The organism is Rhodococcus ruber NBRC 15591 (assembly GCF_001894945.1).
GTDB classification, from domain to species: domain Bacteria; phylum Actinomycetota; class Actinomycetes; order Mycobacteriales; family Mycobacteriaceae; genus Rhodococcus; species Rhodococcus ruber.
This window is the reverse complement of the sequence record NZ_BCXE01000014.1, coordinates 1-57,671: the sequence shown is the minus strand read 5'-3', so window position 1 is coordinate 57,671 and position 57,671 is coordinate 1. Positions and strand designations below refer to the sequence as shown.

50 protein-coding genes, 1 tRNA gene, 1 pseudogene and 1 riboswitch (1 of these 53 running past the window's edge) are annotated in these 57,671 nt (G+C 70.9%); of the genes and pseudogenes, 19 read left to right on the top strand and 33 right to left on the bottom strand.

Annotated features, from left to right (window positions below; all coding sequences use genetic code 11):
* From RR3_RS09690 to RR3_RS09610, 17 genes are all read left to right on the top strand, one after another.
* A protein-coding gene (locus tag RR3_RS09690; RefSeq protein WP_010596506.1) for a FecCD family ABC transporter permease crosses the window boundary here: on the top strand, positions 1–125 show its final stretch. The gene continues 1,294 nt to the left of window position 1, outside the view; the window shows 125 of its 1,419 coding nt (coding positions 1,295–1,419); its start codon lies off the left edge, out of view; the stop codon is at positions 123–125.
* Positions 122–1,219, top strand: coding sequence for a FecCD family ABC transporter permease (locus tag RR3_RS09685; RefSeq protein WP_064066688.1), 1,098 nt, complete (start codon positions 122–124; stop codon positions 1,217–1,219). The genes RR3_RS09690 and RR3_RS09685 overlap by 4 nt, the downstream gene beginning before the upstream one ends.
* 59 nt (positions 1,220–1,278) lie before the next feature.
* Positions 1,279–2,160: an ABC transporter ATP-binding protein gene (locus RR3_RS09680; protein WP_052455222.1), complete on the top strand. Its 882-nt coding sequence runs from the start codon at positions 1,279–1,281 to the stop codon at positions 2,158–2,160.
* Positions 2,161–2,169: 9 nt separating this feature from the next.
* Positions 2,170–2,592 (top strand): BlaI/MecI/CopY family transcriptional regulator, encoded by a 423-nt coding sequence (locus RR3_RS09675; protein WP_010596509.1) that lies wholly within the window; start codon positions 2,170–2,172, stop codon positions 2,590–2,592.
* A 17-nt stretch (positions 2,593–2,609) separates the two neighbouring features.
* Positions 2,610–3,563, top strand: coding sequence for a M56 family metallopeptidase (locus tag RR3_RS09670; protein WP_010596510.1), 954 nt, complete (start codon positions 2,610–2,612; stop codon positions 3,561–3,563).
* A 70-nt stretch (positions 3,564–3,633) separates the two neighbouring features.
* The gene (gene gnd, locus RR3_RS09665) at positions 3,634–5,085 is read left to right on the top strand and encodes an NADP-dependent phosphogluconate dehydrogenase (RefSeq protein ID WP_010596511.1); all 1,452 of its coding nucleotides are present in this window, start codon (positions 3,634–3,636) and stop codon (positions 5,083–5,085) included.
* Between the two features lie 42 nt (positions 5,086–5,127).
* Positions 5,128–5,997, top strand: a complete 870-nt coding sequence (locus tag RR3_RS09660) for a DMT family transporter (RefSeq protein ID WP_010596512.1) — start codon at positions 5,128–5,130, stop codon at positions 5,995–5,997.
* Positions 5,998–6,007: 10 nt separating this feature from the next.
* Positions 6,008–7,447, top strand: coding sequence for a GuaB1 family IMP dehydrogenase-related protein (locus tag RR3_RS09655; protein WP_017681709.1), 1,440 nt, complete (start codon positions 6,008–6,010; stop codon positions 7,445–7,447).
* 278 nt (positions 7,448–7,725) lie between these two features.
* Positions 7,726–9,096: a hemolysin family protein gene (locus RR3_RS09650; protein ID WP_040269845.1), complete on the top strand. Its 1,371-nt coding sequence runs from the start codon at positions 7,726–7,728 to the stop codon at positions 9,094–9,096.
* On the top strand, positions 9,096–10,181 hold the full coding sequence (locus RR3_RS09645; protein ID WP_010596515.1) for a hemolysin family protein: 1,086 nt from the start codon (positions 9,096–9,098) through the stop codon (positions 10,179–10,181). The genes RR3_RS09650 and RR3_RS09645 overlap by 1 nt, the downstream gene beginning before the upstream one ends.
* 76 nt (positions 10,182–10,257) lie before the next feature.
* Positions 10,258–11,145: a hypothetical protein gene (locus RR3_RS09640; protein ID WP_040269820.1), complete on the top strand. Its 888-nt coding sequence runs from the start codon at positions 10,258–10,260 to the stop codon at positions 11,143–11,145.
* Positions 11,146–11,259: 114 nt separating this feature from the next.
* Positions 11,260–14,373 (top strand): ATP-binding protein, encoded by a 3,114-nt coding sequence (locus RR3_RS09635; RefSeq protein WP_064066112.1) that lies wholly within the window; start codon positions 11,260–11,262, stop codon positions 14,371–14,373.
* Between the two features lie 97 nt (positions 14,374–14,470).
* Positions 14,471–15,889, top strand: a complete 1,419-nt coding sequence (locus tag RR3_RS09630; protein ID WP_010596518.1) for an FAD-binding oxidoreductase — start codon at positions 14,471–14,473, stop codon at positions 15,887–15,889.
* A 34-nt stretch (positions 15,890–15,923) separates the two neighbouring features.
* Positions 15,924–17,324 (top strand): NAD(P)/FAD-dependent oxidoreductase, encoded by a 1,401-nt coding sequence (locus tag RR3_RS09625; RefSeq protein WP_010596519.1) that lies wholly within the window; start codon positions 15,924–15,926, stop codon positions 17,322–17,324.
* 318 nt (positions 17,325–17,642) lie between these two features.
* Positions 17,643–19,835, top strand: coding sequence for a malate synthase G (locus RR3_RS09620; protein ID WP_010596520.1), 2,193 nt, complete (start codon positions 17,643–17,645; stop codon positions 19,833–19,835).
* 147 nt (positions 19,836–19,982) lie between these two features.
* The gene (locus RR3_RS09615) at positions 19,983–21,722 is read left to right on the top strand and encodes a vWA domain-containing protein (RefSeq protein ID WP_017681702.1); all 1,740 of its coding nucleotides are present in this window, start codon (positions 19,983–19,985) and stop codon (positions 21,720–21,722) included.
* A gap of 4 nt (positions 21,723–21,726) precedes the next feature.
* Entirely contained in the window at positions 21,727–22,881 is a 1,155-nt protein-coding gene (locus RR3_RS09610; protein WP_010596522.1) for a metallophosphoesterase, read from the top strand.
* 141 nt (positions 22,882–23,022) lie between these two features.
* Here RR3_RS09610 and gcvP read toward each other — a convergent pair whose 3' ends face one another.
* The 11 genes from gcvP to RR3_RS09555 form a co-directional block, all read right to left on the bottom strand.
* Positions 23,023–25,875 (bottom strand): aminomethyl-transferring glycine dehydrogenase, encoded by a 2,853-nt coding sequence (gcvP, locus tag RR3_RS09605; RefSeq protein ID WP_064066749.1) that lies wholly within the window; start codon positions 25,873–25,875, stop codon positions 23,023–23,025.
* A 168-nt stretch (positions 25,876–26,043) separates the two neighbouring features.
* Positions 26,044–26,138: riboswitch (glycine riboswitch) on the bottom strand.
* Between the two features lie 72 nt (positions 26,139–26,210).
* A complete protein-coding gene (locus tag RR3_RS09600; RefSeq protein ID WP_003937271.1) occupies positions 26,211–26,837 on the bottom strand; it encodes a MerR family transcriptional regulator in 627 nt (208 codons plus the stop codon).
* Between the two features lie 258 nt (positions 26,838–27,095).
* Entirely contained in the window at positions 27,096–27,569 is a 474-nt protein-coding gene (locus RR3_RS09595) for a bifunctional nuclease family protein (RefSeq protein WP_010596524.1), read from the bottom strand.
* Between the two features lie 104 nt (positions 27,570–27,673).
* Positions 27,674–28,411, bottom strand: coding sequence for a transcriptional regulator FtsR (gene ftsR, locus RR3_RS09590; RefSeq protein ID WP_026137991.1), 738 nt, complete (start codon positions 28,409–28,411; stop codon positions 27,674–27,676).
* Complete coding sequence (gene garA / locus RR3_RS09585) at positions 28,411–28,878, bottom strand: glycogen accumulation regulator GarA (RefSeq protein ID WP_003937274.1); 468 nt, start codon at positions 28,876–28,878, stop codon at positions 28,411–28,413. The genes ftsR and garA overlap by 1 nt, the downstream gene beginning before the upstream one ends.
* Before the next feature lie 174 nt (positions 28,879–29,052).
* Positions 29,053–29,457: a glycine cleavage system protein GcvH gene (gcvH, locus tag RR3_RS09580; protein WP_010596526.1), complete on the bottom strand. Its 405-nt coding sequence runs from the start codon at positions 29,455–29,457 to the stop codon at positions 29,053–29,055.
* A gap of 43 nt (positions 29,458–29,500) precedes the next feature.
* The gene (locus RR3_RS09575) at positions 29,501–30,241 is read right to left on the bottom strand and encodes a DUF881 domain-containing protein (RefSeq protein WP_010596527.1); all 741 of its coding nucleotides are present in this window, start codon (positions 30,239–30,241) and stop codon (positions 29,501–29,503) included.
* Positions 30,242–30,245: 4 nt separating this feature from the next.
* A complete protein-coding gene (locus RR3_RS09570; protein ID WP_003937277.1) occupies positions 30,246–30,602 on the bottom strand; it encodes a small basic family protein in 357 nt (118 codons plus the stop codon).
* Positions 30,603–30,607: 5 nt separating this feature from the next.
* Positions 30,608–31,474: a DUF881 domain-containing protein gene (locus RR3_RS09565; protein WP_064066750.1), complete on the bottom strand. Its 867-nt coding sequence runs from the start codon at positions 31,472–31,474 to the stop codon at positions 30,608–30,610.
* Positions 31,471–32,088 (bottom strand): CDP-alcohol phosphatidyltransferase family protein, encoded by a 618-nt coding sequence (locus RR3_RS09560; protein WP_026137989.1) that lies wholly within the window; start codon positions 32,086–32,088, stop codon positions 31,471–31,473. The genes RR3_RS09565 and RR3_RS09560 overlap by 4 nt, the downstream gene beginning before the upstream one ends.
* Before the next feature lie 74 nt (positions 32,089–32,162).
* A complete protein-coding gene (locus RR3_RS09555) occupies positions 32,163–32,780 on the bottom strand; it encodes an NUDIX hydrolase (RefSeq protein WP_010596530.1) in 618 nt (205 codons plus the stop codon).
* Positions 32,781–32,910: 130 nt separating this feature from the next.
* Here RR3_RS09555 and RR3_RS09550 point away from each other — a divergent pair, with 130 nt between their 5' ends.
* Both RR3_RS09550 and RR3_RS09545 read left to right on the top strand, forming a co-directional pair.
* A complete protein-coding gene (locus tag RR3_RS09550; RefSeq protein WP_064066751.1) occupies positions 32,911–33,849 on the top strand; it encodes an AAA family ATPase in 939 nt (312 codons plus the stop codon).
* 24 nt (positions 33,850–33,873) lie between these two features.
* Complete coding sequence (locus tag RR3_RS09545) at positions 33,874–34,842, top strand: vWA domain-containing protein (RefSeq protein WP_010596532.1); 969 nt, start codon at positions 33,874–33,876, stop codon at positions 34,840–34,842.
* 577 nt (positions 34,843–35,419) lie between these two features.
* Here RR3_RS09545 and RR3_RS09540 read toward each other — a convergent pair.
* From RR3_RS09540 to RR3_RS09440, 22 genes and pseudogenes are all read right to left on the bottom strand, one after another.
* Positions 35,420–35,857: an SRPBCC family protein gene (locus RR3_RS09540; RefSeq protein ID WP_010596533.1), complete on the bottom strand. Its 438-nt coding sequence runs from the start codon at positions 35,855–35,857 to the stop codon at positions 35,420–35,422.
* Entirely contained in the window at positions 35,847–38,507 is a 2,661-nt protein-coding gene (gene adhE, locus RR3_RS09535; RefSeq protein ID WP_010596534.1) for a bifunctional acetaldehyde-CoA/alcohol dehydrogenase, read from the bottom strand. Before adhE ends, RR3_RS09540 begins: the two co-directional genes overlap by 11 nt.
* 636 nt (positions 38,508–39,143) lie before the next feature.
* Positions 39,144–39,305: pseudogene (locus tag RR3_RS25320) on the bottom strand (HepT-like ribonuclease domain-containing protein); the annotation flags it as partial.
* Positions 39,295–39,600, bottom strand: coding sequence for a nucleotidyltransferase family protein (locus tag RR3_RS09530; protein ID WP_225222424.1), 306 nt, complete (start codon positions 39,598–39,600; stop codon positions 39,295–39,297). The gene RR3_RS09530 and the pseudogene RR3_RS25320, both read right to left, overlap by 11 nt.
* A 369-nt stretch (positions 39,601–39,969) precedes the next feature.
* Positions 39,970–40,043 (bottom strand) — tRNA-Pro (locus RR3_RS09525).
* A gap of 83 nt (positions 40,044–40,126) precedes the next feature.
* The gene (der, locus tag RR3_RS09520) at positions 40,127–41,548 is read right to left on the bottom strand and encodes a ribosome biogenesis GTPase Der (protein ID WP_017682154.1); all 1,422 of its coding nucleotides are present in this window, start codon (positions 41,546–41,548) and stop codon (positions 40,127–40,129) included.
* Positions 41,545–42,207 carry a (d)CMP kinase gene (gene cmk, locus RR3_RS09515; RefSeq protein WP_043805938.1) on the bottom strand — a complete coding sequence of 221 codons (663 nt, stop codon included), beginning with the start codon at positions 42,205–42,207 and terminating at the stop codon, positions 41,545–41,547. The genes der and cmk overlap by 4 nt, the downstream gene beginning before the upstream one ends.
* 17 nt (positions 42,208–42,224) lie before the next feature.
* The gene (locus tag RR3_RS09510) at positions 42,225–43,256 is read right to left on the bottom strand and encodes a pseudouridine synthase (protein ID WP_174557564.1); all 1,032 of its coding nucleotides are present in this window, start codon (positions 43,254–43,256) and stop codon (positions 42,225–42,227) included.
* Between the two features lie 12 nt (positions 43,257–43,268).
* On the bottom strand, positions 43,269–43,955 hold the full coding sequence (gene scpB / locus RR3_RS09505) for an SMC-Scp complex subunit ScpB (RefSeq protein ID WP_017682152.1): 687 nt from the start codon (positions 43,953–43,955) through the stop codon (positions 43,269–43,271).
* Positions 43,952–44,791: a segregation and condensation protein A gene (locus tag RR3_RS09500; protein ID WP_010596541.1), complete on the bottom strand. Its 840-nt coding sequence runs from the start codon at positions 44,789–44,791 to the stop codon at positions 43,952–43,954. The genes scpB and RR3_RS09500 overlap by 4 nt, the downstream gene beginning before the upstream one ends.
* A gap of 3 nt (positions 44,792–44,794) precedes the next feature.
* The gene (locus RR3_RS09495) at positions 44,795–45,796 is read right to left on the bottom strand and encodes a ParA family protein (protein ID WP_010596542.1); all 1,002 of its coding nucleotides are present in this window, start codon (positions 45,794–45,796) and stop codon (positions 44,795–44,797) included.
* A 100-nt stretch (positions 45,797–45,896) separates the two neighbouring features.
* Positions 45,897–46,814 carry a site-specific tyrosine recombinase XerD gene (gene xerD, locus RR3_RS09490; protein WP_010596543.1) on the bottom strand — a complete coding sequence of 306 codons (918 nt, stop codon included), beginning with the start codon at positions 46,812–46,814 and terminating at the stop codon, positions 45,897–45,899.
* Positions 46,815–46,818: 4 nt separating this feature from the next.
* Complete coding sequence (locus tag RR3_RS09485; RefSeq protein WP_010596544.1) at positions 46,819–47,445, bottom strand: NUDIX domain-containing protein; 627 nt, start codon at positions 47,443–47,445, stop codon at positions 46,819–46,821.
* Between the two features lie 6 nt (positions 47,446–47,451).
* Positions 47,452–49,236, bottom strand: coding sequence for a CTP synthase (gene pyrG, locus RR3_RS09480; RefSeq protein WP_026138095.1), 1,785 nt, complete (start codon positions 49,234–49,236; stop codon positions 47,452–47,454).
* 160 nt (positions 49,237–49,396) lie between these two features.
* Complete coding sequence (locus RR3_RS09475; protein WP_010596546.1) at positions 49,397–50,347, bottom strand: copper transporter; 951 nt, start codon at positions 50,345–50,347, stop codon at positions 49,397–49,399.
* Positions 50,344–51,528 (bottom strand): putative cytokinetic ring protein SteA, encoded by a 1,185-nt coding sequence (steA, locus tag RR3_RS09470; RefSeq protein ID WP_010596547.1) that lies wholly within the window; start codon positions 51,526–51,528, stop codon positions 50,344–50,346. Before steA ends, RR3_RS09475 begins: the two co-directional genes overlap by 4 nt.
* A gap of 56 nt (positions 51,529–51,584) precedes the next feature.
* Positions 51,585–53,378, bottom strand: a complete 1,794-nt coding sequence (recN, locus tag RR3_RS09465) for a DNA repair protein RecN (RefSeq protein WP_064066768.1) — start codon at positions 53,376–53,378, stop codon at positions 51,585–51,587.
* Position 53,379: 1 nt separating this feature from the next.
* Positions 53,380–54,324 carry an NAD kinase gene (locus RR3_RS09460; protein WP_010596549.1) on the bottom strand — a complete coding sequence of 315 codons (945 nt, stop codon included), beginning with the start codon at positions 54,322–54,324 and terminating at the stop codon, positions 53,380–53,382.
* Positions 54,321–55,145: a TlyA family RNA methyltransferase gene (locus RR3_RS09455; protein WP_017682148.1), complete on the bottom strand. Its 825-nt coding sequence runs from the start codon at positions 55,143–55,145 to the stop codon at positions 54,321–54,323. Before RR3_RS09455 ends, RR3_RS09460 begins: the two co-directional genes overlap by 4 nt.
* Before the next feature lies 1 nt (position 55,146).
* Positions 55,147–55,314 (bottom strand): hypothetical protein, encoded by a 168-nt coding sequence (locus tag RR3_RS24895; RefSeq protein WP_010596551.1) that lies wholly within the window; start codon positions 55,312–55,314, stop codon positions 55,147–55,149.
* Positions 55,315–55,423: 109 nt separating this feature from the next.
* Positions 55,424–56,413 (bottom strand): HAD-IIA family hydrolase, encoded by a 990-nt coding sequence (locus tag RR3_RS09445; protein ID WP_017682147.1) that lies wholly within the window; start codon positions 56,411–56,413, stop codon positions 55,424–55,426.
* The gene (locus RR3_RS09440; protein ID WP_072786395.1) at positions 56,410–57,615 is read right to left on the bottom strand and encodes a tetratricopeptide repeat protein; all 1,206 of its coding nucleotides are present in this window, start codon (positions 57,613–57,615) and stop codon (positions 56,410–56,412) included. Before RR3_RS09440 ends, RR3_RS09445 begins: the two co-directional genes overlap by 4 nt.
* Positions 57,616–57,671 lie beyond the last annotated feature (56 nt).

The window sequence follows — 57,671 nt, the reverse complement described above, 5'->3', positions numbered from 1 at the left end:
TGGCGGACGTCGTCGGCCGGATCGTGGTCCGCCCCGGGGAGCTGCAGGTCGGCATCGTCCTCGCCCTGATGGGCGCACCGTTTTTCATCGCCCTCGTGCGCCGGCGCCGGCTGGTGGCCCTGTGACCGCCACCGCGCCGGCACGCACCGGCCCGACCCGGGCGACGGTCCCGTCCCGGCCGGCACTGCGGATCGGCACGCTCTCGCTCGTGTGGCGACCGCGCGCGGTGTTCCTGTGCCTGGCTCTGGTGGCGGCCACGTTCCTGCTGCTGTGCGTCGGGCTCGGCCGCGGCGACTATCCGCTGTCGGTGCCGCAGGTGGTCTCGGTGCTCGCCGGCGGTGGGGAGCAACTCGACCGGTTCATCGTCCTGGAGCTGCGCCTGCCGCGGGGCCTCGCGGCGGTGCTCGTCGGCGCGGCGCTCGCCGTCGCCGGCGCCCTGACCCAGACGGTGTCCCGCAATCCGCTGGCCAGCCCGGACATCCTCGGCGTCACCGCCGGTGCGAGTGCGGCCGCGGTCGCGCTCATCGTCGCCGCCGGTTCCGGGACGCTCGCCGGGGTGCTCGGCGCGCTCGGGTTGCCCCTCGCGGCGCTGTGCGGGGCCCTGTGCACCGCCGCGGCGGTGTACGTCCTGGCCTGGCGTGGCGGGGTGGAAGGCTTCCGACTGGTGCTGATCGGGATCGGCGCCAACGCGCTGTTCGTGGCGCTGACGAACTGGATGCTGGTCTCGGCCGACATCAACGACGTGTCCCAGGCGCAGGTGTGGCTCACCGGGTCGCTCAACGGCGCCGGATGGTCGCAGGTCGTGCCGACGGCGGTGGCGCTGTCCGTCCTGACCGGTTGGCTCGCCACCGCCGCCTTCACGATGGGTGCCCTGCGGCTCGGGGACGAGACGGCCCGGTCGCTCGGCGTGCGGTTGCAGACCCAGCGGGCGGTGTTGCTGCTGTCCGCCTGCGCCCTGGTCGGTGTCGCCACCGCGGCGGCCGGGCCGATCGGGTTCGTCGCGCTCGCGGCCCCGCAGATCGCGCTGCGCCTCGTGCGCTCCCCCGGTCCGCCGTTGATCGCCTCCGCCCTGACCGGAGCGGCCCTGGTCACCGGCGCCGACATCCTCGCCCGCACGGTGCTGCCCGTCGCGCTGCCCGTCGGCCTGGTCACCTCCGCCCTCGGCGGTCCGTTCCTGCTGTATCTGCTCGTGCGCTCGAACCGGAAGGTGTCGCTGTGACCAGAATCCCCCGCACCGACGACGTCGCCGCGCCCACCGCCGCGCCCCCATCCGAGGCCGTGGACAGCGCCGCCCCGCCGCCGCGGCTCGTCGCGCGGGACCTCGCGCTCGGCTACGGCGACCGGCTCATCGTCGACGGCCTGGACCTGACCGTGCCCCCCGGGGTGATCACCACCGTGATCGGGCCCAACGGGTGCGGCAAGTCCACCCTGCTGCGGGCGCTGGCCCGGTTGCTGCGCCCGCGTCGCGGCAGCGTGCTGCTCGACGGGCACGCGATCTCCTCGATGCGCACTCGCGACGTCGCGCGGGTGCTGGGGATGTTGCCGCAGGCGCCGGTGGCGCCGGAGGGCCTGACCGTCGCCGACCTCGTCGCCCGGGGGCGGCATCCGCACCAGTCGTGGCTGCGGCAGTGGTCCGCCGACGACGAGGGTGAGGTCGCCGTCGCACTGGACCGGACCGGCATCACCGAGCTCGCCGACCGCCCGGTCGACCAGCTCTCCGGCGGGCAGCGTCAGCGGGCATGGATCTCGATGGCGCTGGCGCAGGGCACCGACGTGCTGCTGCTCGACGAGCCGACCACCTATCTCGATCTGGCGCACTCGGTGGAGGTCCTCGACCTCGTCGACCGCCTGCACGCGGAACTCGGCCGCACCGTGGTGATGGTGCTGCACGATCTGAATCTCGCGATCCGCTACAGCGACCACCTGGTGGTGATGAAGGAGGGCCGGATCGTGCGCGCGGGCCCGCCGGCGCAGGTGATCACCGAGGAGCTGCTGCGGGAGGTGTTCGCGCTCGACGCGGCGGTGATCGACGACCCGGTCTCGGACCGGCCGCTGGTCGTGCCGATCGGCACCCGGCACGTGTTCGGCACGGCGGGCGGACCGCAGACGAGAACACGTACTACTTCGGGTAGTACGACACGCTCGTCGGAGACCCGGTAAACTCGTGTCATGGCAGCACTCGGAGAACTCGAACGCGCAGTGATGGACCACCTGTGGTCCTCCACCGAACCGCAGACCGTCCGGCAGGTCCACGAGGCCCTCGCCGCCCGGCGCTCCCTCGCGTACACCACCGTCATGACCGTTCTCCAGCGCCTCGCGAAGAAGAACCTCGTCATCCAGCAGCGCGACGACCGCGCCCACCGGTACGTCCCGGTGCACGGCCGCGAAGAACTCGTCGCCAGCCTCATGGTCGACGCCCTCGACCAGGCCGACGAGTCCGCCGGCCGGGTCGCCGCCCTCGTCCACTTCATCGGGCGTGTCAACCCCGACGAGGCCGCCGCGCTGCGCGAGGCCCTCGCCGCGCTCGAGGCCCAGCAGGACGGGCCCACCCGTCCCACCGTCGCCGACCCGGGTACCGGTCGGGCGAGCTGACTGGCACACTCGGTGCCATGAACGCGACCACCGCGCTGGTCTTCGGCATCCTCGCGCTGCTGCTGGCCGGGCCGGTCCCGGCCCTGCTCAGCCGCGCCACCTGGCCGTACCGCAACCCCCGCCCCGCCCTCGTGCTGTGGCAGGCGGTGGCGCTCGCGGCCGTGCTGTCCGCGTTCAGTTCCGGCCTGGCCATCGCATCGCTGCTGCTCGTCCCCGGTGAGGACGGCCGCCCCACCACCGCCCCACTCCAGGAGATCGACGCGCTCGGCCTGCCCCTGTGGCTGACCTACGTCGTGGTCTTCGCCCTCACCCTGCTCATCGGTGCACGGCTGATGTACTCGATTCTGCGCGTCGGTGTCCGCACCCGCCGCCGCCGGGCCCGGCACCGCATGCTCGTCGATCTGCTCGACCGGCGCGACAGCGGCGCCTCGGTGCGGCAGCTGTCCCACGTGCGCGTCCTCGACACCGCCGAACCCGTCGCCTACTGCCTGCCGGGCCTGCGGCACCGGGTCGTGCTCAGCGAAGGCACCCTCGACCACCTCGCCGACGACGAGATCCGCGCCATCCTCCGCCACGAGCACTCCCACCTGCGGGCCCGGCACGACCTCGTCCTCGAGGCGTTCACCGCCGTCTACGAGGCCTTCCCGCGGTGGGTACGGTCCCGGTCCGCGCTCGGCTCGGTGCAGCTGCTCGTCGAGATGCTCGCCGACGACTCCGCCGTGCGCGTCACCGGCCCCACCCCGCTGGCCCGGGCCCTGGTCGCCTGCGCCGGCGCCCGCACCCCCCAGGGCGCCCTCGCCGTCGGCGGCCCCTCCACCGTGCTGCGCGTCAAGCGCCTCGCCGAACCCGGCCCGGACCTGCGCACCGCCGTGACCGCCTACACCGCGGCCGCCGCCATCCTCGTCGTGCCCACCATCGCGGTCGCCGTGCCGTGGCTGACCGAACTGAGCCGCCTGCTGCGCGCCTGGTGACCCCCCGCCGTCCGCACCGGTAGCACGCCCCCGATTTCGATCCCGTCCGGGTTCGGGGGAAGCTGTACCCATGACCGTCGAACGCACCGAGAATCCCCGCGCCCAGATCGGCGTGACCGGCCTGGCCGTCATGGGGTCGAACATCGCCCGCAACTTCGCCCGCCACGGCCACACCGTCGCGCTGCACAACCGCAGCGTCGCCAAGACCGACGCCCTGCTCGAAGCCCACGGCGACGACGGGGACTTCGTACGCACCGAAACCATCGACGAGTTCGTCGCCGCCCTGCAGAAGCCGCGCCGGGTGCTCGTCATGGTCAAGGCCGGCGACGCCACCGACGCGGTCATCGACGAACTCGCCAACGCGATGGAACCCGGCGACATCATCATCGACGGCGGCAACGCCCTCTACACCGACACCATCCGCCGCGAAGCCGCACTGCGCGCCCGCGGCCTGCACTTCGTCGGCGCCGGCATCTCCGGCGGCGAAGAAGGCGCCCTCAACGGCCCGTCGATCATGCCCGGCGGCCCCGCCGAGTCCTACGAGGCCCTCGGCCCGCTCCTCGAGTCCATCTCCGCCCACGTCGACGGCACCCCGTGCTGCACCCACATCGGCCCCGACGGTTCCGGCCACTTCGTGAAGATGGTGCACAACGGCATCGAGTACGCCGACATGCAGCTCATCGGTGAGGCATACCACCTGCTGCGCGACGCGCTCGGCCACGACGCCCCGCAGATCGCCGACGTGTTCTCCGAATGGAACACCGGCACCCTCGAGTCCTACCTGATCGAGATCACCGCCGACGTCCTGCGCCAGACCGACGCGAGCACCGGCAAACCCCTCGTCGACGTCATCGTCGACGCCGCCGAGCAGAAGGGCACCGGCCGCTGGACCGTCAAGTCCGCCCTCGACCTCGGCGTCCCGGTCACCGGCATCGCCGAGGCCGTGTTCGCCCGCGCCCTGTCCGGCTCCCGCACCCAGCGCGCCGCCGCCCGCGGCCTGGCCTCCGGCACCCTCGGCGACAAGCCCACCGACGCCGCCCAGTTCACCGAGGACATCCGCCGCGCCCTCTACGCGTCGAAGATCGTCGCCTACGCGCAGGGCTTCGACCAGATCGCCGCCGGCAGCGCCGAACACGGCTGGAACGTCGACCGCGCCGCCCTGGCCACCATCTGGCGCGGCGGCTGCATCATCCGCGCCCAGTTCCTCAACCGCATCAAGGAGGCCTACGACGCCGACCCGCAGCTGCCCAGCCTGATCCTCGCCCCCTACTTCCGCGAGGCCATCGAGGCCGGCATCGACAGCTGGCGCCGCGTCGTCGCCACCGCCACCATGCTCGGCATCCCCGTCCCCGCGTTCGCCTCCTCGCTGTCGTACTACGACGGTCTGCGCGCCGACCGCCTGCCCGCCGCCCTCACCCAGGGCCAGCGCGACTTCTTCGGCGCCCACACCTACGAGCGCATCGACGCCGACGGCAAGTTCCACACCCTCTGGAGCGGGGACCGCACCGAGGTCCGCGCCTGACCACGCCCGCACCGGCACCCCGGTAGGGCATAGTTTGTGCCCATGAGCGGCACCGTCACGGCGTCCGTCGTGTGCGCGCTGGCCGCCGCGCTCCTGTTCGCGGCGGCCAGCGTCGCCCAGCAACGCTCCGCCGAAGCCGTCCCCGCCGGCGAGTCCCTCGTCGCCGCCCTGATCCGCAGTCCCCGCTGGTGGGCCGGGGTAGTCGGCGACGGCGGCGGCTACCTGCTGCAGGTCGCCGCCCTCGCCCTCGGGCCGGTCCTGGTGGTCCAGCCACTGCTGGTGTCGTCGCTGCTGTTCGCCCTGCCCCTGTCCGCCGCGTTCTCCGGCTCCCGCATCACCCGTCCCACCTGGCTGACCGCGGCGGCCCTGTGCGCGGCGCTCGTGGTGTTCCTCGTCGTCGGCGACCCCACCGCCGGTGAGATCGACGCCCCCTGGCACGAGTGGGTCCTCCCGCTCGGCGCGGTGTGCACCGCCGTGTCCGCCGCCACCGCGATCGGGCTGCTCGGCCACGACCCCGGCACGCGGGCGATGGCACTCGGCGCGGCCAGCGGCCTGCTCTACGGCGTGGCGGTGGCGTTCACCAAGTACGTCACCGACCTGTTCGAACACGGCCTGCGTCCCGTGGTCGGCGCCTGGCAGACCTGGGCCCTGCTCACCGCCGGCCTGCTCGGCGTCTACCTCCAGCAACGCGCCTTCCAGGCCGGCCCGCTCGCCGCGTCCCTGCCGGCGATCACCATCGGCGAACCCCTCGCCGCCGTCTTCCTCGGCATGACCGTCCTCGACGAACGGCTCCGGGTCGACGGCCCGGGACTCGCCCTGGTCGTCGCCTCGGTCGCGGTGATGTTGATCGCCACGGTGGCGCTCTCGCGCAGCCAGGCCCGGCTCACCGCGCCCGACGCCACCGGCGCGTAGCATTCGCCAGGTGCGCTTCCTCGACGGCCACCAGCCCCCGTACGACCTGACCTACGACGACGTGTTCCTCGTCCCGAACCGGTCCGCCGTCGCGTCCCGGTTCGACGTGGACCTGTCCACCGTCGACGGTTCCGGCACCACCATCCCCATCGTGGTCGCCAACATGACCGCCGTGTCCGGCCGCCGCATGGCCGAGACCGTCGCCCGCCGCGGCGGACTCGTCGTGCTCCCCCAGGACCTGCCGGCCGGCACCGTCGCCGAGACCGTCGCGTTCGTCAAGAGCCGCCACCTCGTCGCCGACACCCCCGTCACCCTCGGTCCCGAGGACTCCGTCTCCGATGCCCTCGCCCTCCTGCCCAAACGCGCCCACGGCGCCGTCGTCGTCGTCGACGACCACCGCCGCCCCGTCGGTGTCGTCACCGAAGGCTCCTGCCGCGAGGTCGACCGGTTCGCGCGGCTGCGCGCGGTCGCCATCCGCGACTTCGCCACCGCCTCCGTCGGCTCGTCGCCGCGGGAAGCGTTCGCACTGCTCGAAGCCAAACACGACCCGCTGGTCGTGCTCACCCACGACGACGGCACCCTCGCCGGGGTCCTGACCCGCACCGGCGCCGTCCGCGCCGGCATCTACACCCCGGCCGTGGACGCCGACGGGGCCCTGCGCATCGGCGCCGCCGTCGGTGTCAACGGCGACGTCGCCGCCAAGGCCGCGGGGCTCGTCGACGCCGGCGTCGACCTGCTCGTCCTCGACACCGCGCACGGCCACCAGGAGAAGATGCTCGACGCCCTGAAACGGATCAAGGCGCTGGACCTGCCCGTCCCCCTCGTCGCCGGCAACGTCGTCTCCGCCGCCGGCACCCGCGAACTGCTCGACGCCGGCGCGGACATCGTCAAGGTCGGCGTCGGCCCCGGCGCCATGTGCACCACCCGCATGATGACCGGTGTCGGACGACCCCAGTTCTCCGCCGTCGCCGAATGCGCCCGCACCGCCCGGGACCTCGGGGCGCACGTCTGGGCCGACGGCGGGGTGCGGCACCCCCGCGACGTCGCACTCGCCGTCGCCGCCGGCGCCGCCAACGTCATGATCGGGTCCTGGTTCGCCGGCACCTACGAATCGCCCGGCGAACTGCGCTACGACGAGACCGGCCACCCCTACAAGGAAAGCTTCGGCATGGCCTCCAAGCGTGCGGTCGCCGCCCGCACCGTCGACGACTCCGCCTTCGACCGCGCCCGCAAAGCCCTGTTCGAGGAAGGGATCTCCACCTCCCGCATCCGCATCGACCCCCAACGGCCCGGCGTCGAGGACCTGATCGACCACATCTGCTCCGGGGTGCGCAGCACCTGCACGTACGCCGGTGCCCGCACCCTCGAGGACCTGCACGCGCACGCCGTGCTCGGGGTCCAGTCGGCCGCCGGATTCGCCGAGGGACGCCCCCTGCCGACCGGATGGTGACCGCACCGCACGAGGCCGGACACGGTCCGTAGAATGATGCCTCACCGTGAACGCCCGCACCTCGGGCCCGACGAGAGGAATCCGGTGCCCGCGGCACCCACCACCATTTCCACACGGCCTCCGGCCGCCATCATTTCGACACGGCCTCCGGCCGCCACGGCCGACGCGGAGTCCGACTCCGCCGGTTCGGAGGGTTCCCCTAGCGAGCCGGGTGACATACCCGGCCGGACCCTCGCGACATCGGAGCGGAGCTTGCCGCCGGCCCGGGAGCGGTGCTGATGTCCGTCCTGCTGTCCGTCCTCAGCCTGCTCGGGTTCATCGCCCTGACCGCCGGCACCGCGGTGTTCGTGGCGGCCGAATTCTCCCTCACCGCCCTCGAACGCAGCACCGTCGACGCGCACGCCCGCGACGGCGACCTGCGCGCACGCCAGGTTCAGCACGCCCACCGCACCCTGTCCTTCCAGCTCTCGGGCGCCCAACTCGGCATCACCATCACCACCCTGATCACCGGCTACCTCGCCGAACCGGTCCTCGCCCGGTTCCTCGACCCGTTGCTGCGCGCCGCCGGACTCGGCGCCGCCCTCGCCTCCGGCATCTCCCTGGCCCTGGCCCTGATCATCGCCACCTCGTTCTCGATGGTCTTCGGCGAACTCGTACCGAAGAACCTCGCCATCGCGCGGCCCCTGGCCACCGCCCGCGCCACCGCCGGCCTGCAGGCCGGGTTCTCGCTCGTGTTCAAATGGGCGATCCGCGGACTCAACGGCGCCGCCAACCGGATCGTGCGGCGCCTGGGTATCGAACCGGCCGAGGAACTGCGCTCGGCGCGCTCCCCGGAGGAACTCGGATCACTGGTGCGCGCCTCGGCGGAACGCGGCGCCCTCGACGAGAGCACGGCGCTGCTCGTGGGACGCTCGCTGCGTTTCGGGGAACGCACCGCCGAAGACCTCATGACCCCCCGCGTCACCATCGAGTCCCTCGACGTCCACGACACCGTCCTCGACCTCATCGACGCCTCGTCGCGCACCGGCTACTCCCGCTTCCCGGTCGTCGACGGCGATCTCGACGCCACCGTCGGCGTCGTCCACGTCAAACACGCGTTCACCGTGCCCGCGCGGCGCCGCGCCCACACCCAGCTGCACACTCTCGCCCGGCAGGTCCCCGTCGTGCCGTCCACCCTCGACGGGGACGCGGTCATGGAACGGGTCCGCTCCGACGGCATGCAGGTCGCGCTCGTCGTCGACGAATACGGCGGCACCGCCGGCATCGTCACCATGGAGGACCTGATCGAGGAGATCGTCGGCGACGTCCGCGACGAACACGACGAACCCGAGCCCGAAGCGCAGCGCGTCGAGCAGGGCTGGTCCTGCTCGGGCCTGCTGCGCATCGACGAGGTCGCCCACCTGACGGGATACCACGCACCGGACGGCGAATACGAGACGCTCGGCGGGCTGCTCCTCACCGAACTCGGGGAGATCCCCGAATCCGGCGACGAGGTGCTGCTGCCGCACCGGCCCGGCGACGCCGACCACCGCTGGCGTGCCCGGGTCCTCGACATGGACGGGCACCGCATCGACCGCGTCCTGCTCGTCCCCACCGAGCCTGCCGGTGAGGACGAGCACGCACCCGGCCGCGAGAACGGAGACCGGTGATGAACGACTGGCTCGCGGTGCTGCTCACCGTGCTGCTCCTCGCCGGCAACGCATTCTTCGTCGGTGCCGAGTTCGCCCTCATCACCGCGCGCCGCGACCGACTCGAAGCCCTCGTCGGGCAGGGCAAGAAACGCGCCCGCACCGTCATCGCCGCCGGGGAGCACCTGTCGCTGATGCTCGCCGGGTCCCAGCTCGGCATCACCATCTGCTCGATCCTGCTCGGCCGCGTCGGCGAACCGGCCATCGCCCACCTGATCGAAACACCCATGCACGCCCTCGGCGTGCCGGACTCCCTGCTGCACCCGATCGGCTTCGCACTCGCCCTCACGATCGTCGTGGTGCTGCACATCCTGCTCGGCGAGATGGTTCCGAAGAACATCGCCATCGCCGGACCGGAACGCTCGGCGATGCTGCTCGTACCGACCCACCTGCTGTTCATGAAGGTGGCCCGGCCACTGATCGCGTTCTACAACCTGTGCGCCAACCTCAGCCTGCGCCTGCTGCGGGTCGAACCGAAGGACGAACTGGACGTCACCGTCACCGAACTCGAACTGTCCGAGATGATCGGCGAATCCCGCTCGGAAGGACTGCTCGACGAGGAGGAACACCGGCGTCTGACCCAGGCCCTCCAGACCAGCGGACGGACCGTCGCGGACGTCACGATCCCCCTGTCCGGGGTCCGCACGGTCCCGCTCGGCCCGGCCGGCACCACACTCGGAGCTGTCGAGCAGGCCGTCACCGAGACCGGCTACTCCCGGTACCCGGCGGAGACCGCACACGGGGAACTGGCCGGCTACCTGCACCTGAAGGACGTCCTCGACCTCGTGCGCGACGAATCGGCAGGGCCGGACACCCTCATCGCGACCGCCGAGATCCGGCCCCTGCCGCCGGTGCCGGTCGACGCCCCCCTCGACGACGCGCTGTCGCTGCTGCGGCGCACCAGCGCCCACCTCGGCGGAGTCGTCGACGAGCACGGAACCGTGATCGGCATCGTCGCGCTCGAAGACCTCGTCGAACAGTTCGTCGGCACCGTGCGCGACACCACCCACCGGATGGCCGACCCCGGCCCGGGACCACGTCCGTGAACCTCCGCCCACCCGACACCCCGACGCGGCACAACAATCATTGCACCGTCGGTGCAGTCGATACCGGGGGGCAGCGGTGACCACCGTCCTCGAACCCGAGCACTGGCTGCCCCGCCGGGAGCGGCACCGCCACCGGCTGACGGCGCTGCTCGCCCCCTACCTCGACCAACGCGCGCACGGCACACCACACCCGGTGATCGACTTCCTGTTCACCTACTACAGCTACACGCCGTCCCAGCTCCTGCGCTGGCACCCCGGCTTCGGAACGACACTCACCGGCCCCGCATCCGCGGAGTACGCCTCCCTCCGGGGCTACCGGACCACCGGCGCCGGGGTCTCGGCCGACCCCGAACACCTCGCCCGCCGGCGCGACACCATCCGCTACGTCACCGACCTGCTCGAGGCCACGACCTCCCGTCCCGCGCACCTCGGCTGCTTCGGCCTGCACGAGTGGGCCATGGTGTACCGGACCGAGCCCGCCGACCTCCGCCACAGCGCCGTACCGCTGCGGCTCGGACACACCGGCACCGACGCCGTCGTCGAATCGTTGCAGCTGCGCTGCACGCACTACGACGCGTACCGGTTCTTCACCCCCGCCGCCGGCCCCCTCAATCTCGAACCCCTCACCCGCGACGACCAGATCCGGCGGGAGCAACCCGGGTGCCTGCACGCCGCCATGGACCTGTACAAGTGGTGCTACAAGCTCACCCCGCTGCTCGACTCGGACCTGACCGCCGACTGCTTCGAACTGGCCTACGCCGCCCGGGAACTCGACATGCGGGCCAGCCCCTACGACCTGAGCGACCACGGCTACCGGCCCATACGGATCGAGACACCCCGTGGCCGGGCAGAGTACGTCCGCGGACAGACGGAACTGGCCGACCGCTCCGCGCCACTGCGCGCGGCGCTGCTCGACCGGTGCCGCCGACTCCTCGACGCCGGCCGGGAGCACACCCACCGCTGAGCGGACACCGCCGCCTGCCCTCTCCCCGGGGCGTCCCCGGCGCGCGGCGCGGCCCCCGCGGGGAGGGATATCCCTCCCCGGGTCTAGGCTGAAGTCTGGAGAGGCCACGAGCTGATGCTGTACGTCTCCGTCCTGGGTGAGCAGTCGATCACCGACGACACGACCGGCGCCGTCGTGACGCGGTCCCCTCGCGGCACGACCCTGGTCGCCTTCCTCGCCCTCCACGCCGGAGTTGCACAGCCCCGCCAGCTCATCGCCCCCCTGTTCTGGCCCGACTCGACAACCGCCCAGGCCCTGACCAACCTGCGCCGCGAACTGCACCACCTGCGCCGTGCCCTCGAAGACGACCCGGCCGTCGAGGTGACCTCCCGGGATCTGTGCTGGCGCGACACCGAGACCAGCCGGGTGGACCTACGGACCTTCACCGTCGAGTACCAGGCCGCCCGGGCGGCCGCGACCAGCGGCGACGACGAGGCGGCGCTGCGGCACGCCACCACTGCGCTCGCCGAATACCGCGGCTCCCTGCTGCCCGGCATGTACGACGACTGGATCCTCGAGGCCCGATCGGATCTCGAACGGCACTGCGTCGACCTGTGCGATCTGCTGTGCCGGCTCCGGACGGGCACCGGCGACCTCCCCGGGGCGATCGACGCCGTCCGCCGCCGGATCCACCTCCGACCCCTGGAAGAGAGCGGGTACCGCACCTTGATGACCCTGCAGGCCGAGCACGGCGACCGCGCCGGCGCAGTGAGCACCTATCACCGCTGCGCCGCCGTCCTCGAACGTGAACTCGGGCTGGCACCTGACCCGGCGACGCGCACCCTCGCCGACCGCCTGCTCGCCCCCGCGGACCCCACCGCGACCGCCCGCCCCATCGCCGGACCGGCGGCCGAGCGGCCCGGACTCGCCGCCCCGACACTCGTCGGACGCACACGCGAACTCCGTCGGCTGCACGAGACGTGGCGCACGGCGGCCGCCGGGCACCCCACCCTCGTCCTCGTCACCGGCGGCGCCGGCGTCGGCAAGACCCGCCTGGTCGCCGAGATCGCCGACAGCGCCCGCGCACAACCCGCGGTGGTGGCCGGCACCCAATGCTTCGGAACGTCCGGACGGCTCGCCCTGGCCCCGGTAGCGGACTGGCTCCGTACCCCCGCGGTGCAGCCCGCGCTCACCGCGCTCGACCCGATCTGGCGCGCCGAGGTCGACAGGCTCGTACCGTCCGGCGCGGCCCGCCCGGAACCCGGCGCCGGCGTCCGGGCGATGGTCGACGCCTGGCAGCGCCTCCGGTTCTTCGAAGGCCTGGCGCGGGCGCTGATCGGCGGCGGCCGCCCCGTGTTGCTGACCCTCGACAGCATCCAGTGGTGCGACCCGGAGACGCTGACGTTCCTGACGTTCTGCCTGTCCCTGACACCCGACGCGCCCCTGATGGTGGCCGCGACAGCCCGCACCGACGACACCGACGACACCGACGAGAACCGGGACCTCGAGCAATGGGCAGACCGGATGCGGACCGCCGGTCTGCTCGCCGACCTGCCACTGCAGCCCCTGGGGTCCTGCGGCACCGCCCGCCTGGCCGAAACGCTCGGGGGGCGCCCGCTCGACCCGCAGGACGCCGAACTACTGCACGCGACCACCGGTGGCTTCCCCCTCTACATCATCGAAGCGATGCGCAGCGGACCGGGCGTCGCCCCCGCCGGCCGCCTGGCCGACGTGCTGCACGACCGGATCGGGCAGGTGAGCCCCGCCGCACGGGACGTCGCCGGACTCGCCGCGGCGGTAGGCCGCGACTTCACCCTCGACCTGCTCACCGAGGCCAGCGACCTCGACACCGACGCCGTGGTGCGCGCCGTCGACGAGCTGTGGCAACGCAGAATCCTGCGACAGTTCCGCGACGGCTACGACTTCTCCCACGACCTGCTCCGCGACGCCGCCTACGCCCGGATCAGCCCGCCCAGGCGCTGGCTGCTGCACCGCCGTCTCGCGCAGAGCCTCGAACTGCTGCACGCCGGCGACTACGACAGCGTCTCGGCGCAACTCGCCGAGCAGTACGCCCGCGGGGGACGACCGGACCGGGCAGTGACCTACTACCGTCGCGCGGCCGATGTCGCCTCGAGCACCTTCGCCCATACCGAGGCGATCCGACTGCACAAGAAGGCACTCGCCATCGCTCGCACCCAACTCGAGGGGCGCGACGCCGCCGTACAGGAACTCGCCGTCCGCGAAGAGATGGCGGCGCCGCTCAACGCACGATACGGCTACTCCTCCCCCGAACTGCAGCAGACCCTCGAGCGCTCGATCCGGCTGGCCGAGTCCCTCGGCCGCAAGGACTCCCTCCTGGCCGGCCTCGTCGGCCTCTGGTCGTCGCGGTTCGTGCAGGGAAACATCGCCGGCGCCCACGAGGTCGCGACCCGCGCACTGACTCTCGTCGACCCCGGCTCCCCGCTGCGCGGGTCGGCCCACTTCGCATTCGCCGGGTCCGCGGTCGAGCTCGGCCGCCCCGAGGAGGCGCTCCACCACTTCGACCGTGCGGCCGCACTGACCCGGGGCGCTCCCTCGTTGACCGTCGGCACCCGGCCCGACGTGCACGGCAGCGCCTGGGCGGCCCACGCCCACTGGCTGCTCGGCCACAACGACGCCGCCCTGAGCTGCTGCAACGAGGCTGTCCGGCTGGCCCGGACGATCGATCATCCTTACAGCCTGGCCGTCGCCCTGGCCTACAGCGGCATCACCCACCACCTGCGCACAGACCCCGCCGCCCTCGACGCCGCCGTCGCGGAACTGACCGACCTGTGCATCCGGTACGGATTCGCCTACTACAGCGAGTGGGCGCTGATTCTCGGCGGGTGGTCCCGCGGCGGCGAGGCCGGCCTCGCGCAGATGCGGCGCGGCATCGACACGCTCCGCTCGGCCGGTTCGTTCGCCCGGATGCCGTATTGGCTCTCGCTGCTCGCCGACCTGTCGGTGCGGGAAGGGGAACCCGGCGCTGCCCGGGCCGCGCTCGATGCCGCGATCGTCGCCGGACAGGCCCGCGACGACCTGTGGTGGCTGCCCGAGGTGATGCGGATGCGCGCGGCGCACGACGACCACGTCGCCGCGATCGTGCGACTGCGTGCCGCCGCCCGGACCGCGGCCGCCCACGGCAGTGCCGCCCTGCTCCGGCGCTGCGCGCGGGACCTCGCCGAACACGGCGTCGACCTGCCGCTCCCGGGCGTTCCCCCGGCCCGGTGACCGGCGGCGCGCACCCGAACGCTGCGCGAACGCCCTCTTCCTAGGGTCGACGGTACAACGCCCGCACCGGCGAGCGACCGACCCGAGAGGGGCTTTCGTGACCACCATTTCGACCCGGCCGGCCGGCGCGGTGCCGTACGACGACCTGGCCGCGGCACTGCGCGGCGACCTGATCACCCCCGGCGACACCCGTTACGACACGGCGCGTGCCGTCTACAACGGCATGATCGACAAACATCCCGCGGCGATCGCACGCTGCCGGGACGCCGCCGACGTCGTTTCCTGCGTCCGCTTCGGCCGCGCCCACGCGCTCACCCTGGCCGTGCGCGGCGGCGGGCACAACGCCGGCGGTCTCGGCGTGTGGGACGACGCGCTCGTCGTGGACTTGTCCCTGATGCGCAGCACCACAGTCGATCCGGCACACCACACCGTCCGCGTCGACGGCGGATGCACCTGGGGCGACGTCGACCACGCCACGGTCGCCTTCGGCATGGCCACCCCGTCCGGCTTCCTCTCGTCCACGGGCGTGGGCGGGCTGACCCTCGGTGGCGGCATCGGCTACCTCTCCCGGCGCTTCGGGCTGACCGTCGACAACCTTCTGTCCGCCGACGTGGTCCTCGCCGACGGCAGGCTCGTGACGGCCGACGAGAGCTCGCACAGCGACCTGTTCTGGGCGCTGCGCGGCGGCGGCGGGAACTTCGGCGTCGTCACCTCCTTCACCTTCCGCTGCCACGACATCGGGGAGGCCGGCATGATCGTCGGCGGCCCGGTGCTCTACGACCTCGCCGACACCGCCGACGTCATGCGCTGGTACCGGGAGCTGCTGCCGGCGCTCCCGGAGGAACTCAGCGGCTGGATCGCGCTGCTCACCGTCCCACCCGCCGCCCCGTTCCCCGAGGACCTCTGGGGCCGCAGGTGCTGCGGCATCGTCTGGTGCTACACCGGACCACACGCCAAGGCCGACGAGGTGCTCGACCCCATCCGGACCTACGGCTCGCCGCTGCTGGTCGGCCTGCACGACATGCCGTTCACCGTCCTGCAGAGCGCGTTCGACGCCCTCTACCCGCCCGGCCTGCAGTGGTACTGGCGGGCGGACTTCTTCGACGAGATCACCGACGCCGCAATCGACGTGCACTGCAGGTACGGGCCGCAGCTGCCGACCGGTCACTCCACCATGCACCTCTATCCCATCGACGGGGCCACCAGCCGCGTCCCCGAGGACGCGACCCCGTTCGCGTACCGGGGCGGCGGATGGGCGGGGGTCATCGTCGGCGTCGACCCCGACCCCGCCAACGCCGGCCTCATCACCCGGTGGGCTCGCGACTACTGGGAACAGCTGCACCCGACCTCCGCCGGCGGCGCCTACGTCAATTTCCTGATGAGCGAGGGCCAGGACCGGGTCGAGTCCGCCTACCGCGGCAACTACGACCGGCTCACCCGGATCAAGCGCCGCTACGACCCGGACAACGTCTTCCACGTCAACCAGAACATCCGGCCCGCCGCGGCCGAACGGTAGCCCGGAACCGTACCCGCCCGGAGAGGAACGGACTATGCCCACGCACAGGCTGGAAGCGGACTATCTGGTGATCGGCTGCGGCGCGGCCGGCATGGCGTTCGCGGACGCATTGATCACCGATTCCGACACCGACGTCGTCATGGTGGACCGGCGTCACGCCCCGGGCGGGCACTGGAACGAGGCCTACCCGTTCGTGCGGCTGCACCAGCCGTCCGCGTACTACGGCGTGAACTCGCTGCCGCTCGGGACGGACGTCATCGACCGCACCGGCCCGAACCGAGGCATGTACGAACAGGCGAGCGCACCGGAGATCTGTGCATACTTCGACCGTGTCATGCGCAGCAATCTGCTGACATCCGGAGCGGTGCGCTACTTCCCCATGAGCGAATACGTCGGTGACCATCGCTTCGTCTCCCGGATCTCCACCGACCGGTACGAGGTGGAGGTCCGCACCGCCCTCGTCGACGCCACCTACCTCGAGCCTGCGATACCCGCCACGTTCACACCACCGTTCGACGTGGCCCCCGGCGTCCGCTGCGTCCCCGTCGACGCCCTTGCGCGCGTGGCCGAACCGCCCGAACGGTACGTGATCATCGGGGCGGGCAAGACCGCGATGGACGCGTGCCTGTGGCTGCTGCAGCTCGGCCTGCCCCCGGACGCGATCCAGTGGGTCAAACCCCGGGAGGCGTGGCTGCGCAACCGACGGTTCGCCCAGGGCGGTGAACTGGTCGACGACTTGATCGAGGGACTGGCCCGGCAGATGGAAGCCGCCGCCCGGGCGAGGACGCCGGCCGAGCTGTTCGCCCGGCTCGAGGCGAGCGAACAGCTGCTGCGCGTCGACGAGCACGTCCTCCCCACCATGTACAAGGGGCCGACCGTCAGCACCGCCGAACTCGAGCAGCTCCGCCGCATCGAGGACGTCGTCCGGCTCGGGCACGTGCGACGCATCGAACACGACACGATCGTGCTCGACCACGGAACGATCCGTACCGGGCCCGGTCACCTCCACGTCCACTGCGCCGCCCCGGGCCTGAACCCGGCACCGGCCGTCCCGATCTTCGAGGAGGGCCGTATCACGTTGCAGCCCGTCCGCACGGGGCTCGTCCCGTTCAATGCCGCCCTCGTCGGATTCGTGGAGGCCACCGGCCGGGACCCGGCCGAGAAGAACCGGCTCTGCCCACCGAACCGGCTACCGGACGTCCCCCTCGACTGGATCCGCGGAACGCTCGTCGAGACGAACGCCGAGTACGCATGGTCGAAGGAACCGGACATGGCGGACTGGCTCGAGCGTTCCCGCCTCAACACGTCCCGGGGACTCCGGCACCGCGCCGACCGGCCCCTCGTCCGGGAAGCGACGAGACGATTCGCCACGCACGTCCGGCCCGCCCTCGCCAACCTCACCGGACTGCTCGACGACGCCCGGCAGGCGGCGTGACTGCGCGGCCGCCCGGCCCGCCCGGCCCGCCCGGGCGGGCCGGGGTCGCGGACCACCCCGTATGATCTGAGCGATTGCGGCTACTCGCCGATCACGATCGAGACCGCTTCCGGGCGCGCACAGTACGCCCGCGAGCGGTCGGCGCTCACCATCGCGCCGCGGCCCTGGAGAGGAGCTGCTGAATCGATGTACCGCCCCGGCGGCGGGTCGAACCGGCCTGCCCGAAACTACCGGCGGGTAACGTGAGTGCTGTTCGTCGTGCTGCCCGTCGGCGCCGCCGACGCGAGCGCACAGGTCCCGGAAAGAGTGAGGCAGGTAATGACTGAACGCGTGCAAGTCGGTGGACTCCAGGTCGCCAAGGTGCTCTACGACTTCGTCGTCGACGAGGCGATCCCCGGCACCGGGGTGGACGCGGCCGAGTTCTGGGCCGGCGCGGACAAGGTGATCCACGATCTCGCCCCCCGCAACCGCGCCCTGCTCGCCACGAGGGACGAGCTGCAGGCACAGATCGACACCTGGCACCGCGACCGCAAGGGCCAGGCGCACGACGCCGCGGCCTACAAGGCGTTCCTCCAGGACATCGGCTACCTCGTCCCCGAGCCCGCCGACTTCCAGGTCACCACCGCAGGCGTCGACGCCGAGATCGCCACCACCGCCGGACCGCAGCTGGTGGTGCCGGTTCTCAACGCCCGCTTCGCCCTCAACGCCTCCAACGCCCGCTGGGGCTCGCTCTACGACGCCCTCTACGGCACCGACGCCATCTCCGAAGAAGGCGGCGCCGAGAAGGGCACCGGCTACAACAAGGTGCGCGGCGACAAGGTCATCGCCTGGGCCCGCGACTTCCTCGACACCGCCGCCGCCCTCGCCACCGGCTCGCACACCGACTCCACCCGGTACTTCGTCGACGGCGCCGAGCTGAAGATCGAACTCGGCGACGGCACGACCACCACCCTGGCCCAGCCGGAGAAGTTCGCCGGCTACCTCGGCGACAAGACCGCCCCTACCGCGGTGCTGCTGCGCAACCACGGCCTGCACGTCGAAATCCAGATCGACCCGGATTCCCCGATCGGCAGCACCGACGCCGCCGGGGTGAAGGACGTCGTCCTCGAATCCGCGGTCACCACCATCATGGACTTCGAAGACTCGGTCGCCGCCGTCGACGCCGAGGACAAGGTCATCGGCTACCGCAACTGGCTCGGCCTCAACCGCGGCGACCTCGCCGAGGAGATCTCCAAGGGCGGCAAGTCCTTCACCCGCTCCCTCGACGCCGACCGCGTCTACACCGCCCCCGACGGCTCCGACCTCACCCTGCACGGCCGATCGCTGCTGTTCGTCCGCAACGTCGGTCACCTCATGACCAACCCCGCCGTGCTCGACTCCGAGGGCAACGAGGTCCCCGAGGGCATCCTCGACGCGCTGATCACCAGCCTCGCCGCCGTGCACGGCCTGTCCGTCGGCAACGCGACCGGGCCGCTGATCAACTCCCGCACCGGCTCGATCTACATCGTCAAGCCCAAACAGCACGGCCCCGAAGAAGTCGCCTTCACCACCGAACTGTTCGGCCGGGTCGAAGAGGTCCTGGGCCTGCCGGCCAACACCCTCAAGGTCGGCATCATGGACGAGGAACGCCGCACCACCGTCAACCTGAAGGCCTGCATCAAGGAAGCCAGCGAACGCGTGGTGTTCATCAACACTGGCTTCCTCGACCGCACCGGCGACGAGATCCACACCTCCATGGAGGCCGGCGCCATGGTCCGCAAGGCCGAGATGAAGAAGCAGAAGTGGATCTCGGCCTACGAGGACTGGAACGTCGACACCGGCCTCGCGTGCGGGCTGCAGGGCAAGGCCCAGATCGGCAAGGGCATGTGGGCGATGACCGACCTCATGGCCGACATGCTCGAACAGAAGATCGGCCAGCCCCGCGCCGGCGCCAACACCGCCTGGGTGCCCTCGCCCACCGGCGCCACCCTGCACGCCACCCACTACCACCAGGTCGACGTGTTCGCCGTGCAGGACGAGCTGAAGGGCACGCGCCGCGCCACCGTCGACGACATCCTCACCATCCCGCTCGCCCCGTCCACCGACTGGAGCGACGAGGAAAAGCGTGAGGAGCTCGACAACAACTGCCAGTCCATCCTCGGCTACGTCGTGCGGTGGATCTCCCAGGGCGTCGGCTGCTCGAAGGTGCCCGACATCCACGACATCGCCCTCATGGAGGACCGCGCCACCCTGCGCATCTCCAGCCAGCTGCTCGCCAACTGGATCCACCACGGCATCGTCACCGCCGACGACGTCGTCGGCGCCCTGCAGCGCATGGCACCGGTCGTCGACCGGCAGAACGCCGGCGACCCGACCTACCTGCCGATGGCCCCGGACTTCGATTCCAGCATCGCCTTCCAGGCCGCCAAGGAACTGATCCTCGAAGGCACCACCCAGCCCAGCGGCTACACCGAGCCGATCCTGCACCGGCGCCGCCTCGAATTCAAGGCCGCCCACGGCCGCCGAGCCTGACCCCCAGCCACGGCCCCCGATCCACGGTGGATCGGGGGCCGTGGCGTCTCACAGCCGATCACTAGACTCCGGGAACGACGGCGGGCAGACACGACGACAGGCAGGAAACACGTGGGTCGACATCGCGGAACGGGCGGCGCCAGAGGTGTGAGCAAGGGCCCGATCGTTGCCGTCGCCGTGGCACTCGTCCTCGTCCTCGCCGTCGTCGGCTGGTTCCGCCTGCGCGAACGCATCGACGAGCAGGCGACCGAAGCCGCACAGACCTGCGTCGAAGGTGACGCGCTTCTCGACGTCGCCGCGGATCCCGCCGTCGCCCCCACACTGACCGCCCTCGCCGCCCGCTGGGTCACCGACACCCGCCCGGTCGTCCGCGACCACTGCATCGACGTGCGCGTCACCGCCGTCGCCACCACCCCGGCCACCACCGCCCTCACCGCCGCCGCAGACGCCTCAGCCGCCGACCCCCGCTGGGACCCCGCCCTCGGGCCCCCACCCGCCCTCTGGGTCCCCTTCAGCAGCGACGCCACCGCGCGCGCGGCACAGGCCCTCGACGGACAGTCCCGCTCCCTCGCCACCTCCCCGATCGTGCTGGCCGTCCCCACCGCACTCGGGCGTGCCCTCGACGCCGCAAACACCGCATGGCGTCAGCTGCCCTCCCTCCAGTCCGACGGCAGCATCCTCGCCGGTCTGGGCCTCGACGGCTGGACCGGCCTCCGTCTCGCCCTGCCCACCGGCCCCGACGCCGACGCCACCACACCCGCCCTCGAGGCCGTCGCCGCCGCAGTCACCGACGCCGGACCCGGCCCCCTGACCGCCGAACAAGCCGCCTCCCCGGCAACCACCTCCGCGGTCGGGACCCTCGCGCTCGGCGCCGACGCCCTCGGAGCCGGCGCCGGACCGACCACCGCCGCAGCCCTGGACACCCTCGCCGACGCGCCCGGCGCCGACGGCACGGTGCACGCCGTACCGATCACCGAGCAACAGCTGCACACAGCAGTCACGTCCGGCGGCGCCGCCGGCCTCGCCGAATTCGTCCCCACCGGTCCCACTCCCACCGCCGACTTCCCCGCCGCCGTGGTCGACGCCCCGTGGGTCGACGAGACGCTCTCGCGCGCCGCCGCCGAACTGACCGGCTATCTCCGCGAACCCGCCGCCGCCCGCGCCCTGGCCGACGCCGGTTTCCGGGTCGACGGTCAGCCCGCACCCCGTAGCGACGCGGTGCCCTTCCCCCGCATCGAACAGACCCTGAACCGCGCCGACCCGGCCGTGGCCGACATCCTCCTGGACCACCGGCGCGCACCGGTGGCACCCCGCACCACCACGATCCTTCTCGACACCTCCACGTCCATGGGAACCGTCGAAGGCGACGACACCCGTCTCGCCCACCTCGCCGCCGCCCTGGACCAGCACGTGGACCGGTCACCGGACGCCTCGAACCTCGCCCTGTGGGTCTTCGCCGACGACCTCGACGGCACCACCCCGTACCGCACCACGGTGGCACGCGGCGCACTCACCGCGGACCACCGCACCGCTCTGACCACCGCCCTGAGCGGCACCCGTACCACCGACGGTTCCGCCGTCTACCGGTCCCTGGCCGCCGCCTACGTCGACGCCGTCCGAAACTTCACGCCCGGGCAGCCCAACTCCGTCCTCCTGATCACCGACAGTGCCAACGACGACGACACCACCCGCCAGCGCATCCTCGACCTCGTCACCGCCGCCGGCGACCCCGACCGGCCCGTCCGGATCGACGTCGTGACCCTCGGCGACGACACCGACCGCAACACCCTGCAGACCCTCGCCGACCGCACCGGCGGCGCGCTCGTCTCCGTCACCACGACCGACGGGCCCGAACTCGCCCCCGCCCTCCGAAAGCTGATGTCCTGACACCGTGATCCGGCTACTCGTCGCGGGGACGTTCCTCGCCCTCGTCACCTTCTGGCTCCACCGCCGCCTCGTCCGTGCCCCCGGTCTGCGCGGGCGCGCGGCGATCGCCGCGAACACCGCGCTCGGCGTCCTCCTCGTCGTCGCGCTGATCGGTGCGCAGAGCGGCACCTCACTCGACCCGCGCTGGGCCCGCCCGTTCGGATTCCTCGGCTGGACCTGGCTCGCAGTAGTGCTGTACCTGGTCCTCGGCACGCTCCTGATCGGGATCGTGTCCCTCGCAGCGCGAGCGGTACGCCGCTTCCGTCGAGACGCCGCCCATCCGCCGGATTCTTCCCGGCGGCGCGCTCTGCAGGTCGCGACGGGCGCGCTGACCGTCGCAGCGGTCGCCGCCGTCGGCTACGGCACGGTCGAGGCCGCTCGGCCCCGGCTCGTGCACACCCGGATCCCGCTGCGCCGGCTCCCGGCCGGATTCGACGGGCTGCGCGTCGCCCTCGTCACCGACCTGCACGTCGGCCCGTCCCGCGGCCGCGAGTTCACCCGCCGCGCAGTGGACCTCGTGAACGCACAGCGGCCGGACCTGATCGTGCTCGGCGGAGACCTCACCGACGGCACCATCGCCCTCGTCGGACCCGACCTGGCGCCTCTCGCGGACCTGCGTGCCCCGCTCGGGGTCTACGGCGTCAGCGGAAATCACGAGTACTACGCCGACGACGCGATGTCCTGGCTGGATTTCTGGGAAACCCTCGGTGTACGCACCCTCCGCAACGAGCGAGTGACCCTCGAGCGCGGCGGCGACGCGATCGATCTCGCCGGCATCCACGACTATTCTGCGCCGGCCCCGAACGACGCGGACCTGACCGCGGCACTGCAGGACCGCGATCCCGAACGCTTCGTTCTCCTGGCCGCCCACCAGCCTCGCCACGTGTTCGAGGCGCGCGAGCACGGCATCGATCTGCAGTTGTCCGGGCACACGCACGGCGGACAGATGTGGCCGCTCGGATACGTCGTGCCCCTGCAGCAGCCGACGGTGACGGGTCTCGACCGGTTCGGAGACACGCTCGTCTACACCTCCCGCGGTACCGGTGCCTGGGGGCCGCCGGTCCGCATCGCCACCCCTCCGGAAGTGGCGATTCTCGAACTGACCGTAGGGACCGTCTGACCGTCCTCGAGTTTGGGGTCGGGTGTTGGAGGGTTGCCGTTCCGGGATGTTCGGTTATTTAATATGTTCCGTATGGCTCGGAATATTTTGGTCTGATTCTCGGGGGTGAGCCGCTCCGGCGGCTCACCCCCGAGAACTCACTCAGCTGCTGTACGCCTCCAACGGCGGGCACGAGCACACAAGGTTCCGATCCCCGTACGCCCCGTCGATGCGTCGCACCGCGGGCCACACCTTCGCGCGGGTCTGCCCCAGTGGATACACCGCGATCTCACGGCTGTAGGGGTGGATCCATTCCCCCACCAGGCACTGGGCGGTGTGCGGCGCCCCGCGCAGCGGGTTGTCGTCCACCGGCCACTCCCCTGCCCCGACGCGGTCGATCTCGCCGCGGATGGCGATCATCGCGTCGATGAACGCATCGAGCTCGGACAGGTCCTCGCTCTCGGTGGGTTCGACCATGAGGGTGCCCGCAACGGGGAAGCTCATGGTGGGTGCGTGGAAGCCGTAATCCGCCAGACGCTTGGCGACGTCGTCCACCGTGACGCCCGTGTCCTTCGTCAGGGGCCGCAGATCGAGGATGCACTCGTGCGCCACCATGCCGTTCTCACCCGTGTACAGGACGGGAAAGTACTCGTCGAGCCGGCGCGCGATGTAGTTCGCCGACGCGATCGCGGTCAGCGAGGCCCGCCGCAGGCCCTGCGCCCCCATCAGCTTGATGTACGCCCACGTGATCGGGAGGATGGACGCCGATCCGAACGGCGCCGCCGACACCGGTCCGCCCCCGCCGAGCCCCGGCTCCGCCGGGTGTCCGGGCAGGAACGGCACCAGGTGTGCGCGCACGCCGATCGGCCCCACCCCGGGACCGCCCCCGCCGTGCGGAATGCAGAACGTCTTGTGCAGGTTCAGATGACTCACGTCGCCGCCGAACTTGCCGGGTCGTGCCAGACCGACGAGAGCGTTCAGGTTGGCCCCGTCGATGTACACCTGACCACCGGCGTCGTGCACGGCGCCGCAGATGTCGGCGATCTCGTGTTCGTAGACGCCGTGGGTCGACGGGTACGTGATCATGATCGCGGCGAGACGTTCGGCGTGATCGGCGATCTTCGCACGCAGATCGTCGAGGTCCACGTCACCGTTCGAACGGCACGCGACGACCTCCACGCGCATACCGGCCATGACCGCGGAGGCCGCGTTGGTGCCGTGCGCGCTCGACGGGATCAGGCAGGTGTCGCGGTGCTCGTCGCCCCGGCTCAGATGGTAGTGGCGGATGGCCAGAAGCCCGGCGTACTCGCCCTGGCTGCCGGCGTTCGGCTGCAGGCTCACCGCGTCGTACCCGGTCACCGCGGCAAGCCACCCTTCCAGGTCCGCGATGAGCCGGCGGATGCCTGCGGTCTGATCCGCGGGGGCGAACGGATGCAGCGCCGAGAATCCGGGCCAGGTGATCGCCTCCATCTCGGCGGCGGCATTGAGTTTCATCGTGCACGAACCCAGCGGGATCATGGTGCGGTCGAGCGCGAGGTCCATGTCCGACAGGCGGCGCAGGTACCGCATCATCGCGGTCTCGGTACGGTACCGGGTGAACGCCTCGTGCTCCAGGTACGCGCTCGTGCGCGCGAGGTGCCGGGGAAGGGCGGGCGCGGCTTCCGCCGCGGTGTCCTCCGCCCCGAACGCGGCAACAACTGCAGCCACATCGGCCTCGCTGGTCGCCTCGTCGCACGAGACCCCCACCTGGTCGTCGTCGACCCGCCGGACGTTGATGCCGGCCTCGAGCGCCGCCGCGACCACCGCGTCGGCGCGGCCGGGAACGCGGACCAGAACGGTGTCGAAGAAGCTGTCGTGCACCACGTCGATGTCGGCGGCTCGCAGCGACGCGGCGAGCCGGGCGGCCTGGCCCGCCACACGGGTCGCGATCCCGGCCAGGCCTTCGGCGCCGTGGTACGACGCGTACATCGCGGCGAGGACCGCGAGAAGCACCTGCGCGGTGCAGATATTGCTGGTCGCCTTCTCACGGCGAATGTGCTGCTCACGCGTCTGCAGCGCCAGCCGGTACGCCGGCGAACCGTCGGCGTCGACCGAGACACCGACGAGCCGGCCAGGCAGGTTGCGGGCATGGGCGGCGTGCACCGCGAGATAGCCGGCATGCGGCCCGCCGAATCCCATGGGCACGCCGAACCGCTGGGTGGTGCCGAAGCATACGTCCGCGCCCTGTTCACCGGGCGGGGTGAGCAGCGTCAGGGCCAGCAGGTCCGCCCCCACCGCCACGAGGGCGCCACGCTCGTGCGCCGCCTCGACGAGGGGACCCGCGTCGAACACCCGGCCGGAGGCACCCGGGATCTGCAGGATCACGCCGAAGAACTCCCCCTCGGGCAGACCGTCGTCGACGAGATTCGCGGTGACGATCTCGATTCCCAGGGGTTCCGCGCGGGTCGCGAGGACCGCCGCGGTCTGGGCGAACACGTCGGTGTCCACGACGACCCGCGTGCTCCGGCACTTGCGGTTGGCGCGCGCGAGCAGCGTCATCGCCTCCGCGGCGGCGGTCGCCTCGTCCAGCATCGACGAGTTGGCGACCTCCATGCCGGTCAGGTCCGAGACCATGGTCTGGAAGTTGAGGAGGGCCTCGAGGCGCCCCTGGCTGATCTCCGGCTGGTACGGGGTGTATGCCGTGTACCAGGCGGGATTCTCGATGATGTTGCGCAGCAGGACCGGCGGAGTCAGCGTGCCGTAGTACCCCTGACCGATCATCGACGTCGCGACGGTGTTCTGCCCGGCGAGTTCCTGCAGGGCCTTCAGCACCTCGTGTTCCGACAGCGGCGCGTCGAGCGACTCGAGTCCGTCCGCGACCCCGTCGGTCCGCGCGTCGAGGATCCCGGCGGGCACCGCCTTCGCGGCCAGTTCGTCGAGGGATTCGACGCCGACGACGTCGAGAATGCGGCGCAGTCCCGCCGCGTCGGGGCCGACGTGGCGGTCGGCGAAGGTGTGGGTGGCAGCATGGGTCATCGCGACTCCCTGAGGTCGGAGGTCCGCATCCGGGCAAGGGTCGCACGGTGCGTGTCCTCCCCCTCTGTCGCGAGCTCGTCGAGCGAGCGCCTGAGAGATTCGGTACCGGAACGAACCGGCCCTTTCCCCGTGGGCGGGTGGGTGCTCCCACCGCTTTCCAGAGACGTCGGTGCCCGTACGGTCCTCGATGCCTGAGAGATTGACGGGGAGGTGCTGCTCCTTCGGCGCCCGGAACAGGTCCGGAACTCTCCCGCACGGCGGCGACGTACCCCCGATTCTAGGGCACCGGGAGGCCGCGGAACACGGAGGTCGCGGGCGTTTCCTGTGACGAGCGTCTACCCGATCCGCCGATTGACGCGTTCGCGGCGGCGAGAGGCCAGTTCGTCCTCGGGTCGCTGTTCCACGTTGCCACCGTCCGCGCGCTCAGCCGGGAAGTCGGCGATGCTGCCGGTCAGCTCCCGCATGGCACCGCTCACCGCGATCCCGAACACTCCCTGCCCGCCCTGCAGTAAATCGACCACCTCTTCCGGGGAGGTGCACTCGTACACAGTCGTGCCGTCGGAGAACAGGGTGATCTTCGCCAGGTCCCGCACTCCGCGTTCGCGGAGGTGGTCGACCGCCACCCTGATGTTCTGCAGCGAGATGCCCGTGTCGAGCAGACGCTTGACGATCTTCAGGACGAGGATGTCCTTGAACGAGTAGAGCCGTTGGCTGCCCGAGCCGGCCGCGCCCCGGATGGACGGAACGACCAGGTTGGTCCGCGCCCAGTAGTCGAGCTGGCGGTAGGTGATGCCGGCGATCTGACAGGCGATGGGCACGCGGTAGCCGACGAGCTCGTCAGGCACCGAATCGTCCGGGAACAGACCCGGCTGCATCTCGTCGGCATCGAGAGCTGCCCGTGACGGGGCATCGCGGTCGACGGCGTCGAAGCTGAGCTGCTGTCCCTGCGGCCGATCTCCCACTGTTGTGACTCCCTCTCGCGTGCACAGGCGTGCCCTGGAACGAACGACGGGCGGATCCCCACCCCCATCCGGTCGTCGAGCGCTCGCGTGACCCACCGAGTCGATCCGTAGCGATTCACTCAGCGTACGCCCCGTACGAAAAGTTGGGCAGCAACACGCCGACCGGACGACGACCTTCCGGTTCCGCGTCACACTCGCGGCGCGCGTCCCGGCCGTCAGGGCCGGAAGTCGCGACAGAACCTCGGCGGCGTTCGACGATCAGCCGTCCGTCGCCTTGAAGTCGTCGGGGGAGACGGATTCGAGAAACTCCTTGAACTTCTCGACCTCGTCCTCCCGCTCATCCGGCATGACGAGGCCCGCTTCCGCCAGCACCGGTTCCTCCACGAAGACCGGCGCGCCGATGCGCAAGGCTACAGCGACCGCGTCGGAGGGGCGGGACGACACGCGCAGACCGCCGTCGAAGACGAGATCGGCGTAGAACGTCCCCTCCTTGAGATCCACGATCCGGACCTCTTCGAGGGTACGGCCGAAGGCATCGACCAGATTCTTGATCAGGTCGTGCGTCAACGGCCGGACCGGCTCGACACCCTGCTGTTCCAGTGCGATCGCCGTGGCTTCCATCTGGCCGATCCAGATCGGCAGGTACCGATCTCCGTCGACCTCGCGCAGCAGCAGGACAGGCTGATTCTGCGGTTGCTCGACCCGGATCCCCACTACTCGCATCTCGCTCATCGAGCCGCCTCCCATCCCTGCTGTGCGACGGTGGCGAACCGTCCGCCGATATCCCCCTGAATTCTAGTGCCAAACGCGCCGTCGTCGAGGTCGACGCCCGCCGCTCACCGATCCAGAGCGCCCCGGACGGCGGCCTTGACGAGGCATGTGTGCATCGTCAACGACAGCGCGGCCAGTTCCCGTACCATCTCCTCGGCCCGAGCACGCGCACCGACGTCCCGGCCCTTTGCCACCGGACCCGCGATCTGCGCCACCAGGCCCGCCTCCCGGTCGGCCGCGAGCTTGAACGCACGCAGGTGCCGAACCTCGAGGCCGAACTCGGACATGGCCTTGGCGGTGCGCGCCAGCAGCACCGCATCCTCGTCGAAGAAGCCGGCCGCGCCGGGCACGATGAGCCCGGCGCGGATCAGCTCCGTCAGGAAGGACGACTCGATGCCCGCCCGCCCGCACAGGTCGTCCCGGCTGATCCGCACCTCCCGGTCCGTGCGCAGATCCTCCGGGGACACCTGCCCCGGCGCCACGGCCAGGGTCCGGGGCCGCTTCGGGCGACCCTCCACCGAGCCCACCGTCGCGACACCGCGGTCGATCGCCTCGAGCTGTTCCTTGATCACCTTCAGCGGCAGGTACTGGTCCCGTTGCGCGGTCAGTACGTACCGCAGACGCTCACAGTCCGCGATCGAGAAACGGCGATAACCCGACGGGGTGCGTTCCGGACTGATCAGTCCCTCGGATTCGAGGAAACGGATCTTCGAGATCGTCACGTCCGGAAACTCGGGCCGGAGCCGATCGAGCACGGAGCCGATCGACATCCCCCCCGGTGACGGCTGGCGGGCAGCGGTCATCAGCTACCCGTGCCCTGCGAACCCCGCGGGCCGGTGAGGAACACCAGCCGGAACTTCCCGATCTGCACCTCGTCGCCGTTCGCGAGAACGGCCGAGTCGACCGGCTCGCGGTTGACGTAGGTTCCGTTCAGGCTTCCCACATCGACGACCTGGAACTCGCCCTCGTCCTGGCGGAACTCGGCGTGCCGACGGCTCACCGTCACGTCGTCGAGGAAGATGTCACTGTCCGGGTGACGCCCGGCCGACGTCGTCGGCTGATCGAGCAGGAAACGCGACCCGGCGTTCGGGCCACGCTTGACGACGAGCAGCGCCGATCCTGTGGGAAGCCCCTCGACCCCCGAGACCGGCGCTTCGGTCGTTCCCGCGCCCGTGCCGGTGGTATCGAGCTCGTTCAGGAAGTCGGCACGAAACACCGAAGTGGTTTCCGCAGGGGTTTCCTCGTAGCCCGCGTTGCCGTTCTCGCTCACCGTATCTCCTTATCCGTTCGGCCCTTCGGGATCGCTCCCCCGGGGCCGCAGTTTCGTTCAGCCACGATCACTTCCGGTACGGACCCGCGCCCCGACCCGGCACACGCCTACCGATGACCGTACCCTGCACGACGTCCTTCGTGCAGGCAGACGCGGCCCCGGCCGGACGCGGGGTCAGTTCTGCGTGATTGCGCGGTATCCGTCGGCGTCGAGCGTGTCCGCCAGAGCGGCGTCGAGCTCGTCCTTGCTGCCGACCTCGACGTCCACCAGCCAGCCGGCCTCGTACGGATCCCCGTTGACGAGCTCGGGATTGCCGTCCAGATCCGAGTTCACCCCAACGACTTTCGCCGTGAGCGGAGCGAACACGTCGGACACGCTCTTGGTCGATTCCACCTCGCCGAAGGACTCCCCCGCGGTGAGCTCCGCACCGGTCTCGGGCAACTGCACGAAGACGACGTCGCCGAGCTGCGACTGGGCGTAGTCGGTGATGCCGAGGCGTGCGGTCACGTCGCCGGTTCGGCGAACCCACTCGTGCTCCGCCGTGTAACGCAGATCGGCGGGTGTTCGGAACTCACTCACGACAGGTCCTTTCGGGCAGCGACATTCGCGTGGAACGCCGGGTTCAATTACCGGGCTGAGAGTATTGTCGCGGCTCGATCTCCCGCAAGGCGGGCACCTCGACCTGCGGCGACTGCTCGATCTGCACCGTCCCGCCGGCTCGGGCCACCGTGTCGACCACACCGCCGGGGATGTTCAGCGCCGCCGCCAGTGTGGGCGCGTCCCCGATCGCGGCGACGACGTAGGGCGCTGCGAGCGGTCGATCGTCGACGACCAGCGCACCTGCGGTTCCGCCCACCCAGGAGTCCACGCCGATACGCACGGCAGCGTCGCCGGTTCCGGCGACCTGCACCGCTTCCGCTCCCGCGGCGCGCAGTTCCTGGATCGTGTCGAGAAGGACCTCCGGACCGACCCCCCGCCGCGGGTCGGCGATGGTCAAGATCACTCCCGGACCGGTGGCCGGGGCGGCGCCGACCTGGATCTGCAGGGCCGACAGGCGCTGCTGCGCCTCCGCGAGCGCGGCCTCGGAGCCGTTGCGTTCCAGACTGGCCAGCGTCTGCTCCAGGGTGGTGATCTCCTGGCGCAGCTCCGCCTCGCGCCGGTTGAGGTTGTCGAGCACCACCAGCAGGTCGGCGGGCCGGGCGGAGTCGAGCGCATCCCCCGAACCGGTGTTCCTGACCTGGGTGGCGATCCCCACCCCGAGCAGAACCATGAGCAGCGCCGCCAGGGCGGAGAAGACGATCCGCGATCGGCGCGCTGTGCCGGTCTCGGCCGTGTCGTGTCGTTCGTGCTTGCCCTCGCCCATCCCGCTACGCCCCGAACAGCCTGCGGCGCAGTGCGGATGCGTTCCCGAAGATCCGGATACCGAGAACCACGACGATCGCCGTGGAGAGTTGGGTGCCCACCCCGAGTTGGTCACCGAGCCAGACGATCAGTGCGGCGACCAGCACGTTGAAGACGAAGGAGACGACGAACACCTTGGCGTCGAAGATCTCGTCCAGGTAGGCGCGCAGGCCGCCGAAGACCGCGTCGAGCGCCGCGACGACCGCGATGGGCAGGTAGGGCTGGACCACGTCCGGAACCTGGGGACTGACGATCACGCCCACCACGATGCCCACACCGAGGGCCAGCACCGCGTAGAGGGCATATCCGCGTTTGGTCACCACAGTCCTCACCGCTCTCCCGTTTCCCGTGCCGCTGCGACATCGCGCACCGTGGCGGCCGGCAGCGCCAGGTCTGCCGCGTCCGCGATGGTGAAACCTACCTCGTAGAGTTGCTGCACCCCCGCCATGCGCAGGTAGGCATCGCTGACCACGAACCCGGTCTGCAACTCGGCAGGAGACCCGACGGCGGAGACCGTGTAGGGCGAGAAGACCGGCCTGTTGTCCACGAGCATCGCTCCACCGGCCTGACGGACGGTGACACCCGGACCGATCCGGACCCCGTTGATCGCGACGGCCTCGGCGCCACTGCGCCAGAGCGCGTTGACGACCGACTGCAGGTCGCGGTCGAGAATCACCGAGGCGCTGCGGGCGCGGACCTTCTCCGCCGAGTCCGTCAGGTCGGGACGCGACGCCGGATCGGCGAGGGTGACCGTGATTCCCGGCCCGTGCACGGGCGTCGACGCCGCGTCGTCCTCTGCGCGGGCGAGCCGGTCGAGCACCGCCCTCCCTTGCTCGTCGTCGGCGAGCACCGCGATGCGGCGCTGTTCCACCTCGGTCGACAAGTCGTCGCGGGAGGCCGCGAGTGCGTCGTTGCGGTCCTCGGTCGCGCGGACGGTGGCGAGGATGTCGTCGCGCGCCTGCTCCGTCCCGGATTCGCGCTCGATGTTCTGGGCGTATGCCACGCCGAGGACGAGGCCGGCAAGCAGACCACCGAGGACGAGCCACACCCCGATGCCGGTCCGGGTCGGGCGGGAGTGGCCGGCGGCGCGGTCGCGCGCCGCGCCGGCGTACCCGGGATCGAGATGGTCCTCGAGCAGCGCTTTCAGCAGCGACGGGACGGGGTTGCGCCGGATCTGCTCCCAGTTGCGGTTCATCCGGTGGCAGGCCCTCCGGACACGGGCACCGCTCGAGCCGTCTGCACCGCCTGCAGCAGGTAGAGCGCGCCCGTCCACACGTAGAGGGCAGTGCCCCAGAGGAGGGCGGCCCACCCCGCGGGTTCGAGGACGTCGCCGGCGGCGGGAAGCGCCTGCGCGGCCAAGAGGAGCGGCAACGCGAACATGAGCAGGAACGTGGCGCCCTTGCCCAGGTACAGCACCTCCGGTGGCGGCAGACCGCGGCGTCGATAGACGGCCAGGGTCGGGGCGAGCACCATCTCCCGGCCGATCAGAAGAACGGCGATCCACCACGGCACGATGCCCCGGGCCACCAGCGCGAGAAGAGTCGTGACGATGTAGAGGCGGTCGACGAGCGGATCGAGCACCGCCCCGAGTCGCGACGCCTGATCGAGCAGCCGTGCGAGTTTGCCGTCGGCCCAGTCGGTGATCCCGCTGAGCATCAGAACCGCGAGCGCCCACCCGTCGGCATGCCGGACGAGGACCAGATAGAGGAAGATCGGGATTCCAGCCAGGCGGACGACACTCAGCACGTTGGGGACGGTGACGATGCGGTCGGATCGAGCCGGCGCACCGGTCGTCGTCGCGTCGTTCATCATCCGTCCTGTCGTTCGGGGAGTCGGTCCCGACAGCCTTGCACACCCCACGCCGCCGCTGCCCGTGCGACCGCTCACCTCCACGCGAACACGGGCTGTTCCAGGTCGTCGATGCGGGTGCTTCGGCGGTGGAGCACGACTTCACGGAACTGGTACATCACCGCCGCGGTCGGTGCGTGGACGAGATGACCCCGGAACGGCCACTGGATCACCGGCTTGTCCGACTCCGGGATGGTGACGAACCGGGGCTCGCTGTCGAGTTCGGACTCGGTGACGGCATAGAGGGCGGCAACCTCGTCCGGGTTGGGGACGAGATCGCCGATCGCCGCATCCACCCACACGACGTAGGGCGAGATGACGTAGCCCGAGCGGGTGATGTAGTCGTCCAGACGGCCGAGAATGCCGCCGGGATCGGCGCGCAGTCCGAGTTCCTCGTGCAGTTCGCGCAGCGCGGCCACGTCGGGGGTCTCCCCGTCGTCGAGGCGTCCGCCCGGCAATGCGAACTGACCGGGATGAGATCGCAGGCGCGTGGGGCGGCGAGTGAGCGGCACGACCGGGTTGCCGTGCCCGTCGTCGAGCACGGCGACGACCACCGCGGCGTGACGCCGGCCGTCCAGGGGCAGGAAACGGGGTTCGAACGCGGAGAGTGCCGACCCGACCTCGCTCGGGTCCAGGGGATTCTGGACGGTCATGGCACCGACACTAGGCGGTAGGAACTGCGATTCTGCGCATGGATCCCCGAAACGGTCCGTTCGGCGTGCCCGGCCGATGCATAGTTGTTCGACGAAACGAACAGATCCAGGGGTACACGAGGACGTGAGCATGCAGCGCACCATCCGATCGATGGCAGAGGTCCGGCGGGGAGTCGCGGAGCGGGTGGTGGGCCGCGTCCGGGAGACCGATCTTCTGCTCGCCGCGATCGGGGCAGGCCGCGACGTGCTCCTCGAGGGTCCGCCGGGGACCAGCAAGTCCACCCTGCTCGGGGCCATCACCGCCGAGCTCGGCAGTCCGCTGATGTTCGTCGAGGGGAACGCCGACCTGACGCCGGCGCGCCTGGTCGGCTATCACGATCCGGCACGGGTGCTGTCCGAGGGCTACCACGAGGACAACTTCGTGCCCGGACCGCTGGTGGCGGCGATGCGCGACGGTGGAGTGCTCTACCTCGAGGAGTTCAACCGATCGCCCGAGGACACACTCAACAGCCTGCTGACCGCGATGGCGGAACGGCGGATCACGGTGCCGCGGGTGGGCACGGTGGTCGCCGATCCGGCGTTCCGCGTGGTGGCCTCGATGAACCCGTTCGACAACATCGGCACCGTCCGACTGTCGATGAGCGTGCACGACCGGTTCTGCCGACTGTCGGTGGGTTATCAGGACACGCAGGCCGAACACGAGATCGTCGTCCGGCGAACCGGATGTGGGTCGGCACGGCTCGTCGCCGACGCGGTAGCGCTCACCCGTGCCACGCGAGAGCACCCCGATCTGCGGGGTGGGTCCAGCGTCCGCGGCGCGATCGACCTGACCCTGGTCGCCATGCAACTGTTCGACATGCGGGGGGTTGCAGACGATCTGCCGGACTCGACCGATCCACCGCGGGATCTTCCGGTGGAGTACACCGGCGCTGTGCTCGACGCGCTGCTGGTGGCGCTGTCCGGACGGATCGCGGTCGACGAGGTCTACGAAACCACGCCCGAAGCGGTCCTGCGGGAGATCTGGCAGGACCACTTCCTTCTCCGTCCTGCTGCCGCCGCCCCCGGTTGAAGGTCCGTCCCCGCCGAGGGCCCCGTGCACCATCGTGCTCAGCGCCACTCCACCGGCCGGGGAAAGCCGTTCCGGCGCAGACCGAAGCAGCTGTCGGTCGACCCGGCCCTGTACGAGCACCGCGGTGGCGACCAGGGTCTGGTGATGGTGGGTGGCCCGCATCGAGCCGGACGTACCCCCGGATCGGGAGTCGGCGCGGGACCCGGGCAGACCGACGAGCCGGCCGAGGTATTGCCGCTGGCCGATCTCGATGCCTCCGGTCCGGTCGCGGACGCCGAGGTCCGACGCCGGGCACGCGAGATTGCTGCGCGGCTGTCCGTGCCGCGCCCACGACATCGTCGTGCGCCGCGGAGGGGCCTCGGCAGGCTCCGGACGCTGCCGTATCAGGACGGTGCCGAGGAACTCGACCTGGACCGCACCGTCGAGATACTTGCCGAGGACCCGTTCGCACGGTCCACGGATCTGGTGATGCGGGATCGGATCCGCGATCGCCGGAAAGTGGTGCTGGTCGTCGACATCTCCGGTTCCATGCGCGGCGAGCGCATCCGCACCGCCGCGGCCGCGGTCGGTGCCGTGGCCGGCGAACTCGGACACGACGATCTGGCCGTGGTGGCCTTCTGGTCCGAAGCCGCCGTTCTCAGTGCCCTAGGGGAGCCGGTCTCCCCTGCCGCGCTCGTGGACCTGCTGCTCCGGATCCCGAGCAAGGGTCTGACCAACGTCGGCTTCGCGCTCGACGTGGCGGGGGGTCAGCTGCGGGACGTACCTGCGGACGAGGGACGGGTACTGCTTCTGTCGGATTGCGTGCACAATGCCGGGCCCGATCCGAGGACCGCGGCCGGCCGGCTCCCCCGGCTCGACGTGCTCGCCGACATCTCCGGTGAACACGATTTGCTCACCGCCCGCGACCTCGCTCGGTCCGGGAGGGGATTCGCCCTGCCCATCCGTGGACACCGGGATGTCGCTGCAGCGATCTCGCGTGCATTCGGCGCCTGACAGGCCGGTCCGTGCGTGTCTTGCTCGTGATTGGAGTGCTACGTAGCTGGGGAATTCGGTGATTTATACGATTCCGTCCGCGTCGGATTCTGTACATGTCGCCGACCCCGGTTTGTTCCTGAAAACACTAGAGTTCCGTGAGATCCGAAATGGGACGGTGGGTCCTTGCTGATCCCGACGGTCCGGGTTCTGCAGGAACGGACGGGAGAACGTGCCTCCACGAGACGACTCGCCATGCACCGCCCGGCTTTGCGCGGCGTGACCTACCCGGCCCTCCCCCGCATCGGCATCCGCCCATGCCGGACGTCTCGTCGGCAGCTACAACTCCCGGCAGATGTCCCAGGACGTGCCACGGTCCGGCTACCGCCGGGACGACCGGATAGGGCCCGGGATCCGTTCTCGGCAGACGCGGCGTGCAGGGCGCGGCGTGCAGGGCTTCTAGGCCGCGAGCGTCCCCGGAGGGGGCCGTCGGTGACCGACCGCGGGCTCGTGGAAGGCGCCGGGAGCGGATCCGGATGGCACCCTACGCGGCCGGCGGGACGCGTCTGCGGGCACTGCTGCCCTCCCCTTTCCCCGTTCAGCTCTCCACGCGCTTCTTCAGTCCGGTGAGGGTACTGTCGACCAGGCCCTTGATCACTCGGTTCCGTAGGAAGCCGGGCAGCGGCAGGTTGTGATGGATCGTCAGTTCGTACGTCACCGAGGTTCGGTCGGGACCGACCGCGACGAGGTGGTAACGGCCCTCCTGTCCGGTCTGCAGGCGTCCCTGGAGCATCGTCCAGCTCATGCCGTCGTCGCGGTGCCGGTAGGTGAGGGTGTAGCTGTCGGTGCCGACGGTGGCCGACGCCTTGAACCGGGCGGTGTGCGGAAGTCCGGTCCCTTCCTCGGCCTCGAGCACCTCGGCCTCGAGGATCTCGGGAATCCACTCGGTCTGGCTCTCGATGTCACGGATGGTCGTGAGCACGGTCTCCAGGGGTGCGTCGACCTGAATCGTCTTGGTGGCGCTGTCAGTGGGCATGCTCGCCGTCCCCGTAGTAGCCGAGGCGCAGGAGTTCGGTGATCTCGCTGATGAGCGGCATCCGGGGGTTCGTACGATTGCTCAGATCCTGGAACGCGTTCATCGCCAGCTCCGGCAGCGCCGTGACGAACTCCTCCTCGGGGACGCCGATCTCCTTCAGCGTGCGCGGCACCTGCATGCGACGGAGCAGGTCCTCGACGCCCTGGAACAGCCGGCGGCGGCTCTCCTCGGGATCGTGCCCACCGAACACGATCCGTCCGAGCTGGGCGTACTTCTCCGGCGCGACGTACGCGGAATAGCCGGGGGCCGGCATGAACTTGGTCGGCAGGCCGGCGTTGTAGCGAAGGGTGTGGGGTAGGAACACGCCGTTCACCCGGCCGTGGGCGATCCCGAACCTGGCGCCGACGGAGTGTGCGAGCGCGTGGTTCGTGCCGACGAACGCGTTCGAGAATGCGAGACCGGCAAGGGTGGCGGCATTGGACATGTCGGTGCGCGCGGCCAGATCGTCCGGATCGTCGTACACCCGCGGCAGCGCCTCGAAGATCAAGCGCGCGGCCTGGACACAGAACGCGTCGGTGTAGGGCGAGGCGAAGATGGAGGCCACCGCCTCCAGCGCGTGGGTGAGGGCGTCGATTCCGGTGTCGACCGTCAATGTGCGTGGCATCGAGAGGGTGAGCATCGGGTCCACGATCGCCATGTCCGGAACCAGGGAGTAGTCGACCAGGGTCTCCTTGCGGCCGGCGACGGTGAGGACGGCCGCCGGTGAGACCTCCGAACCGGTGCCGGCGGTGGTGGGGATTGCCACCAGCCGCAGCTTGTGCGGATCCTGGGGGTAGTCCGCCATGCGCTTGCGCGGGTCGAGGAACGGCAGGCTCAGCTCGGCGAGGTCCTTCTCCGGGTGTTCGTAGAACAGCCGGATGGCCTTGGCCGCGTCGATCACCGACCCACCGCCGATGGCGACGAGCAGGTCCGGCGGATTTCCTTCCAGCAGGGTGACTCCGCGGCGGATGGTGGCCTCGTCCGGTTCCGGCTCGACCTCGCTGAACACCTTGACGTGTTCGGCGCGCAGGTGGGCGCGCAGTTCGTCGACCACTCCCCGCTGTTCACTGAGCGCGTCGGTGACGACCACGACGCTGGTGCAGGGCACTTCCCGGAGGTTCTCGAGGGCCCCTGCGTTGAAGAAGGTGTTCGACGGTACGCGGAACCACTGCGGCGGGGTGCGGCGGTGCGCGACGGTCTTGATATTGAGCAGTTGCTGGTAGTTGACGTTCTCGGTGGTGCTCGACCCGCCCCACGTGCCGCAGCCCAGCGAGAACGTGGGCGTGAGGTTGTTGTAGATCCCGCCGAGGGCCCCTACCGCGGTCGGGGCGTTGACGAGGATCCTGCCGGTCCGCACGGCCAGGCCGTAGGCGTCGATCACGGCCGGGTCGGTGGCGTAGATGGCGGAAGTGTGGCCGAGACCGCCGTGTTCGGTGACGAGGACGGCGGCGTCGATGCCGTGCTGGACGTCGCGGGCGCGCACGAGGCCGAGGACCGGCATCAGCTTCTCCTGCACCAGGGGGTGCGCCGCGAGCCGGTCCAGGTCGGACGGCAGCGGCGCGAGCAGCACCTTGACCGCGGGATCCACCGTGAAACCCGCCCGGGCGGCGAGTTCGGGAGCCTGCTGGCCGAGCGCGGCGAGGTTGACCTTGTCGCCGCAGCCGAACGCGAACTCGGCGATCGCCTCCGCTTGTTCGTCCGTGAGCAGGTGCGCCCCCATCCGCTCGAACTCCGCGACGGTGGCGTCGTAGATCTCGTCGTCGATGATGCAGGTCTGTTCGGCGGGGCAGATCACGGAGGCGTCGAAGGTCTTCGAGATGAGGATGTCGACGACGGCGCCCCTGATGTCGGCCGTGCGGTGCAGGTAGATGGGAGCGTTGCCTGGACCCACACCGAGGGCGGGCTTGCCGGCGGCGTTGGCGAGAGCGACGATCTTCTGCCCGCCGGTGACCCAGATGAAGTCGACCTTCGGATGCTTGAACAGGTAATGGGTGACTTCGTGAGCGGCGTCGGGGATGACCTGGAGCGCGCCGGGAGGCATGCCGGCGGCTTCAGCCGCCGCGCGCAGGATCTCCACCGTGCGTTCGCACGACCGCACGGCGAACGGCGACGGTCGGAAGATGACGGCATTGCGGGTCTTCGCGGCGACGATCGCCTTGTACAGCACGGTGGAGGTGGGGTTGGTGACCGGGGTGATGGCCAGGACGACGCCGATGGGTTCGGCGATACGGACGATGCTGTGTTCGACATTCTCCTCGATGACTCCGACGGACTTCTTGTCCTTGAGGTAGTCGTAGAGAAACTCGGTGGCCACGTAGTTCTTGACTACCTTGTCCTCGAAGACACCGAACCCGGTCTCCTCGATCGCCACCGATGCGAGTTCCGCGGCCGCCCGGATGCCGGCCCGCACCATGGCTTCGACGATCGCATCGACCTGCTGCTGGTCGAGTATGCGGAACTGGGCCGCTGCCGCGGTTGCCGTGTCGACGACCGCGTCGACCTGCTCGTGCCGGACCGGGCCGGCATCGACGGCGGGGGTGGTCTGCGCTGTGGCTGCGTCGCCGGAGCTGTTGACGGCCTGGGATCCGGTTCCGATCCGGGTTTCGGTCATGTTGTCTCCTCGTACTGGAGATGCCCGTCGTGCCTCGGTGTGGCCGCGGCTTCTGTTCGCGACAGTACTCGCGGCGCAGGGGGTTGACTGCGGTCTTTGGACCCTGACCGTGGGCCATTCGCGGACCTGTCCCGCCGCCGGGGAACGAATGTTGCCCGGGTGGAACGGCGCGGTGTGCCGGAAGGGATGTGCAGACGCGAACGAGGCGGCCCCGGGAAATCCGGGACCGCCTCGTTCGTCGGGCGGGCTGACAGGATTTGAACCTGCGACCACTTGACCCCCAGCCGGGGCTCGAGGACCTGAGCGTGAACCGACTGTCTGTAGTCGTCTGCCCTTGTCTGTCGCTGTCGGTCGTTCAGGCGTGAAATCGAGTGGTCGAACGTGGCGTTGGTCCCCGCCGGGTCCCCGGTGGCACAGCGCCTCGGCCGCTGGCTCCGCCTCCCCGTCGCTATGCGGTTTCGTCTTCGCCGAGGAGCCGTCCAAGTAGCGCGGCCAGGTCCCTGACGCGCGTCGTTGCGACCTCCCAGACGAGCTCGTTGTCAATGACGGCGTACCCGTGGATGAGCAGTTCCGGAAGGCGACGATCCGCGGCAGGTCCGGGATCAGGGTGGCGGTGTCCGGGTCGAGACGGCTGAGCCTGTTGAGCGCCTCGCCGATGATCTCGAACTGTCGCTCAACTGCTGAGCGGAGCATCGCGTCGCTCTCGTACTCGTGCCATGTCCGGTCCGCGACGAACTGGGCGATCAGCCGAGCGGCCTTACGGGCGTCCCATAGCAGCCCCGGCGCCTCAGGCCGCATAGACCTCGTGCCCGTTCTCCTCGACCGACGCAGCGAAGTAGGGATTCTCCAGGGCAACGGGAGAGACAAGATCGACCGGGTGGTCGAGCAGGGCTTCCAGAGACTCCTTGAGACCGAAGTAGGCGTCGAAGCGGTTCGCGACGTCGTCGCGGAACTCGACGAGGAAGTCGACATCACTGGTCGACTCGTTGAAACGTTCGGTGACGGCCGAGCCGAAGATGACCAGCCGCTTCACGCCGTACCGCTCGCAGGTCTCGGCGATCGCCGCGCGATCAAGCACGAGAGGCCCAGCCATGACGCTCTCCTTCCCCTCCCGGAGTCGACTTGCACCAGTCTGGCACGTCATGCATCGGCACCCGACAATTCTGCCCGCGGGACGGGGGGCTGACGCTCTCGAGGGGCACGCCAAATCGTTCCGGAGCGACCTCGACGGCCGCCGAGGCTGCGTGAGACAGAACGGCTGGCCGTCGAGGTTGATCCGTGTCCAGGGGTCCAGGGGGCGGGAGCCACTTGGTACCACTCCCCTCGCGTTGGGACGGCCCGAGGACGGCGCGGCAGCGCCGCCTTCTGGTCCCCAGCGTCCCAACCTTGCAGTCGTTCGACGGAGCCGCGGTGGGGACGAAAAAGGGGCCTGACCTGTATGAACAGGTCAGGCCCCAGAAAGTCGGGCTGACAGGATTTGAACCTGCGACCACTTGACCCCCAGTCAAGTGCGCTACCAAGCTGCGCCACAGCCCGTCCGCGCTCTCGTCGAGCGCTCGTTGAGATTACAACAGGGACGGACCGATTCACCAATCGCCTGGTCACGGCACTTGCGGACGCTACTTGCTCCGGCGGTCCCGCTTCTCGCGCACGCGCACCGAGATCCGCACCGGGCTGCCCTCGAAGCCGAACTCCTCGCGCAGCCGCCGTTCGAGGAAGCGGCGGTAGCCGGCTTCGAGGAAGCCGGTGGTGAACAGCACGAAGGTCGGCGGTCGGGTGCCGGCCTGGGTGGCGAACAATACCCGGGGCAGGCGGCCGCCGCGCATGGGCGGCGGAGTAGCGGCGATGACCTCCTTGAGCCAGGTGTTGAGACGGCCGGTGGAGATGCGCTTGTCCCAGGACTCGAGGGCGGTCTCCATGGCCGGCACGAGCTTCTGCACGGCGCGGCCGGTCTTCGCGGAGATGTTCACGCGCGCCGCCCACGGCACGCGCAGCAGGTCGCGTTCGATTTCCCGGCTCAGCTCGTAACGTCGGTCCTCGTCCACGAGGTCCCACTTGTTGAATGCGATGACGAGGGCGCGGCCGGCGTCGGCGACCATCGAGATCACCCGCTGATCCTGCTCGGTGATGGGTTCGGAGGCGTCGATCAGCAACACCGCGACCTCGGCGGCCTCGATGGCGCCGCGGGTGCGCAACGAGGCGTAGAACTCGGCGCCGGAGGCGGTGTTGACGCGTTTGCGCAGACCGGCGGTGTCCACGAACCGCCAGGTCTTGCCGCCGAGTTCGACGAGGGAGTCCACCGGGTCGACCGTCGTGCCTGCGACGTTGTGGACCACGGATCGTTCGTCGCCGGCCAGCTTGTTGAGCAGGCTGGACTTGCCGACGTTCGGTTTGCCGACCAGAGCGACGCGACGTGGCCCCTGTCCCCCGGTGCCTTCACGCGGGGTGCGCGGCAGCACCGCGAGTAGTTCGTCGAGCAGGTCGCCGGTGCCGCGACCGTGGGTGGCCGAGACCGAGTACGGCTGCCCCAGGCCCAGCGACCACAGTGCCGCCGCCTCCGACTCGACGCGGTCGTCGTCGACCTTGTTCGCGACGAGCAGCACCGGCGTCTTGGACCGGCGCAGCACCTTGGCCACGGCCTCGTCGACGGCGGTGGCCCCGACGGTGGCGTCGACGACGATCAGGATCGCGTCGGCCGTGCGCATCGCGATCTCTGCCTGTCGCGCGACGGATTGTTGCAGGCCCTTGGCGTCGGGTTCCCATCCCCCGGTGTCCTGCACCATGAATCGGCGGCCGTTCCAGGTGGCCTCGTACGAGACGCGGTCGCGGGTCACGCCCGGCACGTCCTCGACGACCGCTTCGCGGCGGCCGATGATGCGGTTGACCAGGGTGGACTTGCCGACGTTGGGGCGTCCGACCACGGCGACCGTCGGCACGGGCACGAACTCTTCGAGTTCGGCGGCCCCGGCGAGCTCGAGGTCCCAGTCCGATTCCTCCGACCAGGTACCGTCGCCGGTGAATTCCGTCACGTCCTCGCTCACAGGGTCGCTCCCGTCTGTTCGGCGACCACGGCGGCGAGCGCGGCGATCACTTCGTCGATGTCCATCTCGCTCGTGTCGACGACGATCGCGTCGTCCGCCGCGCGCAGCGGGGACACCGCGCGGGTGGAGTCGAGGTGGTCGCGGCGCTGCACCGCGGCGAGCACCGCCTCGTAGTTGTCGCCGCGGCCTTCGGCGATGTTCTGCTGGTTGCGCCGCTGTGCCCGCGCCTCGGCGGAGGCGGTGAGGTAGATCTTCACATCCGCGTCGGGAAAGACGACGGTGCCGATGTCGCGGCCCTCGACGACGATGTGCCCCGCGTCGCGGCCGAGACGCTGCTGCGCTACGACGAGGGTCCGGCGGACGGCGGGGACGGCGGACACGGCCGAGACCGCGCCGGTGACCTCCGCGCCGCGGATGATCTCGCGGACGTCCTCCCCGGCGAGCCGGATGTCCTCGGCCTCCGGGTCGGTCCCGATCGACCAGGGCAGGGACGCGGTGGCGGCGGCGATGGCGGCCGGATCGGACAGGTCCGCCCCGGCACGCAGCACGTGCAGGGTCGCGACGCGGTACATGGCGCCGGTGTCCAGGTAGGCCGCGCCGAGGAGCTGGGCGAGTCGCTTGGAGACGGTGGACTTGCCGGTGCCCGAGGGACCGTCCATGGCGACGACGAGCGAGCTCACAGGCCCACCGCCTGGTAGAGGCTGCCGACTTCCTTGCGGCCGAGCACCCGCAGGGTGCCGGGTCGCTGGTCGCCGAGCGCGACGGGGCCGATGTCGGTGCGCACGAGGCGGATCACGGGGTGGCCGACGGCGTCGAGCAACCGGCGCACGATGTGCTTGCGGCCTTCGTGCAGTTCGAGGCGGACCAGGGATTGGCCCTCGTTGACCTGGAGGAGCGCGAAGGAGTCGACCTTGGCGGGGCCGTCGTCGAGTTCGACGCCGGCGCGCAGCTGCTTGCCGATGCCGCGCGGAAGGACGCCCTTGACCGTGGCGAGGTAGGTCTTGGTCACCTCGTAGGAGGGGTGCATGAGCCGGTGGGCGAGTTCACCGTCGTTGGTGAGCAGCAGCAGTCCTTCGGTGTCGGCGTCGAGCCGGCCGACGTGGAAGAGGCGCTGGCCGGCGGCGACGCGTTCGGAGACGATGTCGCCGACGCAGGGGCGGCCGAGGTCGTCGGACATGGTGGACTGCCAGCCGCGGGGCTTGTTGAGCACGAGGTGGACGAGGTCCTTGTCGACGACGACGCGGATGCCGTCGACGCGGATCACGGCGTTCTCGGGGTCCACGCGCAGGCCCTGCTCGGTGACGATGGCGCCGTCGACCTCGACGCGGCCGGCGGCGATGAGTTCTTCGGCGGCCCGGCGGGACGCGACTCCGGCCTGGGCGAGGACCTTCTGCAGGCGCACGCCTTCGCCGGCGGGCAGTTGCGGGCGTTCGGCAGCGTGCTGGTGCCGGGCGGGTCTGGCGTTGCTGATCTTGGGCAGGGCCGCGGGGCGCTGGGCCTGGGGCTTGGGGGCGGCGGGACGGCCGCGCTTGTTGAGCGGGGTGTCGCCCTTGCGGTGTGCCTTCTTCGGTGTGGCCGCGCCGGCGGCGGGCTTCGATGTGGCCGCGCGGGCGGCGGGTTCGCCCCGGCGTTCGCGGGGTGGGTTCCCTGCGCGGGAGTTGGTCTTTCTGCGGTCCGGTGTGCCATCACGGCGAGCGGGCTTGTGCACTTTTTTCCTGTCTCAATCGGGATCGAACGGCGCGGGCGAGGGGACCTCGGTGCGCGGGTTCCTTCCCATTCTCGCAAATCGTGGGTCGGCCTCGAGACTTTCGCTGATGTCGTCGATCACATCGACGTCCGGGAGCAGTGGCGCGAGCGGCGGCAGATCGTGCAGGGAGGCCAGTCCGAGGCGTTCGAGGAACAGTTCGGTGGTGACGTAGCGGGTGCCGCCGGTCTCGGGGTCGGTGCCGTCCTCGGCGATCAGGTCGCGGGCGAGGAGGGTGCGCATGACGCCGTCGACGTTGACGCCGCGCACCGCGCTGACGCGGGCGCGGGTGACGGGCTGGCGGTAGGCGACGACGGCGAGGGTCTCGAGGGCGGCGCGGGTGAGTTTGGTGCGGGCGCCGCCCTGCAGGAGTCGTTCGACGTAGGGGGCGTAGTCGCGGCGGGTGTAGAAGCGCCAGCCGTCGCCGGCGTAGCGCAGGTCGATGCCGGAGCCGCGCGCGTCGAGGTCGGCGGCCATGCGGTGCAGGGTGGTCTTGACGCGGGTGGCGGTGACGCCGATCGCGTCGGCGAGCTGGGCGTTGGGTGCGGGGGTGTCGACGACGAGCAGCAGTGCTTCGAGGGCGGCGGCGAGTTCGTCGTCGCTCATCTCGAGCAGTTCCGCGTCGAGTCCGTGCGCATCGGGGTCCGGTGTGGCGCTGCTCACCCGTAGTCCTCCTCGAATGTGGTGACGGTGTCGTCGTTCTCACCGGTCCAGGCCACGTGCAGCGGTCCGAGCGGTTCGGGTTGGTCGAAGGTGACGGCTCGTTCGCGGTAGAGCTCGAGCAGTGCGAGGAACCGGGCGACGACCTGGAGGCCGTTGTCGCATTCGGCGACGAGGTGACCGAAGGTGGCCCAGGTGCCGGCGCCGAGGGCGCGCAGCAGTGTGAGCAGGCGGGCGGCCTGTTCCGGGACGGAGACGCGGGGGGTGTGGAGGTGGTCGAGGCCGACGCGCGGGGGCGGTTTGGGCCGGAAGGCGGCGGCGGCGATCTCGGCGAACCGGGTCGCGTCGACGCCGAGGACGACCTCGGGCAGCAGGTTTTCGTACTGCGGTTCGAGTGCGACCGTGCGGGGGTAGCGGCGCAGGGCGGCGGCTTCGAACTCGGCGAACCGGTCGGCGATCTGTTTGAAGGCGCGGTACTGAAGCAGGCGGGCGAAGAGCAGGTCGCGGGCCTCGAGCAGGGCGAGGTCCTCGGGGTCGTCGACGTCGCCCGAGGGCAGGAGGCGAGCGGCCTTGAGGTCGAGCAGGGTGGCGGCGACGACGAGGAATTCGGTGGTCTGGTCGAGCCCCATCCGGGGGCCGAGGGCGCGGGTGTAGGCGATGAATTCGTCGGTGACCTCGTGCAGGGCGACTTCGGTGACGTCGAGGCGGTGCTGGGAGATCAGGGTGAGCAGCAGGTCGAAGGGGCCTTCGAAGTTGCGCAGTCGTACTTGGAATCCCGCGGGGGTCGCGGCGGGCTGGGCCGGATCCGGTGGGGTCGGGCCTGGGTTGTCCACGGTCACGGGTTATCGGCCGGAGCGGTGGATCACTTCGCGGGCCAGGGCCCGGTAGGACTCGGCGCCGGCGGATTTCGGCGCCCAGGTGGTGATGGGTTCGCCGGCGACGCTGGTTTCGGGGAACCGGACGGTGCGGGCGATGACGCTGTCGTAGACGAGGTCGCCGAAGACCTCGACGACGCGGGACATCACCTCGCGGGCGTGCAGGGTGCGGGAGTCGAACATGGTCACGAGGATCCCGGCGAGGCTGAGCTTGGGGTTGAGCCGGTCGCGCACCTTGTCGACGGTGTCGTTGAGCAGGGCCAGTCCGCGCAGGCTGAAGTACTCGCATTCCATCGGGATGATGACCGCGTCGGCGCAGGCGAGGGCGTTGACGGTGAGCAGGCCGAGGGACGGCTGGCAGTCGACGAGGATGTAGTCGTAGCGGTCGAGGACGGGGTACAGGGCTCGGCCGAGGGCTTGTTCGCGGCCGACCTCGGAGACGAGCTGGATTTCGGCGGCGGACAGGTCGATGTTGCTCGGCAGCAGGTCCAGTCCTTCGACCCGGGTGTGCAGTAGGACGTCGTCGACGGAGATTCCGCGTTCGACGAGCAGGTTGTGCACGGTCAGGTCGAGGTCGTGGTGGGCGACGCCGAGTCCGGCGGACAGGGCGCCCTGGGGGTCGAGGTCGACGAGCAGGACGCGACGGCCGTATTCGGCGAGGGAGGCGCCGAGGTTGATGGTGGAGGTGGTCTTGCCGACCCCGCCCTTCTGGTTGCACATCGCGATGATCTTCGCGGGTCCGTGACCGGGCAGCGGCTGCGGTTCCGGGACGTACCGGCGGGGTCGTCCGGTGGGGCCGAGTTCGGCTTCGGGTTCCGCGGTGTGGGTGGGGTCCGGGTCGGTGTGGGCCGCGTCGACGTCGGGGCGGCCGTGGAGCAGGGCGTGCTGCGAGGCCGGCGCTGTGTTCGCGGCGGGCGCTGTGTCCGCCGCGGGCGCTGTGTCCGCTGCGGGCGGTTGTGGTGTCGCCACTGTCCCCTGCTCCCCCTGTCCTGCTCGCTCGGCTGTCGGGTCAACGCTACCGCTTCGGATGGTGCGATGGCGCCGTGGACACGCCCTGCCGCCGTGGTGGCTACCGGGCGCGGGGGTGGGCCCCGGCCCATACTTCGCGCAGCGCACCGGCTGTGACCTGCGTGTAGATCTGGGTGGTGGTCACCGAGGCGTGGCCGAGGAGTTCCTGCACCACCCGCACGTCGGCGCCGCCGTCGAGGAGGTGGGTGGCGAAGGAGTGGCGCAGGGTGTGCGGGGAGACGGCGGCGGTGATTCCGGCCCGGCCGGCGGCGGTCTGCAGTACCTGCCAGGCGCTCTGCCGGGACAGTCGGCCCCCTCGGGCGTTGAGGAACAGGGCCGGGGTGTGTCCGGTGGCCAGGGCGGGACGGCCGCGGACCAGATAGGCGTCGACGGCGGCCAGGGCGGGGCGGCCGACCGGTACGACGCGTTGCTTGCCGCCCTTGCCGCGCAGCAGCACCGACCGGTGGGTGGTGTCGAGGTCGTCGACGTCGAGGCCGACGGCCTCGGAGATGCGCGCGCCGGTGGAGTACAGCAGTTCGAGCAGCGCCCGGTCGCGCAGGTCCCGGGGTCCGTCGGCACCGGTGCCTGCGGCGTCGAGGATGGCCGATACGTCGGCGACCGGCAGGGCCTTCGGCAGGCGCCGGCCCGCGGCGGGGGGTTTGACGGCGCGGGCGACGTCGACGGGGGTGCGGCCTTCGGTGGTGGCGAAGCGGTGCAGGCCGCGCACGGCGACGAGGGCTCGGGCGGCGGAGCTCGCGGCGAGGGCGGGCCTGCCGCGTTCGGGGTCGCCGCGGCGCAGCGCGGTGACGAAGTCGCCGACGTGTTCCTCGCGCACCTCGGCGAGGTCGGCGATGCCGAGGTCGGTGAGGTGTTCGAGGTATCGGGTGAGGTCGCGGCGGTAGGAGGCGAGGGTGTTGGGGGCGGCCCCGCGTTCGACGGTGAGGTGGTCGAGGTAGGCGTCGAGCTGTCGGGCCAGCACGGCGTCAGTTCCCGAGGCTCTTGGTGCGCAGCAGGGCGCGGGGCCGGTCGGGCCACTCGGCGTCGGCGGGACGCAGGGCCCCGTCGCGGCGGGTGGCGGCGAGAGCGAGGATTCCGGCGACCGCGGTGGCGTTGACGATCTGTCCGCCGAGCACCATGGCGACGGCCTCGTCGACGGGGACCCGGCAGATCTCGAGGTCCGCCTCCTCGTGTTCGGGGTCGGGCCGGTCGGCGGTGGACAGGTCCCGGGCCGCGTATACGCGCACGGCCTCGTCGGTGAACCCCGGGGACAGGGCGAGGTCGACGAGCAGGTCCCAGCGGGCGGCGGCCAGGCCGGTCTCTTCGGTGAGTTCCCGGCGGGCCGCGTCGAGCGGGTCCTCGCCGGGCGCGTCGAGCAGCCCGGCGGGCAGCTCCCAGAGGCGGTGGCCGAGCGGGTGGCGGTACTGGTGGATGAGGATCAGCCGATCCTGTGCGTCGACCGCGGCGATCGCGACGGCGCCGTGGTGTTCGACCACCTCCCGCTCGGCCTCGTGCCCGTCGGGCATGGCGACCCGGTCCACGCGCAGCGACACGATGGCGCCGGTGTGGATCCGGCGTGTGGACAGTGTCCGGAACTCGTGTCGCTGCGTCACGGTCGGCTACTTGCCGCCGGCGGTGGCGTTCTCGGACACGGTGGCGTCCTCGGACACGGTCGGCGCCGCGGCGCCGCCGTCGACCAGGGCGTGGTCGGCGTCGTCGCCGTGCACGTCCACCGGCAGCCGCTCGGCGGCCTTGTACCGCAGCGCGGCCGCGACGAATGCGGAGAACAGCGGGTGCGGCCGGGTGGGGCGGCTCTTGAGCTCGGGATGCGCCTGGGTGGCCACGAAGAACGGGTGCACGTCGGCGGGGTATTCGACGAACTCGACGAGATGCCCGTCCGGGGAGGTGCCCGAGAAGGTCAGGCCCGACTTGGCGATCCGGTCGCGGTAGGCGTTGTTGACCTCGTAGCGGTGGCGATGCCGCTCGGAGACCCGTTCGCTGCCGTAGGCACGCGCGACGACCGAGCCCTTGGTGAGCACGGCCGGGTAGGAGCCGAGCCGCATCGTGCCGCCCAGGTCGGCTTCTCCCGCGACGGCCTGCTCCTGATCGGCCATCGTGGAGATCACCGGGTGGGTGGTGTCGGGGTCGAATTCGGCGGAGTTCGCGTCGGCGATGCCGACCGAGCGGGCCGCTTCGATGACCACGCACTGCAGGCCCAGGCACAGGCCGAGCAGCGGGATCTTGCGGGTGCGGGCGTAGCGGATCGCGCCGAGTTTGCCTTCGATGCCGCGGATGCCGAAGCCGCCGGGGATCAGGACCGCGTCCACGTCGCCGAGCGCGGCCTGGGCGCCGGCCTCGGTTTCGCAGTCGTCGGAGGGCACCCAGCGGATGTCGACCTTGGCGCGGTGTGCGAACCCACCGGCCCGCAACGCCTCGGTGACCGACAGGTAGGCGTCGGGCAGGTCGACGTACTTGCCGACGAGGGCGACCCGCACGGTCTCGCGGGGCTGGTGCACCCGGTCGAGCAGATCACCCCACACGGTCCAGTCCACGTCGCGGAACGGCAGGCCGAGCTGGCGGACGACGTAGGCGTCCAGGCCTTCGCGGTGCAGGACCTTGGGGATGTCGTAGATCGACGGGGCGTCGGGGCAGGAGATGCAGCCGTCGACGTCCACGTCGCACATCAGCGCGATCTTCGCCTTGAGGGCGGCGGGGACCTCCCGATCGCAGCGCAGCACCAGCGCGTCGGGCTGGATGCCGATGTTGCGCAGCGCCGCCACCGAGTGCTGGGTGGGCTTGGTCTTCAGCTCGCCCGACGGGGCCAGGTAGGGCACGAGGGAGACGTGCAGGAAGAAGACGTTGCCGCGACCGACGTCGTGGCGGACCTGGCGAGCCGCTTCGAGGAAGGGCTGGGACTCGATGTCGCCGACGGTTCCCCCGATCTCGGTGATGACCACGTCGGGAACGTTGCCGTCCTTGTCGGGGCCGGCCATCGCCATGATCCGGTTCTTGATCTCGTCGGTGATGTGCGGGATCACCTGGACGGTGTCGCCGAGGTACTCGCCGCGCCGCTCCTTGGCGATGACCGTGGAGTAGATCTGGCCGGTGGTGACGTTGGCGGCGGCGTTGAGATCGCGGTCGAGGAAGCGTTCGTAGTGGCCCACGTCCAGGTCGGTTTCGGCGCCGTCCTCGGTGACGAAGACCTCGCCGTGCTGGAAGGGGTTCATAGTGCCGGGATCGACATTCAGGTAGGGGTCGAGCTTCTGCATGGTCACGCGCATTCCGCGCGCGGTGAGAAGAGCGCCCAGGCTCGATGCCGTCAGCCCCTTGCCCAACGAGGAGGCGACACCCCCGCTGACGAAGATGTGCTTGGTGGCGGTACGCGAGTGGCGTGACTGTGGCAAAGAAGCTCCCGTGACGTCTGGTGCAGGACTTCGGACTGATGACGGAACAACTGGGGCCTGCACGACCCACGGAACTTCACGGTAACACCTGCCGCGGGTCCCGCGTACACGACTCGCCCGGATCGGACGGGGATCACACCGTCCGCCGCGGCGCGCCCCGTCAGCGGGCGGCGGTTCCGACGGTGACGGCGCCGGCGTTGGGCCCGGTTCCGTACCGGCCCGACACCCCGGCGAGCTGTTCCTGCAGCGCCAGCACCGTGGTGATACGGCCGGATTCGCGGTCGACGGTGTCGACCGTGGACAGACCGGCCGACAGCGCCGCGTCGGCCCGCACCACGGCAACGGCCCCGTTGCCGACGGCGGCGCCGGGCCGTCCGGCCAGGACCGTGCCGGCGCCCCGGGAGTCGAACGCGGCGGCGAAGCGGGCCAGCAGCGCGCCGCGGTTACCGCCGGCCTCGGCCCCGGCCTCCCCGTCGCCGGTGACGACGATCGCGGCCTGCGCGGGCTCGACGGTCCCGTCGTCGTATGCGACGAATCCGCCGCCGCGCAGCGTGGACAGGGCGAGGTCGCGTTCCTGGGGGGTGCTGCGCGGTTGCGCGTTCGCCGGATCGACGAGCAGCACGGCGCCGAGCAGGTCGCCGGCCAGGCTGCCCTGGTCCACGGCGCCGGTCTGCAACTGCACCCCGGCGGGCACGACGTTGGTGACGGTGGTGCGCAACTGGTCGGCGCCCGCGGCGTCGACGAAGGACTCGGTCAGCGAGATCCGGCCGGTCACGGCGGCGCCCGCGGCCTCGACGGTGCGGATCACCGCGTCCAGGTCCGCCGGGTCGGTGTCGGGGGTGGCGATCATGAGCACCGTGCGACCGGCGAGCGTGTCGCGCACGATGCGTCCGGACACGGCGGCGTCGAAGCCGTCCGCCGCGTTGAGCTGCTCGGTGAGCGCGTTGGTGCGGTCCTCGGCGTCCTGCAGCCGGCGCTGCAACTCGGACCGGTCGTCGCGCAGGCCGGCGACGACGCTGTCCGACAACAGCCCGGAGCCGAGGGCGATGCCCACGGCCAGGGCGAGGAAGACTGCTGCGATCGAGATTGCGTGGTGACGCAACGAGATCACGCGGTCAGCCCCTGCACCCACACCACGAGGCTGTCCCAGCTCTGCACGGCCCAGTCCACGACGTCGCCGCCGAGGTTGGACACGATCAGGGCGACGATCACGGCGATCAGCGCGGCGAACACCAGCAGGGCGATCACCCCGCCGGAGACGCGGCTGCGGTAGAGGGTGGCGACGGCCTTGGCGTCGACCAGTTTCGGGCCCACCTTCAGCCGGGTCATGAACGCCGACGGGTTGCTGTCACGGCGGCCCTGGTCGAAGAACTCGTCGAGCGAGACGGTGCTGCCGACGGTGACGACGAGGGCGGCGCCGTGGTGGTCGGCGAGCAGCAGCGCCAGGTCGGCGGGGGCGCCGGTGGCGGGGAATGTCATCGCGCCGATGCCCAGGTCCTGGATCCGTTCGAGACCGGGCGCGTGACCGTCGTGATCGGCCGGCAGCACCACCTCGGCGCCGGACTTGAGGGTTTCGGTGCCGATCTCGTCCGGGTCGCCGACGATCAGATCCGGCCGGTACCCGGCGCGGACGAGCGTGTCGGCGCCGGTGCCGACACCGACGAGGATCGGCGAGTACTCCTTGATGAACGGTTTGAGATTCTTCAGGTCCTGCTCGTGGTCCGGTCCGTCCGCGACCACCACCACGTGCCGGTCGCGCAGGTCCACGTCGACGTCGGGCACTCCGACCCCGTCGATGAGCAGCGGGCTCTCCGAACGGATGAACTCGATGGTGTTGCCCGAGAACGCCTCGAGGTGGTCGACCAGACCGGTTTTCGCCTCGATCATGCGGTCGGAGATCTCGGTCTCGGTCTGCTCCTCGCCCTGGATCAGCAGCCGCTCCCCGGAATAGACCCCGCCCTCGTGCAGGCGAACCTTGGCGCCGTCCTTGATCTTCTTGAACACCTCGGGACCGGTGTTGTCGATCAGGGCGATGCCGTTGGCCACGAGCACCTCGGGGCCGAGGTTCGGGTAGCGGCCGGTGATCGACGTCGAGGCGTTGACCACGGCGGTCACTCCCGCCTCGACGAGCGCGTCGGCAGTGACGCGGTCCATGTCGACGGCGTCGAGAACGACGATGTCGCCGGGACCGACCCGACGCAGGAGCTTGGTCTGGTTCTTGTCGACCCGGGCAATGCCGCTCACTCCGGGCAACGTTTCGTTATTGCGTGACAGCAGCGCCGGCATCTTCATGGCATCGATGATGAACCCGGGCCGCGGTCGGGCAACGGAGGCGCGCCGGGGCGGGATCAGCCCCGGCGTTCGGCGTGCGCGGTGGCGAGCAGTTCCTCGGCGTGGGCCCGGCCCGTCTCGGTGTCGCCGAGACCGGCGAGCATGCGGGCGAGTTCGGCGACTCGTTCGGTCTCGGTGAGGGTGCGCACCCCGCTGCTGACGACGCCGCCCGCGTCGTCGACCTTGTCGACGACGAGATGGGTGTCGGCGAATGCAGCGACCTGCGGTAGATGGGTGACCACGATGACCTGATGCGTGCGGGACAACCGGGCCAGGCGCCGGCCGATCTCGACCGCCGCGCGACCGCCGACCCCCGCATCGACCTCGTCGAACACCATCGTGGCGCCGCGCTCGGATCCGGCCAGCACCACCTCGAGCGCGAGCATCACGCGGGAGAGCTCGCCGCCGGAGGCGCTGCGGGCGATCGGCAGGGACCGGGCGCCGCTGTGCGCGGCGAGCCGGAACTCGACGTCGTCGACACCCGACGTGCCGGCGTGCAGCAACCGCCCGCCGACCTTGAGAGGTGCGCTGTCCTGCGGTCCCGCCTCCCGGTCCCGCACCTGCACGTCCAGACTCGCCCGTCCCATCGCCAGGCCGGAGAGCTCCTTGCTCACCGCCTTGGCGAGCTTGTCGGCAGCCTTCCTGCGGGCGGCGGTGAGGGCGGTGGCGGCTTCGGCGGTCGCGGCCGCCTCACGGTCGGCGCGTGCGGCGAGCTCGGCGACCGCATCGGCGGACACGTCGATCCGCGACAACCGATCACGGGCGTCGCGGGCCCACGCGAGCACGCCGTCGATGTCCGCGGCGTACTTGCGGGTGAGCGATTTCAGCTCGGCCTGACGGCCGAGCAACGTCTCGAGGACACCCGGATCGGACGGCAGGTCCGACAGGTACCCGGACAGCTCGCCCGCGACGTCGGTGACCACGGCGATGGCCTCGTCGAGCCGCGGCCCGAGCTCGCGCAGGGCGGGGTCCTCGGCCGCCTCGAGGCGCGCCCGGGACTCCCCGAGCAGATCCAGCGCCGCCGCGCCGCCCACGTCGTCGCCGTCGCCGCCGGCGAGCGCGGCCTGTGCGCCCTGGGCGGAGTCGCGCAGCGAATCGAGGTCGCCGAGCCGGCGCACCTCGGCCACGATCCGGGTGTCCTCCCCCGGCTGCGGGTCGACCGCGTCGATCTCGTCGAGCGCGAACCGCAGGCGGTCCGCCTCCTGCGCGAGTTCGCGGGACTTCTCGGTGCGTTCGAGTAGTTCGTCCCGCGCGGCCAGCCAGCGCCGGCGGTGTTCCTGGTACGTCGACAGCAGCGACGTGATCGTCTTGCCGGCGAACCGGTCGAGCGCGGCGCGCTGCTGGTCGGGTCGCAGCAGCCGCAGCTGATCGTTCTGGCCGTGCACGGTCAGCAGCGGATCGGTGAACTCCGAGAGCACCCCCACCGGGACACTGCGACCGCCGAGGTGGGCGCGGGAGCGGCCGTCGCTGCCGACGGTGCGGACCGCGATGATGCTGCCGTCCTCGTCACGCTGGGCGCCGGTCGTCTCGAGCAGTCGCGCCACCTCCCGCTCGACGTGGCTGGGCACGGCGCCCGCCGCGCCCGAGCCGCCGTCGGCGTCGATGCAGAACCGACCCTCCACGACGGCGCGGGCGGCGCCGACACGGACGCGGGTAGGGTCGGCGCGGACCCCCGACAGTAGATGCAGGCTGGTCACGACCATGGTCTTGCCGGCTCCGGTTTCGCCGGTCAGGACGGTCAGACCGCCGTGGAACTGGGCGCCCGCCTCGGAGATGACCCCCAGATTGTCGATCCGGATCTCGGCAAGCACCTCACAGTCTCCTTCCCCGCCAGCCCTTCACCGGAAGATCGAACTTGCGCACCATTCGGTCGGCGAACGGCGCCGAGTCCAGGCGCACCCACCGCACGGGATGCTTGCCGCGGACCACCTCGAGCCGCCCACCCGCGGGCAGGTCGAGGGTGCGGCGGCCGTCGCAGAACACCAGCCCGTCGTGGCTGCCGGCGAGGGTCTCCACGGCGATCAGCGATTCCGGGCTGGTCACCATGGGCCGGGCGAACAGAGCGTGGGCGTTGCTGGGAATCACCAGCAACGCTTCGAGTTCCGGCCAGACGATCGGGCCGCCGGCGGAGAACGCGTAGGCGGTCGAGCCGGTCGGGGTGGCGATCAGCACTCCGTCGCATCCGAACGCCGACACCGGCCGACCGTCGACCTCGAGCACCACCTCGAGCACGCCCAGGCGGGACTTGTTCTCGAGGCTGGCCTCGTTGAGCGCCCATCCCCGGTCGACGATCGCGTCGTCGACCCGGATCGCGACGTCCAGCGTCATCCGCTCCTCGACCCGGTACTCGCGGCGCACCACCTGTGCCAGCGCCTCCTCGAGATGCTCGGTCTCGGCCTCGGCGAGGAAACCGATGCGTCCCAGGTTGATTCCGAGCACGGGCACCGTCGCGCACTGGGCCAGTTCGGCGGCGCGCAGGAAACTGCCGTCGCCGCCGAGCACGATCACCATCTCGCAACCCCGGGCGGCGTCCGGTCCGGGTTCGACGATGCGGACCCGGCCCTCGGGTCCGGCCAGGGGACCCAGACCGGTGCTGGCGACCTCGTCGTCGAGCACCCGCAGCCCGATGCCGGCCTCGCCGAAGATCTTCGCCGTGCGCTGCGCCGTCGCGGCGATCTCGACCCGTCCCGAGTGGGACACGAGCAGGACCTCGCGGGTCGCGCGCTCCGGGCCGGGCGCTGCACTATCTGTGGTCACTGGGGTCCTTCCTGCACGGCTCGTTCGACCAGCTCGACCACGTCCGCGTCCGGCTCGGCCGGGCCCGGTTCCCCGGCGCGCAGCCACAGGAAGTATTCGACATTGCCGGACGGACCGGGCAGCGGACTGGCCACCGCCCCGAGGGTACGCAGCCCGAGAGTCTGGGCTTCGCGCGCGACGTCGAGGACCGCCTCGGTCCGCAATGCCGCATCCCGGACGACACCGCCACTGCCGACCCGCTCCTTCCCGACCTCGAACTGCGGTTTGACCATGGGTAGCAGATCTGCGCCCGCGGTCACGCACCGCACGAACGCCGGAAGCACCAGCTTCAGCGAGATGAAGGACAAATCCGCCACCACCAGCTCGACCGGCCCCCCGATCGCGTCCGCATCGATGTTACGCACGTTTGTTCGATCGATCACGCGGACCCGGTCGTCGGACTGCAGCCGCCACACCAGCTGGCCGTAGCCCACGTCGACGGCGACGACTTCCCGTGCGCCCTCGTGCAACAGCACGTCCGTGAAGCCCCCGGTGGAGGCCCCGGCGTCGAGACACCGCCGGCCGGCGACCCGAAGTCCCCGGTCGGTGAACGCCTCGAGGGCGCCGAGCAGCTTGTGAGCACCTCGTGACGCCCACTCCACCTCGTCGGCGACCTCGGTGACCAACAGGGGCGCCCCCGGATCGACTTGCGTCGCAGGCTTCGTCGCGACCGTGCCGTGGACGAGGACCCGTCCCGCAGCGATCAGCTCGCCGGCGTGCTCGCGGGACCGGGCGAGGCCCCGACGGACCAGCTCCGCGTCGACTCGCGCTCGCCGGGCCACGTCAGATCTTGTCCACGGTAGCGAGCGCCTGGACGAGCAGGTCGTGTGCCTGTTCGAGCAGCTGCGCCTGCCGCGGGATGATCTCGGACGGATCGGCCGCACCGACAGCGGTGTCGCGGGCACGCGTGAGCAGCCCCTCGACATCGGTGTGGATCGACCGAGGATCCATACCCGGATGGGAGCCTGGAAGGTGATCGCCTGGGCGTGGTATCGACGTGCTCATCATCGACCACGCTAGTGCATGCCGGTGACGAACCGGCACACCACGCAGAACGGTCTCAGCGGGGCATTCCCCACCGCGCCAGCAGGTCGTCCGTCGCCACGACCCGACCGAAGCCGGGATGGGACCAGGCGACGTCGAGCACGGCACGAAGAGCAGCCATCGGGTCCGCGGCCGGTTGCGGGGCCAGATGCACGTCCCGACCGTCGAACGACACCGCGTGGGGCTCGCGCGTGCCCGGCCGCAGCTCGGCGGCCTCGCCGTCGAGACTCGCGAGCGAGTCCGCAACATAGGTGGGACGTTGCTCCGCCGGGGCCCGGAGCAGGTCCGCGACAGTGCTCACCCCGGTCAGCACCAGTAGCGAATCGACACCGACGGCATTCGCGCCGGCGATGTCGGTGTCGAGCCGGTCGCCGACCACGAGCGGACGCGAGGCACCGCTGCGCACGACGGCGTCCTCGATCAGTGGCGCGGCCGGTTTGCCGGCCACCAGCGGCTCACGTCCCGTCGCCGACCGCAGGGCCGCGACCATGGAACCGTTCCCGAGCACCAGACCTCGCTCGGTGGGCAGCGTCGAGTCGATGTTCGTCGCCACCCACAGCGCGCCGGAGCGCAGTGCGAGCGTCGCCTCGGCGAGAATGACCCATCCGGTTTCCGGGGAATGCCCCTGCACGACCGCCACCGGGTCGGCGTCGGCGGAGCGTACCGGCACCAGCCCGACCCCGGCGACCTCGTCGACGAGGGCTTCGGTGCCGACCACCAGCACCGGCGCGCCGGCCGGAACCCGCTCCGCCAGCAGCCGGGCCGCGGACTGGGAGCTGGTGACCACGTTCGACTCGTCGGCCGCGAAACCGAGTTCGCGCAGGTGTTTGGCGACCTCACCGGGGCGGCGGCTCGCGTTGTTGGTGACGTAGAACAACCGCTCAGCCCCCTCGGACAGGGCCTCGCGGGCGCCCGGCACCGCTTCGGCGCCGCGGTAGACGGTGCCGTCCAGGTCGAGCAGAAGGACGTCGTAGTGGGTCCGCAACGATGCGCGCGTACCGGTCACAGATCCTCTCCGGTGAGCTCGGCGACGCGTTCCTCGGCGTCGGTGTCCCCCTCCAGATCGGCGGCGGCGGCGTTGAGGAACCACTTCAATCCGTCCTCGGTACGTCCCGCTGCCACGAGCGCGTCCGCATACGCGTAGAACAGGCGCGCGGCGGACGGTCCGGTGCGCGAGGCGTCCAGTTCCGGCGTCTGCAGGGTGACCACCGCCTGGTCGAACTGCCCCAGGTCCATCCGGGCACCCGCGACGACGATGCGCAGTTCGGTGGCCTCGTCTCCGGTCAGCGCCCGAGCCTCGTCGCTACGGCCCAGCTCGATCGCCCGTTCCGGTCGGCCGAGTCCGCGCTCGCAGTCCGCCATGACCGCCAGCAATCCGGGTCCACCGGCCATCCGGCGAGCGGCCCGCAACTCGGACAGGGCCTCCGCCCATTCGCCGGCGTGGTAGGCGGTGATGCCCGCTGCCTCCCGGACCACGGCGATGCGGCCGGCGCGCTGCCGCGCAGCACGCGCATGAGCCAGGGCGACACGGGGGTCGTCGTCGATGAGGCGGCCGGCCATGACCAGGTGCCGAGCCACCGCGTTGGCGTTCGACTTGTCGAGGCTCAACAGATCCCGGCGGATGGTCGGATCGAGCTCCGACGCCTCGACGTCTTCGGGAAGATCCGGCTCGTCCGGTCGAGATTCGCGACGTCCAGCGGGAACGCCTTCCCGACCCCGGCCCGGGCCGAAGCCGCCTTCGCCGCCGCGGCGGCGCGGGGCGTTGCCGTCCCGCTGTTCGGGTCCGTGGCCGGCCCGGGACGTGCCGGTGCGCCGATCATCCCGGGTCCGATCGTCACGCCGGTCACCGGTGCGCCGATCGTCCCGGCGGTCGTCGTTCGTGCTTCGATGCGGACGCTCGCCGCGCCGTTCACCGTAGGGCCGGTCTCGCCGGTCTCCCGACGGGCGGTCGCTGCGGGGTCGCTCGGACCGGGTGCCCTCCCGGGAGTCGTCCCCGGCGCCCTTGGGTGCCTCACTTCGGCGTTCCCCGCGGAACGTGCGGTCCTCGCCGCGGCGATCCGGTCGGCCGGCGAATCCTTGCCGGCGGTCCTCGCTGCGGGCCTGACCCCGATCACCGCCTTGGCGACGTTCGCCGCTGTCTCCGCGTCCCGACCTGGGAGTGGACCCTCCACCCCGGAAGGATCGACGCTCACCATTGTTGTCGGACACAGAAAAATCCTTTCACGAAAAACGACGAGAGGGGACCCACCAGGTGGGTCCCCTCT

Bases quoted from the DNA above. Each gene is read 5' to 3' on its own strand.
- RR3_RS09675 (WP_010596509.1), top strand. From the start codon at position 2,170: ATGGCAGCACTCGGAGAACTCGAACGCGCAGTGATGGACCACCTGTGG.
- RR3_RS09670 (WP_010596510.1), top strand. From the start codon at position 2,610: ATGAACGCGACCACCGCGCTGGTCTTCGGCATCCTCGCGCTGCTGCTG.
- gnd (WP_010596511.1), top strand. From the start codon at position 3,634: ATGACCGTCGAACGCACCGAGAATCCCCGCGCCCAGATCGGCGTGACC.
- RR3_RS09660 (WP_010596512.1), top strand. From the start codon at position 5,128: ATGAGCGGCACCGTCACGGCGTCCGTCGTGTGCGCGCTGGCCGCCGCG.
- RR3_RS09650 (WP_040269845.1), top strand. From the start codon at position 7,726: ATGTCCGTCCTGCTGTCCGTCCTCAGCCTGCTCGGGTTCATCGCCCTG.
- RR3_RS09645 (WP_010596515.1), top strand. From the start codon at position 9,096: ATGAACGACTGGCTCGCGGTGCTGCTCACCGTGCTGCTCCTCGCCGGC.
- RR3_RS09635 (WP_064066112.1), top strand. From the start codon at position 11,260: ATGCTGTACGTCTCCGTCCTGGGTGAGCAGTCGATCACCGACGACACG.
- RR3_RS09625 (WP_010596519.1), top strand. From the start codon at position 15,924: ATGCCCACGCACAGGCTGGAAGCGGACTATCTGGTGATCGGCTGCGGC.
- RR3_RS09620 (WP_010596520.1), top strand. From the start codon at position 17,643: ATGACTGAACGCGTGCAAGTCGGTGGACTCCAGGTCGCCAAGGTGCTC.
- gcvP (WP_064066749.1), bottom strand. From the start codon at position 25,875: ATGACCCATGCTGCCACCCACACCTTCGCCGACCGCCACGTCGGCCCC.
- RR3_RS09595 (WP_010596524.1), bottom strand. From the start codon at position 27,569: ATGAGCGAGATGCGAGTAGTGGGGATCCGGGTCGAGCAACCGCAGAAT.
- ftsR (WP_026137991.1), bottom strand. From the start codon at position 28,411: ATGACCGCTGCCCGCCAGCCGTCACCGGGGGGGATGTCGATCGGCTCC.
- RR3_RS09575 (WP_010596527.1), bottom strand. From the start codon at position 30,241: ATGGGCGAGGGCAAGCACGAACGACACGACACGGCCGAGACCGGCACA.
- RR3_RS09565 (WP_064066750.1), bottom strand. From the start codon at position 31,474: ATGAACCGCAACTGGGAGCAGATCCGGCGCAACCCCGTCCCGTCGCTG.
- RR3_RS09560 (WP_026137989.1), bottom strand. From the start codon at position 32,088: ATGAACGACGCGACGACGACCGGTGCGCCGGCTCGATCCGACCGCATC.
- RR3_RS09555 (WP_010596530.1), bottom strand. From the start codon at position 32,780: ATGACCGTCCAGAATCCCCTGGACCCGAGCGAGGTCGGGTCGGCACTC.
- RR3_RS09550 (WP_064066751.1), top strand. From the start codon at position 32,911: ATGCAGCGCACCATCCGATCGATGGCAGAGGTCCGGCGGGGAGTCGCG.
- RR3_RS09540 (WP_010596533.1), bottom strand. From the start codon at position 35,857: ATGCCCACTGACAGCGCCACCAAGACGATTCAGGTCGACGCACCCCTG.
- adhE (WP_010596534.1), bottom strand. From the start codon at position 38,507: ATGACCGAAACCCGGATCGGAACCGGATCCCAGGCCGTCAACAGCTCC.
- RR3_RS09530 (WP_225222424.1), bottom strand. From the start codon at position 39,600: ATGGCTGGGCCTCTCGTGCTTGATCGCGCGGCGATCGCCGAGACCTGC.
- cmk (WP_043805938.1), bottom strand. From the start codon at position 42,207: ATGGACGGTCCCTCGGGCACCGGCAAGTCCACCGTCTCCAAGCGACTC.
- steA (WP_010596547.1), bottom strand. From the start codon at position 51,528: ATGAAGATGCCGGCGCTGCTGTCACGCAATAACGAAACGTTGCCCGGA.
- RR3_RS24895 (WP_010596551.1), bottom strand. From the start codon at position 55,314: ATGGATCCTCGGTCGATCCACACCGATGTCGAGGGGCTGCTCACGCGT.